General features: G+C 60.4%; 49 protein-coding genes and 1 pseudogene (1 of these 50 running past the window's edge). 14 read left to right on the forward strand and 36 right to left on the reverse strand.

The features are described from left to right. From RS75_RS09960 to RS75_RS09980, 5 genes and pseudogenes are all read right to left on the reverse strand, one after another. Nucleotides 1-275 (reverse strand): annotated as a pseudogene (locus tag RS75_RS09960) (sugar ABC transporter permease); the annotation flags it as partial. A gap of 172 nt (nt 276-447) precedes the next feature. After that, nucleotides 448-1,761 carry an ABC transporter substrate-binding protein gene (locus RS75_RS09965; RefSeq protein ID WP_045019897.1) on the reverse strand — a complete coding sequence of 438 codons (1,314 nt, stop codon included), beginning with the start codon at nt 1,759-1,761 and terminating at the stop codon, nt 448-450. Between the two features lie 144 nt (nt 1,762-1,905). After that, a complete protein-coding gene (locus RS75_RS09970; protein ID WP_045019899.1) occupies nt 1,906-2,859 on the reverse strand; it encodes a sugar-binding transcriptional regulator in 954 nt (317 codons plus the stop codon). Nucleotides 2,860-3,166: 307 nt separating this feature from the next. Further along, nucleotides 3,167-5,017, reverse strand: coding sequence for an ABC transporter ATP-binding protein (locus RS75_RS09975; protein WP_045019900.1), 1,851 nt, complete (start codon nt 5,015-5,017; stop codon nt 3,167-3,169). A gap of 48 nt (nt 5,018-5,065) precedes the next feature. Continuing rightward, nucleotides 5,066-6,229, reverse strand: coding sequence for a M20 aminoacylase family protein (locus RS75_RS09980; RefSeq protein WP_045019902.1), 1,164 nt, complete (start codon nt 6,227-6,229; stop codon nt 5,066-5,068). A 304-nt stretch (nt 6,230-6,533) separates the two neighbouring features. Here RS75_RS09980 and RS75_RS09985 point away from each other — a divergent pair, with 304 nt between their 5' ends. The 3 genes from RS75_RS09985 to RS75_RS09995 all read left to right on the forward strand — a co-directional run bounded on the left by RS75_RS09985 (nt 6,534) and on the right by RS75_RS09995 (nt 10,242). Continuing rightward, on the forward strand, nt 6,534-8,243 hold the full coding sequence (locus tag RS75_RS09985) for a peptide ABC transporter substrate-binding protein (RefSeq protein WP_045019905.1): 1,710 nt from the start codon (nt 6,534-6,536) through the stop codon (nt 8,241-8,243). A gap of 75 nt (nt 8,244-8,318) precedes the next feature. Next, complete coding sequence (locus RS75_RS09990) at nt 8,319-9,329, forward strand: ABC transporter permease (RefSeq protein ID WP_045019907.1); 1,011 nt, start codon at nt 8,319-8,321, stop codon at nt 9,327-9,329. Further along, nucleotides 9,322-10,242 carry an ABC transporter permease gene (locus RS75_RS09995; protein WP_045019909.1) on the forward strand — a complete coding sequence of 307 codons (921 nt, stop codon included), beginning with the start codon at nt 9,322-9,324 and terminating at the stop codon, nt 10,240-10,242. The genes RS75_RS09990 and RS75_RS09995 overlap by 8 nt, the downstream gene beginning before the upstream one ends. 165 nt (nt 10,243-10,407) lie before the next feature. Here the strand turns inward: RS75_RS09995 and RS75_RS10000 are convergent, their stop codons facing one another. The 14 genes from RS75_RS10000 to RS75_RS10065 form a co-directional block, all read right to left on the reverse strand. Next, nucleotides 10,408-10,758, reverse strand: a complete 351-nt coding sequence (locus RS75_RS10000; protein WP_045019911.1) for a ribbon-helix-helix domain-containing protein — start codon at nt 10,756-10,758, stop codon at nt 10,408-10,410. 70 nt (nt 10,759-10,828) lie between these two features. Next, nucleotides 10,829-11,395: a DJ-1/PfpI family protein gene (locus tag RS75_RS10005; RefSeq protein ID WP_003499036.1), complete on the reverse strand. Its 567-nt coding sequence runs from the start codon at nt 11,393-11,395 to the stop codon at nt 10,829-10,831. A 96-nt stretch (nt 11,396-11,491) separates the two neighbouring features. Beyond that, a complete protein-coding gene (locus RS75_RS10010; RefSeq protein ID WP_045019914.1) occupies nt 11,492-12,889 on the reverse strand; it encodes an amidase in 1,398 nt (465 codons plus the stop codon). A gap of 53 nt (nt 12,890-12,942) precedes the next feature. Then, nucleotides 12,943-13,764, reverse strand: coding sequence for an ABC transporter permease (locus tag RS75_RS10015; RefSeq protein ID WP_045019916.1), 822 nt, complete (start codon nt 13,762-13,764; stop codon nt 12,943-12,945). Then, complete coding sequence (locus RS75_RS10020) at nt 13,761-14,711, reverse strand: ABC transporter permease (protein ID WP_045019918.1); 951 nt, start codon at nt 14,709-14,711, stop codon at nt 13,761-13,763. The genes RS75_RS10015 and RS75_RS10020 overlap by 4 nt, the downstream gene beginning before the upstream one ends. A gap of 223 nt (nt 14,712-14,934) precedes the next feature. Beyond that, complete coding sequence (locus RS75_RS10025) at nt 14,935-16,470, reverse strand: ABC transporter substrate-binding protein (RefSeq protein WP_084686761.1); 1,536 nt, start codon at nt 16,468-16,470, stop codon at nt 14,935-14,937. Between the two features lie 188 nt (nt 16,471-16,658). Beyond that, on the reverse strand, nt 16,659-17,561 hold the full coding sequence (locus RS75_RS10030; protein ID WP_045020199.1) for a LysR family transcriptional regulator: 903 nt from the start codon (nt 17,559-17,561) through the stop codon (nt 16,659-16,661). 263 nt (nt 17,562-17,824) lie between these two features. Beyond that, nucleotides 17,825-18,574: an ABC transporter ATP-binding protein gene (locus RS75_RS10035; RefSeq protein WP_045019922.1), complete on the reverse strand. Its 750-nt coding sequence runs from the start codon at nt 18,572-18,574 to the stop codon at nt 17,825-17,827. After that, on the reverse strand, nt 18,571-19,407 hold the full coding sequence (locus RS75_RS10040) for an ABC transporter ATP-binding protein (RefSeq protein WP_045019924.1): 837 nt from the start codon (nt 19,405-19,407) through the stop codon (nt 18,571-18,573). Before RS75_RS10040 ends, RS75_RS10035 begins: the two co-directional genes overlap by 4 nt. Next, on the reverse strand, nt 19,404-20,336 hold the full coding sequence (locus RS75_RS10045) for an ABC transporter permease (RefSeq protein ID WP_045019926.1): 933 nt from the start codon (nt 20,334-20,336) through the stop codon (nt 19,404-19,406). Before RS75_RS10045 ends, RS75_RS10040 begins: the two co-directional genes overlap by 4 nt. Next, a complete protein-coding gene (locus tag RS75_RS10050) occupies nt 20,333-21,400 on the reverse strand; it encodes an ABC transporter permease (RefSeq protein ID WP_045019928.1) in 1,068 nt (355 codons plus the stop codon). The genes RS75_RS10045 and RS75_RS10050 overlap by 4 nt, the downstream gene beginning before the upstream one ends. 18 nt (nt 21,401-21,418) lie before the next feature. Continuing rightward, nucleotides 21,419-23,059 (reverse strand): ABC transporter substrate-binding protein, encoded by a 1,641-nt coding sequence (locus tag RS75_RS10055; RefSeq protein ID WP_045019930.1) that lies wholly within the window; start codon nt 23,057-23,059, stop codon nt 21,419-21,421. 50 nt (nt 23,060-23,109) lie between these two features. Beyond that, nucleotides 23,110-24,165: a dipeptidase gene (locus tag RS75_RS10060; RefSeq protein ID WP_045019931.1), complete on the reverse strand. Its 1,056-nt coding sequence runs from the start codon at nt 24,163-24,165 to the stop codon at nt 23,110-23,112. Nucleotides 24,166-24,370: 205 nt separating this feature from the next. Next, a complete protein-coding gene (locus RS75_RS10065) occupies nt 24,371-25,078 on the reverse strand; it encodes a phosphoribosyltransferase (protein ID WP_045020201.1) in 708 nt (235 codons plus the stop codon). 207 nt (nt 25,079-25,285) lie between these two features. Between RS75_RS10065 and RS75_RS10070 the strand changes: the two genes are divergently transcribed. After that, a complete protein-coding gene (locus RS75_RS10070) occupies nt 25,286-26,458 on the forward strand; it encodes a M20 aminoacylase family protein (RefSeq protein WP_045020204.1) in 1,173 nt (390 codons plus the stop codon). A gap of 68 nt (nt 26,459-26,526) precedes the next feature. Here RS75_RS10070 and cml read toward each other — a convergent pair whose 3' ends face one another. The 9 genes from cml to RS75_RS10115 form a co-directional block, all read right to left on the reverse strand. Continuing rightward, nucleotides 26,527-27,717: a CmlA/FloR family chloramphenicol efflux MFS transporter gene (gene cml, locus RS75_RS10075; protein ID WP_045019933.1), complete on the reverse strand. Its 1,191-nt coding sequence runs from the start codon at nt 27,715-27,717 to the stop codon at nt 26,527-26,529. Between the two features lie 215 nt (nt 27,718-27,932). Further along, entirely contained in the window at nt 27,933-29,726 is a 1,794-nt protein-coding gene (locus RS75_RS10080; RefSeq protein WP_045019935.1) for an adenine deaminase, read from the reverse strand. Further along, on the reverse strand, nt 29,723-30,646 hold the full coding sequence (locus RS75_RS10085) for a nucleoside hydrolase (RefSeq protein ID WP_045019937.1): 924 nt from the start codon (nt 30,644-30,646) through the stop codon (nt 29,723-29,725). The genes RS75_RS10080 and RS75_RS10085 overlap by 4 nt, the downstream gene beginning before the upstream one ends. 2 nt (nt 30,647-30,648) lie before the next feature. Continuing rightward, nucleotides 30,649-31,674: an ABC transporter ATP-binding protein gene (locus tag RS75_RS10090; RefSeq protein ID WP_045019938.1), complete on the reverse strand. Its 1,026-nt coding sequence runs from the start codon at nt 31,672-31,674 to the stop codon at nt 30,649-30,651. Beyond that, nucleotides 31,667-32,446 (reverse strand): ABC transporter permease, encoded by a 780-nt coding sequence (locus tag RS75_RS10095; protein WP_045019321.1) that lies wholly within the window; start codon nt 32,444-32,446, stop codon nt 31,667-31,669. Before RS75_RS10095 ends, RS75_RS10090 begins: the two co-directional genes overlap by 8 nt. Continuing rightward, entirely contained in the window at nt 32,443-33,270 is an 828-nt protein-coding gene (locus RS75_RS10100) for an ABC transporter permease (protein WP_045019940.1), read from the reverse strand. The genes RS75_RS10095 and RS75_RS10100 overlap by 4 nt, the downstream gene beginning before the upstream one ends. A gap of 271 nt (nt 33,271-33,541) precedes the next feature. Beyond that, entirely contained in the window at nt 33,542-34,564 is a 1,023-nt protein-coding gene (locus RS75_RS10105) for an ABC transporter substrate-binding protein (protein ID WP_045019942.1), read from the reverse strand. Then, the gene (locus tag RS75_RS10110) at nt 34,561-35,628 is read right to left on the reverse strand and encodes a LacI family DNA-binding transcriptional regulator (RefSeq protein WP_045019943.1); all 1,068 of its coding nucleotides are present in this window, start codon (nt 35,626-35,628) and stop codon (nt 34,561-34,563) included. Before RS75_RS10110 ends, RS75_RS10105 begins: the two co-directional genes overlap by 4 nt. Before the next feature lie 136 nt (nt 35,629-35,764). Further along, complete coding sequence (locus tag RS75_RS10115) at nt 35,765-36,685, reverse strand: LysR family transcriptional regulator (protein WP_045019945.1); 921 nt, start codon at nt 36,683-36,685, stop codon at nt 35,765-35,767. A gap of 96 nt (nt 36,686-36,781) precedes the next feature. Here RS75_RS10115 and RS75_RS10120 point away from each other — a divergent pair, with 96 nt between their 5' ends. Both RS75_RS10120 and RS75_RS10125 read left to right on the forward strand, forming a co-directional pair. Beyond that, complete coding sequence (locus RS75_RS10120) at nt 36,782-37,969, forward strand: acyl-CoA dehydrogenase (protein ID WP_045019947.1); 1,188 nt, start codon at nt 36,782-36,784, stop codon at nt 37,967-37,969. Nucleotides 37,970-38,257: 288 nt separating this feature from the next. Next, the gene (locus tag RS75_RS10125; protein ID WP_045019950.1) at nt 38,258-40,171 is read left to right on the forward strand and encodes a PhoX family protein; all 1,914 of its coding nucleotides are present in this window, start codon (nt 38,258-38,260) and stop codon (nt 40,169-40,171) included. 234 nt (nt 40,172-40,405) lie between these two features. Here RS75_RS10125 and purU read toward each other — a convergent pair whose 3' ends face one another. From purU to RS75_RS10155, 6 genes are all read right to left on the reverse strand, one after another. Then, a complete protein-coding gene (purU, locus tag RS75_RS10130) occupies nt 40,406-41,275 on the reverse strand; it encodes a formyltetrahydrofolate deformylase (RefSeq protein WP_407691532.1) in 870 nt (289 codons plus the stop codon). Between the two features lie 104 nt (nt 41,276-41,379). Beyond that, nucleotides 41,380-42,648, reverse strand: a complete 1,269-nt coding sequence (glyA, locus tag RS75_RS10135; protein ID WP_045019954.1) for a serine hydroxymethyltransferase — start codon at nt 42,646-42,648, stop codon at nt 41,380-41,382. A 17-nt stretch (nt 42,649-42,665) separates the two neighbouring features. Continuing rightward, nucleotides 42,666-43,220 carry a sarcosine oxidase subunit gamma family protein gene (gene soxG / locus RS75_RS10140; RefSeq protein ID WP_045020206.1) on the reverse strand — a complete coding sequence of 185 codons (555 nt, stop codon included), beginning with the start codon at nt 43,218-43,220 and terminating at the stop codon, nt 42,666-42,668. 13 nt (nt 43,221-43,233) lie between these two features. Beyond that, complete coding sequence (locus RS75_RS10145) at nt 43,234-46,224, reverse strand: sarcosine oxidase subunit alpha (protein ID WP_045019955.1); 2,991 nt, start codon at nt 46,222-46,224, stop codon at nt 43,234-43,236. Next, entirely contained in the window at nt 46,221-46,538 is a 318-nt protein-coding gene (locus RS75_RS10150) for a sarcosine oxidase subunit delta (protein ID WP_045019957.1), read from the reverse strand. The genes RS75_RS10145 and RS75_RS10150 overlap by 4 nt, the downstream gene beginning before the upstream one ends. 11 nt (nt 46,539-46,549) lie before the next feature. Next, on the reverse strand, nt 46,550-47,803 hold the full coding sequence (locus tag RS75_RS10155) for a sarcosine oxidase subunit beta family protein (protein ID WP_045019958.1): 1,254 nt from the start codon (nt 47,801-47,803) through the stop codon (nt 46,550-46,552). Nucleotides 47,804-47,889: 86 nt separating this feature from the next. On the opposite strand from RS75_RS10155, the gene RS75_RS10160 reads away from it, so the two are divergent. Together RS75_RS10160 and RS75_RS10165 are read left to right on the forward strand one after the other, a co-directional pair. Further along, nucleotides 47,890-48,936, forward strand: a complete 1,047-nt coding sequence (locus RS75_RS10160) for a GlxA family transcriptional regulator (RefSeq protein WP_045019961.1) — start codon at nt 47,890-47,892, stop codon at nt 48,934-48,936. 121 nt (nt 48,937-49,057) lie between these two features. Further along, on the forward strand, nt 49,058-49,936 hold the full coding sequence (locus RS75_RS10165; protein ID WP_045019963.1) for a hypothetical protein: 879 nt from the start codon (nt 49,058-49,060) through the stop codon (nt 49,934-49,936). On the opposite strand, the gene RS75_RS10170 is transcribed toward RS75_RS10165, so the two are convergent. Further along, the gene (locus tag RS75_RS10170) at nt 49,924-50,991 is read right to left on the reverse strand and encodes a LacI family DNA-binding transcriptional regulator (protein ID WP_045019965.1); all 1,068 of its coding nucleotides are present in this window, start codon (nt 50,989-50,991) and stop codon (nt 49,924-49,926) included. The two genes, RS75_RS10165 and RS75_RS10170, sit on opposite strands and share 13 nt — an antisense overlap. A 140-nt stretch (nt 50,992-51,131) precedes the next feature. Here RS75_RS10170 and RS75_RS10175 point away from each other — a divergent pair, with 140 nt between their 5' ends. The 6 genes from RS75_RS10175 (at nt 51,132) to RS75_RS10200 (ending at nt 57,308) form a co-directional block, all read left to right on the forward strand. Beyond that, nucleotides 51,132-52,166 (forward strand): Gfo/Idh/MocA family protein, encoded by a 1,035-nt coding sequence (locus RS75_RS10175; protein ID WP_045019967.1) that lies wholly within the window; start codon nt 51,132-51,134, stop codon nt 52,164-52,166. A 12-nt stretch (nt 52,167-52,178) separates the two neighbouring features. Further along, entirely contained in the window at nt 52,179-53,081 is a 903-nt protein-coding gene (locus tag RS75_RS10180) for a sugar phosphate isomerase/epimerase family protein (protein WP_045019969.1), read from the forward strand. Nucleotides 53,082-53,150: 69 nt separating this feature from the next. Further along, nucleotides 53,151-54,383: an ABC transporter substrate-binding protein gene (locus RS75_RS10185; protein ID WP_045020208.1), complete on the forward strand. Its 1,233-nt coding sequence runs from the start codon at nt 53,151-53,153 to the stop codon at nt 54,381-54,383. Between the two features lie 116 nt (nt 54,384-54,499). Further along, the gene (locus RS75_RS10190; RefSeq protein WP_045019971.1) at nt 54,500-55,402 is read left to right on the forward strand and encodes a carbohydrate ABC transporter permease; all 903 of its coding nucleotides are present in this window, start codon (nt 54,500-54,502) and stop codon (nt 55,400-55,402) included. Beyond that, the gene (locus RS75_RS10195) at nt 55,399-56,226 is read left to right on the forward strand and encodes a carbohydrate ABC transporter permease (protein ID WP_045019973.1); all 828 of its coding nucleotides are present in this window, start codon (nt 55,399-55,401) and stop codon (nt 56,224-56,226) included. The genes RS75_RS10190 and RS75_RS10195 overlap by 4 nt, the downstream gene beginning before the upstream one ends. Beyond that, complete coding sequence (locus RS75_RS10200) at nt 56,223-57,308, forward strand: ABC transporter ATP-binding protein (protein WP_045019975.1); 1,086 nt, start codon at nt 56,223-56,225, stop codon at nt 57,306-57,308. Before RS75_RS10195 ends, RS75_RS10200 begins: the two co-directional genes overlap by 4 nt. 127 nt (nt 57,309-57,435) lie before the next feature. On the opposite strand, the gene RS75_RS10205 is transcribed toward RS75_RS10200, so the two are convergent. Next, nucleotides 57,436-57,671: the end of a transglutaminase-like cysteine peptidase gene (locus RS75_RS10205; protein ID WP_045019977.1), read on the reverse strand. Its footprint extends 430 nt past the window's final position; the window shows 236 of its 666 coding nt (coding positions 431-666); the start codon falls outside the window, past its right edge; its stop codon occupies nt 57,436-57,438.

The raw sequence follows: 57,671 nt of genomic DNA on the forward strand, positions 1-57,671 counted from the left end.
AGCGCAATGGCAATACCGCCGATGACCGTGATCAACAGCACGCCGCCGACGATGGCCAGCGTGTTGAAGATCGACTGGAAGAAGGCGGGATCGGTATAGAAATACTGGTAATTGAACAGACCCGCAAAGCTGACATTGGCGGGGTTGAGGAGATTGTAGTTCTGGAACGAAAACCACAAAGTCATCGCCAGGGGCACGATCATCCATACCAGAAGCAGCAGCACCGAAGGCGCAAGCATCACCCGCGCCAAACCGCTCGTGTTTCGTGTTGCCATTGCACTAACCTCCCCTTGGGCTCGGGCATTACGACATGCGCCCGGCATATCCGGAAGAACCGGCTCATTCTTGTTTTGATTCGAAAGGCTTAAAGGCCGCCGCATAGCTGGCGGCTAGCGACCGTAAGGTTCGCTGCCCGGCATTGACGCCGGGCAGCGATCTTCGGGAGGATTACTTGATGTAACCGGCGCGGGTCATTTCACGCGTCGCTGTCGACTGGGCGCCGGCAAGGGCATCGTCGACGCTGGACTGACCGGCAACGACCGCCGAGAACAACTGACCGACCGTGGTGCCGAGCGCCTGGAATTCAGGGATCGCCACGAATTGTCCACCCGTGTAAGGCACAGGCTTTACGGTCGGCTTGGTAATGTCGGCGGCATCCATGGCGGCAAGCGTCGGCTTGGCGAAGGCGGCTGCCTTTTCATAATCGGCGTTCTTGTAAAGCGAGGTGCGGGTGCCCGGAGGCACGTTTGCCCAGCCTTCCTTGGCAGCAACGAGCGTGGAGTAGTCCTTGCTGGTTGCCCAGGAGATGAACTTTTCAGCCGCATCCGCCTTCTTCGAGCTTTTCGGGATGGCGAGGTTCCACGACCACAACCAGTTGCCGTGGTTCTTCAGCTCGCCATGCGTCGGGAAGAGCGCATAGCCGACCTTGTCTGCAACCGTCGAGTCCTTCGGGTTGGACACGAAGGAAGCAGCCACCGTGGCGTCGATCCACATGCCGCATTTACCCTGCTGGAACAGCGTCAGGTTTTCGTTGAAGCCGTTGGAGGAAGCGCCCGACGGACCGGCATCCTTCATCAGATCCACATAAAACTGCAGGGAGCTTTTCCATTCCGGCTGATCGAACTGCGGTTTCCAGTTTTCATCGAACCAGCGGCCACCGAAGGAGTTGGTGAGCGCGCTGATGAAGGCCATATTCTCGCCCCAACCGGCCTTGCCGCGCAGGCAGATGCCGTTGATGTCGGTCTTGCGGTCGGTGATCTTACGGGCGGCGTCACCGATGAATTCCCAGGTCGGGTTATCCGGCATCTTCAGGCCGGCTTTTTCGAACAGGTCCTTGCGATACATGATCATGGCGGATTCACCGTAGAAGGGCGCCGCGTAAAGCTTGCCTTCGCTGGAAAGACCGCCGCGGATCGCCGGCAGAATGTCGTCCACATCGTATTTGTCGCCGAGCTTTTCGAGCGGCAGCAGCCAGCCCTGCTTGGCCCAGATCGGCACTTCATAGTTACCGATGGTCATGATGTCGTACTGACCGCCATTGGTGGCGATATCGGTCGTCACCCGCTCGCGCAGGACGTTTTCCTCAAGCGTGACCCATTCGACCTTGATGTCGGGGTTCTTGGTGGTGAAGTCGGAGGTCAGCCCCTGCATGCGGATCATGTCGCCGTTGTTGACGGTGGCGATGGTCAGCGTTTCAGCGGAGGCAAGGGTCGAAAAGGCGAGTGCCGAGCATGCGCCCAGCAAAATGGTCTTCAATGTCATATCTTCCTCCCAGAAGAAAATTGATGAGCATTCGCTTTGCTCTGGGGCATTTACTCACCTGTGAGCAAAAAAAGTCAAGCAACATCCTGTGCTGCAACGCACATGGAAAAATCAAGCCATTGATTTTGATGGATTAATTTTTGCTCAATGCGTGAGCAAATATTCACTTGTCGCCTCGTCGGTGATGAGGCCGTTCAAAAGACCGCCCCGTAGTGCCGCGAGAATCGAGGCATTCTTACGCGCCCCCTGCGCCATGCCGATGACCATGCAGGTCTGTCTTGACGGAATGGGAACGGAAGCGACACGCTCGTTGACGGAATGGTCGAGAATGCGGCCGTTGGCATCATACATCCAGCCGCAGATCTCGCCGACCGCACCGCTTGCCATCAGCGCCTTCATCTCGTCGACACCGAGAAAACCATCAACGCAGAGCGGCGCGTTTTCGCCGAGTTCGCCGACGCCGACAAAGGTGACATTGGCGGCAGCGCCGAGCGCCAGCGTGGAGCGCACCATGGATTGATCATGCAGCAACTCCCGCTCTTCCGCAGACGAGCAGAGAACCGGCAGCGGCATGGGAAAATGCCGCGCCTTGATGGCATCGGCCATGCTGAAGATGACGTTGTAATAAGCGGCCGATCCATCCGGCCCGATATTGCCTGTCAGTGAAACGATGCGGTGCTGCGGACATTCCATCGGCGGCAACTGGTCCACAGCCGCCTTCAGCGTGCGGCCGGTGCCGATGGCAAGCACGATGGGATCGGCGTTTTTCAGCCAGCGCTCGATTTCCGCCGCCCCGGCCTCGGCGATGCCGACAGTGGAAGAGACGCCGGCCGGATCGCTCGGTACCACGTCGATATATCCAAGATCGAATTTCTGCTTCAGCCGCTCCGCCTTCTCAAGACAAGCAGCGATGGGATGATCGAGCCGGACCTTGATCAGACGCTCGGCGACGGCCAGCGACACCAGACGCTGCGCCGACTGGCGGGATATGCCCATGGCGGCGGCGATCTCGTCCTGCGTTCGGCCCGCGACATAATAAAGCCAGCCCGCGCGTGCCGCATCGTCCAGCCGTCCATGTGCGTCGTTCCGTCTGGCCATGCCGCCGCCCTCTGAGAATTATGCGTTCAGCATTTGCTGGCATTTTTTTGCGTGGGCTGTCAAACGGGACGGACGCGGAAGGAGCGTGCGACAGACCGAAATCCTCGTGGTACGGAGGTGCAGCGCGTTTCTTCTCCCCGGCGGGGAGAAGGTGGCCCGAAGGGTCGGATGAGGGGGCAACGTTGCCGTATCTCGCTACCCTTGCCCCCTCATCCCGCTGCCGCGACCTTCTCCCCGGCGGGGAGAAGAAACAAGCGGTACCCGCTCGGTTCCTTATTAGCGCTTAGCCCGAAGCCAGCACCATCGTTCAAGCCGCTTCCTGCACCAGATGCCCCGCCGAGACCTCGCGGTAATGGCGCAGCGGCGGCACGTAATCCACCGGCCGGATCGGGCTCTTGATCTCGTCCGTCGCCATGTTGCGCCGGATCTGCCGCCGTGCCGGATCCGGCACCGGAACGGCCGACATCAGTTTTCTTGTATAGGGATGCTGCGGATTATCGAAGACGGCGGCGCGTGGGCCGATCTCCACGATCTCGCCGAGATACATGACCGCGACGCGATGGCTCACACGTTCCACCACGGCCATGTCATGGCTGATGAACAGGAATGCCAGATTGAGGCTCTGTTGCAGATCGAGCAGCAGGTTGCAGACCTGCGCCTTGATCGAAACGTCCAACGCCGACACCGCTTCATCAGCAACGATGACCTTGGGGTCGAGCATCAGCGAGCGGGCAATCGCGATGCGCTGGCGCTGGCCGCCGGAAAACTCGTGCGGGAAGCGCCGCATCATATCCGGGCTCAAGCCCACCTTTTCCATCAGGTCCGCCGCCTTTTCGCGTGCCTGCGGCTTTGGCCCAAGCCGGTGCTCGATGAAAGGCTCCATGATCGCCGTGCCAATGCTCATACGCGGATCGAGGCTGGCAAACGGGTCCTGAAAGATCATCTGCACACTGCGGCGCATGGTGCGCAACGTCGTCTTGTCGAGTTTCATCACCTCGTAACCGTCAAGCGTGACGTTGCCGGAGGTCGGTTCGATCAGCCGGGTGATCGACCGTCCGGTGGTGGACTTGCCGCAACCGGATTCACCGACCAGCGATAGCGTCTCGCCCTCAGCCAGATCGAAGGAAACCTTCTCCACCGCATGCACGGCGCCGGATTTGCGGCCGAAAAGACCGGAGCGGATATCGAAGCGGGTTGTCAAATCCTTGACCGAGAGAATGGGCGTACGACCGCCGGAGACCGTGTTCTTTACCTCCGCCACCGGCAGGCTCTCGCCGGTCTTGATATCGATGATCGGGAAACGGGCAGGCAGCACCCGCTCCTTCATCGAGCCGAGCTTCGGCACCGCCGAAAGCAGCGCTCGCGTATAGGGGTGGTGGCCGCGATGAAAGATGTCGTCCGTCGTGCCGGTTTCCACCACGTCGCCGCGGAACATGACGATGGTGCGGTCAGCCACTTCCGCCACCACGCCCATATCATGGGTGATGAACAGGACCGACATGCCCTCCTCTTCCTGCAATTGCTTGATGAGGTCGAGAATCTGGCCCTGAATGGTCACATCAAGCGCCGTCGTCGGCTCGTCGGCAATCAGCAGTTTCGGTTTGGAGGCAAGCGCCATGGCGATCATCACGCGCTGGCGCATACCGCCGGAAAACTGATGCGGATAATCGTCGAAACGGTTCTTCGCATTGGGAATGCGGACCTTTTCCAGAAGACGAATGACCTCGGCTTTCGCCACGGATGAGGAAATGTCCTGGTGCACGGTAAGCGCTTCGGCGATCTGCTTGCCGATCGGGAAGATCGGGTTGAGGCTGGTCATCGGTTCCTGGAAGATCATCGAGATGTCCTTGCCGCGAACCTTGCGCATCTCCTCCTCCGGCAGCGCCAGCAAATTGCGCCCGCCGAGCACGACCTTGCCCTCGATTTGGCTGGTTTTTTTATCGAGGAGCCGCATGATCGACAGCGATGTCACGCTTTTTCCCGAGCCGCTTTCGCCGACGATCGCCACCGTTTCGCGCGGCGCGATCTCGAAACTCATGTTGCGGACCACGGATTTCCAGCCGCCATCGACGCGGAAGGATGTGGTCAGATTTTCAACCGAAAGAACCGGGCTTACCGAACCGCCGGTCTGTTCCATTGATGTTGCCGCTAAAAGCATGCCGATCTCCTGAAAAGCGGAAGGCGGCCATGAAGGCCGCCGGATGTCTTACGCAGCAAGCGCGGTTTCGGCCATCTTGACCCAGTAGCTGATGCCGTATGGCAGCGCGTCGTCGTTGAAATCATAAGCCGCATTGTGCAGCCCGGCGGTATCGCCATTGCCGATGAAGATGAAGGCGCCGGGGCGCGATTCCAGCATGTAGGAGAAATCCTCCGCCCCCATATGCGGGTTGGGATTGGTGTTGACGGCGTTTGCACCCGCCACGCCCACCGCCACGCCGGTCGCAAATTCGGTCTCGTCGCTGTGGTTGAAGGTGACGGGATAACCGCGATCATATCTCACCTCGGCCGTCGCGCCATGCGCCATCGCGGTGGCGGTCGCCACTTCCTTCAGGCGTTTTTCGGCGAAATCGCGGGTTTCCGGCAGCAAGGTGCGCACCGTGCCAGTCAGCGTCACCGAGCCTGGAATGACGTTGCCCGCCGTGCCGCCATGGGTGGTGGCGACGGTGACGACGAGCGACTTCAACGGGTCCGTCTCCCGCGAGACGATGGATTGCAGCGCGATGATGATATAGGCCGAGGTCAGAACCGGGTCGATGGAGAGATGCGGCGCGGCCGCATGGCTGCCCTTGCCGGTAATCGTGATCTCGAACGCATCCGCCGCCGCCATGGTCGAGCCCTTGCGGATGGCGAAATTGCCGACGGGTATGCCCGGCTCGTTATGCATGCCATAGACCTGCGAAATACCGAATTTCTCCATCATGCCGTCGTTGAGCATGGCTAGCGCGCCTGCCCCGCCCTCTTCGGCCGGCTGGAAGATAACAGCGACGGAACCCTTGAAATTGCGGGTTTCCGCCAGATATTGCGCCGCACCCAAAAGCATCGCGATGTGGCCGTCATGGCCGCAGGAATGGGCCTTGCCGGGAACCTTGGAAGCCCATGGCTTGCCACTGGTTTCGAGGATCGGCAGCGCGTCCATATCGGAGCGGAAACCGATGGTCGGTCCGTCGCCGTGCCTGCCCTTGATGATGCCGACCACGCCGGTCTTGCCGATGCCGGTCTCGACGATATCGCATCCGAAGGATTTGAGTTTCTCGGCCACGAATTTCGAAGTTTCGAAGACGTCGTAGAGCAGCTCCGGCGTCTCGTGCAGGTGGCGCCTCCAGCCGGCAACGTCTTCCTGCATCTCGGCCACACGGTTCAATATCGGCATTCCCATTTTTCCTTTTTTTGTTCCCCGCCGGGTTGTCGGAGCCATATTGCGTTTGGAATTTCTGCTTTTGCAAGTATGAATTTTGCTGCCTGAGCGAAAAATAGGCCTAAAGGCGAATGGCACAAATTTTGTTCATCAATAAAAGTTTGGGGCTTGCTTTTCAAAAAAACTGACAATAGCATCACAGGGAATGGAGGAGTATTCCTTAGCAAAGTCAAATAGTTACAATAATAGACCTTGCGAATGACGACAGGAAAAGCGTCAAACATTCAAATAGATAAAATCAAAAAAGGGGAAAACCATAATGAAGAAGCGCAGCGTTCTCTTTGCCAGCACGGTGGCGGCCTTGGCTTTGGCAGGCTCTGCCGCCCATGCCGAGCGCGGCAGTGACGGCGAACTGAAAATCCTGTTCTGGCAGGCGGTATCGACACTCAATCCTTATCTTTCGGGCGGCACGAAGGAAATCTACAGCTCATCCATGGTGATCGAGCCGCTGGCGCGCTACGACGAAAAAGGCGAGCTGGTGCCGATGCTGGTGAGCGAAATTCCGACGGTCGACAATGGCGGCGTCGCGAAGGATCTGCTCAGCATGACGTGGAAGCTGAAGAGCGACGTCAAATGGTCTGATGGCACGCCCCTTACCGCTGACGACGTGATCTTCACCTGGAAATATTGCACCGCACCAGATGGCGGCTGCGCGCAGGCGGCGCAATATGAAGGCGTGAAAAACGTCGAGGCCATCGACGCCCATACCGTCAAGGTCAGCTTCACCGAACCGAAGCCCTACCCCTATTCCGCATTTGTCGGTGCGCAATCGCCCGTTATCCAGAAAAAACAGTTTGAAAAATGTATCGGTGCTGCCGCCCCTGGCTGCACATCCGCCAATTTCGGCCCCATCGGCACCGGCCCCTTCGTGGTCAAGGATTTCAAGCCGAACGACGTCATCAGCTACGTCGCCAACCCCAATTATCGTGATCCGGCCAAGCCGGCTTTCGCCACGGCGACCCTGAAGGGCGGCGGCGATGCGGCCTCCGCTGCGCGTGCCGTTCTTGAAACGGGTGAATTCGACTACGCCTGGAACATGCAGGTGGAACCGGAAATTCTGGCCACCATGATGGCCGCAGGCAAGGGCAAGCTGGAAACCGCCTTCGGCACGCAGGTCGAGCGTATCAATCTCAACTGGTACAATCCCGATCCTGCGCTGGGCGACAAGCGCTCCACCAAGGAGGGCGGTCCGCACCCGGCCCTTTCCGACCCGGCCGTGCGCCGTGCGCTCTCTCTCGCCATCGACCGCGACATCATCGATGAGACGGGTTATGGCGAGGCAGGCAAGCCGACCTGCAACATCGTGCCGGCCCCGGAGGCTGTCGCTTCGACGAAAAACGACAGCTGGTGCCTGAAGCAGGATCTGGAAGGTGCAAACAAGCTGCTGGACGATGCAGGCTGGGTGAAGGGCGCAGACGGCATCCGCGCCAAGAACGGCGTGAAACTCTCCTTCCTCTACCAGACCTCCACCAACTCCGTTCGTCAGGCAGCGCAGGAACTGGTGAAGGACATGTGGTCGCAGATCGGCGTCGCCTCCGAACTGCGCAATGTCAGCGCCTCGGTGTTCTTCGGCGGCGATCCGGCAAGCCCGGATACCTTCCAGAAATTTTATGCCGACGTTGAAATGTACACCAACAATTTCGACGGCACCGACCCGGAAAAATATCTGGCGGAATGGCTGTGCGACAAGATCCCCGCCCCCGCAAACGGCTGGCAGGGTCAGAATATTCCGCGTTATTGCAACCCGGAATTTGACAAGCTGGTGGGCGTGCTTTCCAAGACGACGGATTTCGCCAAGCGTGGGGAAATTGCCAAACAGCTGAACGACATGCTGACGGAGGAAGGCGCGCATATTCCGCTCATCCACCGCGGTAACGTTTCCTCGCATTCGCTAACGCTGGAAGGCGTGCGCATGAATGCCTGGGATTCTGAACTCTGGAACGTCGCGGACTGGTCCCGCAAGAAGTAACACGCAAATGCGCGGTCGCCCCTGACGGGTGGCCGCGCTCGTTTTGCGAGACTCTGACGGTCTGGAGACTTTCCGATGTTTACCTTTACGCTCCGGCGGCTTGCCTTTGCCGTACCGACGTTGCTCGTTATCAGCTTCGTCATCTTCGCCCTGCTCGATCTTGCGCCGAACGATCCGACCTTCGACCTGCCGTTGACCATTCCGCCCGAAGTGCGTGAGCAGATCCGCGCCTCCCTCGGCCTCGACCAGCCCTTCTTCATACGTTACCTGATGTGGCTGCAACAATTCTTCATCAACGAGCCGCTGAACCTGTTCGAACGGCTGACCGGCTGGCAGATCGGCGATGGTAACCGCATGCGCGTCCTGTCATGGGCGACGCGCAGCCCGGTGGTCGATCTGGTCGTCCAGCGCATGCCGCAGACGCTCTGGGTGGTCGGCCTCGCCTATCTTTTCGGTGCGCTTCTGGCGATCCCGATCGGCGTCATCTCCGCCTACAAGCAATATTCGATCTTCGACCAGATCGGCACCTTCGTCTCGATGGTCGGTTATTCGGTTCCGACCTTCTTCACCGGCGTGCTGCTGGTCGTCGTCTTCAGCTCCTGGCTGCAATGGTTCCCTTCCGTCTACGACACCAATCTGCAGGTGAGGGACTGGGGAAGTTTCGTGGCGCAGATCAAACAGATGTTCCTGCCGGTGCTGGTGCTGACCCTCTACAACGTCTCGCAGATCAGCCGCTTCGTGCGCGCCTCCATGCTCGACAATCTGCATCAGGACTATGTGCGCACCGCGCGTGCAAAAGGCGTGAAGGAAAAATCCGTACTGCTCGTTCACGTCCTGCGCAACAGCCTCATCCCGGTCGTCACCGTGATTGCGCTCGGCGTGCCGACGATCTTTTCAGGCGCCATCATCACCGAGCAGATATTCCGTGTGAACGGACTTGGCCAATTGCTGATAACAGCCGTTCAGGGTGCGGACATTCCGCTGGTACAGACGCTGACCTTCATTTTCGCGGTGCTTATCGTGCTCTTCAACCTGATTGCCGACGTGCTTTACGGCATTCTCGACCCGAGGATCCGCTATGACTGACGCCACCCTCGCAGCGCCAACCGTTGCCGCCACGCCCGTGCAATCGGCACTTGCCGATATCTGGAAGCAGTTCCGCGTCCACAAGGGTGGCGTGGTGGGACTGATCGTTTTTGTCTTCATTCTCTTTGCCGTCTATGTCGGCCCCTATATCCACACAGTTGCGCCAAACGTCATCAACGTGAAGGAACGCAACCAGTGGCCGTCGCTGACGCATCCCTTCGGCACCGACAATCTGGGCAAGGACATGCTGGCGCAGGTGCTGGCGGGGGGCCGTATCTCGCTTGCCGTCGGCATTACCGCCATGCTGCTGGCGCTGTTTCTCGGCACGCTGGTGGGGGTACTATCAGGCTATTTCCGCCAGCTGGACGGGCCGCTGATGCGGCTGACGGATCTGTTCCTGGCCTTGCCGCTGCTGCCGCTGCTGCTCGTCATCCTCCTGCTGTTCCGCGATACGCTGCGCGCGGCCTTCGGGCCGGAAACCGGCATCTTCATCCTCATCGTCTTCGTGATCGGGATAACGAGCTGGATGCATACCGCGCGCATCGTGCGCGGCGATGTGCTGACGATCAAAAGTCAGGAATTCATCATGGCGGCGAAATCGAGCGGCATGCGTGAGTATCGCATCATCATCAGGCACATTCTGCCGAATGTTCTGAGTTCGATCATGGTTTCGGCCACGCTCGGCATCGCCTCGGCGATCATCACGGAATCGGCGCTGTCCTTCCTCGGTCTTGGTTTTCCATCCGATTTCCCGACCTGGGGGCGGCTACTGTTCGACGGCGCCAACTTCCTGCAACTGACGCCCTCACGCGTTCTGTGGCCCGGACTGGCGATCTCGCTAACGGTTCTGAGCGTCAACTACATCGGCGACGCCGTGCGCGACGCGCTTGATCCAAGGGCGCTGAAAACGTGAGCGCCCTCCCTCATCCCTGTGCTCGTCACAGGGATCCAGCCAGCCCAAGTCCTTGGGCTGAAAAGACTCCTCCCGTCGCGCAGACGCGCGTCGGCTGGATTCCTGTGACGAGCACAGGAATGAGGTGGAGGGAATGCATCGGCACGTAAAAAACAGCGCACACTCCTAGTGATAATTCACCTTTTCCGCATCGAGAATGCTGTCTGCATCCAGTGCCGCAATCGAAATATCGCTGCGCGCGGGAATATCGCCGGAAAGCTGCAGTGCCAGATAACGTCCGCAGCAGACCCGCAGAAACGAGGTGAAGTTGCCGAGATCGTGCCCGGCATCAATCGACTCGTTATAAAGGTTGGCGATAAGCTGCACGCTGTTCATGCCGTCGCGGCGCGAAATCTCGTCCAGCGTCGTCCAGAAGAAGTTTTCAAGCCGGACACTGGTGACCATGCCGTCGATCCGCAAAGACCGCGTATGGCTTTCCCAAAGCGTCGGGTCTGCCTTGATGAAAAGCTTACACATGGTTTCCTCCCTCACCACGCTTAAAGGATAGACGGGAAACGGGGCAGGTAAAAGCCCCGTTCCGCCGGCCTTATTTGCCGAGCACCGCCATGAACTGCGAGAGCCATGCCGGATGGGCCGGCCACGCGGGCGCCGTCACCAGCTTGCCGTCGGTAACGGCCGCGTCGATGGCGATATCGGCATAGGTGCCGCCCGCCTGTTCCACCTCGGGGCGGCAGGCCGGATAGGCCGAGCAGGTGCGGCCTTTGAGGACGCCCGCAGCCGCCAGCAATTGCGCACCGTGGCAGACGGCGGCCACAGGCTTGTCAGCCTCGAAGAAATGCTTCACGGCGGCAAGTACATCCGCATTGAGCCGCAGATATTCCGGCGCGCGCCCGCCCGGAATGACCAGCGCATCGTAATCCGCAACCTTGATATCGGCAAAGGTGGCGTTGAGCGCGAAGTTGTGGCCGCGTTTTTCCGAATAGGTCTGGTCGCCCTCGAAATCATGAATGGCGGTGGCGATGGTCTGGCCCGCCTTTTTGCCGGGGCAGACGGCATGGACCGTGTGACCGACCGCAAGCAGGGTCTGGAACGGCACCATCGTCTCATAGTCCTCGGCGAAATCGCCGGTGATCATCAAAATCTTCTTCGGCATGTTTGCTCCTCCCGTTTTTGAATGCCTTGGGCACCGTAGCAGGGCGGGTGGAGATGCGGGTATTATGGCAATACTACAAGGCCGATAAAGACGGAATCAACGCCCTTGCGACGGCTCCGGCCAGCGCCGTACACCGCCGCCCCAATCCTCGAAGGCTTTGGAAAGCTTCAGGACGAGCAGATCCGCGTAGCGCGGGCCGACGATCTGCAAGCCGATGGGCATTCCGGATTTTGAAAAGCCGCAATTGATCGAGGATGCCGGCTGCTCGGACATGTTCCACGGGACGGTAAAGGCGATATGTTCGAAGGGCCGCTCGGGATCGTTGGTCGGCGAGGCCCAGTCGGCGGGATAGGAAACGATGGGATTGACGGGTGAAATCACCACATCAACCGTTTGCATCAACCGCCCGCAGGCCTTGCGCATTTCCATGGTCTGGTTGAAACCGAAAGCGGCACGCGCGCCGGAGACATTCGCGCCCCTTTCCGCCCATTCGTGAATATAGGGAAGGATCGCGGCACGGCGATCCGCACTCAATGCCGCCATATCGCCCCAGAATTTCGCCCGCCAGAAATCATCCAGCCCGTCCAGCATGTCCCGCGTCAGCACCGGCTCGACTGGGATGACGGTGGCCCCTGCCTCCTCAAACAGTTTCGCGGCGGAGAGCACGGCGTCGCGCACTTCCTCCTCCAGAGCCAAGCCGCAGCCGGCATCCAGCATCAGGCCGATCTTCAGGCCCTTCACGTCGATATCGAGGTCCATCCAGTCTATATCGTTCGGCGGCAGAGCGGTGCCGTCACGCCAGTCCGGGCGGGAAAGGGTGGCCATCGCATAGGCGGCATCGACAACGGTACGGGTCATCGGCCCGGCGCAGCGGCCGGTATAATAGGGATCGACGGGTATGCGGCCCTGGCTGGGCTTGAAGCCGAACAGCCCCGTCCATCCGGCCGGCAGCCGCACCGAGCCGCCAATATCCGTGCCGATATGCAGCGTGCCGTAACCCGCAGCACCGGCAGAGGCAGCACCGGCGCTGGAGCCGCCGGGATTCTGTGTTGGGTCCCACGGGTTGCGGCTGAGCTTGTGGAAACTGGAAAGGCCTGATGACAACATGCCGTAATCAGGGCAGGTCGTCTTGGCATAAAGGATCGCACCGTCCTCGCGGCAGCGGGCGGCCACCGGCGCGTCTTCCAGTGCAGGCACCAGTTCCACCGCCTTGGTGCCGAGCGGAACCGGTTGGCCTTTGGTGGCGATCAGTTCCTTCAGCGACACCGGAATCCCATCGAGAGCCCCGAGCGTTTCGCCTTTTTGCCAGCGCTCCGTCGAGGCCAGCGCCTGTTTGCGGGCATCCTCCGGATCATAGGCGTAAAGCGCGTTCACCGTTGGCTCGAAAGCGTCGATGCGGGCCTCCACCGCCTGCCAATATTCCGATGGCGACAATTTTTTATCGCGGTAAAGCGCCAGAATTTCGAGCGTGTTGAGGTATATGAGATCGGTCATGGCATCGTCTCGTCAAAAAAACAGGAAATATCGACGGCAAAGTTCTGAAGCGGTCAGCTCGTATCGCGCGGGTCGAGCAGATCGCGCAGGCCGTCGCCAAGAAGATTGAGGCCGAAGACAGCGAGTGCAATCGCAAGGCCGGGCATGATGGCGAGCCACGGCGCTGTACCGAGATAGGTCTGCGCATCCGCAAGCATCCGCCCCCATGTGGCAGCCGGAGGCGGCATGCCGAGACCGAGAAACGAAAGCCCCGCTTCGGTGAGGATCGCAAGCCCGAGCTGGATCGTCACCTGCACGATGATCTGGTTGGAAATATTCGGCACGATATGGAAAAGCGTGATCTTCGTGCGGTTCTGGCCGATGCTGGTGGCAGCGGTGATATATTCCCGCGACCATATCTGCAGGGCCGCCCCCAGCGTCAGCCGGGCAAAGACAGGCACCATGAAGGTGGCGATCGCGATGATGGCGGTAAACCGCCCCGTACCGATGAAGGCGCCGAGCATCATGGCCGACAGGATCGGCGGCAAGGCAAAAATGATATCGCAGATGCGCATCACCACGGTTTCGGTGAACCCCCGCAAGGCTGCGACGGAAACACCGACGGCAGTACCGATAAGAGCACCGATGGCGACGGCAGCAATGGAGGTGGAGAGCGAATTCCACGCCCCGGCCATCAGCATGGAGAGAACGTCGCGGCCGAAATGGTCAGTACCGAGACCGCCATAAACAAACGGCGATTTCAGCTTCTGGACGATCTGCATCTTTGTGGGTGACACGGGCGTCCAGACCAGCGAGATCAACGCGACAGCGACCAGGAAAGCGGTGACGGCGATGCCAAGGACGAAGGCTGGGCGGCGGCGGATCAGTCGCATCATCGTGCACCTGCCCGCAGTCTCGGATCAATGAAGAGATAGGCGATATCGACCAGAAAATTCATGACGATGACGAGCGCCGAGAAGAACAGTACGACGGACTGCATGACGACGATATCCCGCTGCGTCAGCGCCTGAAAAGCGAGCCGCCCAAGACCCGGCAGGTTGAAGACATTTTCCACCAGAACGGCCCCGGCAATCAGGAAGGTGAATTGCAGACCGATCATGGTGACAACGGGGATCATGGCGTTCGGTACCGCATGCCGCCACAGCGCCACCCGTTCGCTCAAGCCCTTGGCCCGGGCGGTGCGCACAAAATCCTCGTTCATTACCTCAAGTACTGCCGAACGGCAGACGCGGGTGAGAACACCTGCCTGCGACAGCGCAAGGGCAATGGCGGGAAGAATGAGCGCCACAAGCCCCGCCGAGAAACTCGGACGCCAGCCGGGAAAACCGCCTGATGGCAGCCAGCCGAGCGTGGTGGAAAAGACGATGATGAGCAGAAGCCCAACCCAGAAACCGGGCACGGCAATGCCGACATGGGAAAACAGCCCGGCTGCGAAATCCACCGGCCCGTTACGGCTTCTGGCCGCTGCCACACCGAGCGGAATGGCGATGGCGACCGAAAGGCAGACTGCGAGCAGGGCAAGCGGCAGGGTGACGGCAAGCCGTTCGACAATCAACCCCGCCACCGGCACGCCGTAAGTGTAGGATTGCCCAAGATCACCCCGGAACACGCCGACGAGCCAGTGGATGTAACGCAATGGCAGGGGCTGATCGAGACCCATCTGCTTTTGCAGCGCGAGAAGCGTATCGGGGCTTGCCGACGTGCCGAGCATGATGGCCGCCGGATCCCCCGGCAGCAGCCCCATGATGATGTATATGATGAGCGACACCGCAAACAGCGTGACGATGAGGCTTGCAAGGCGCCGGATGAGAACGGCTAACATCTGGCATCTTCTCCTTGCGCGGTTTCGCTGCCGAACATGGCAGATGAAGTTGTCGTCTTCCTGCGCAAATCTCTCCTCATTCCCGTGCCCGTCACGGGAATCCAGTCGACGCGCGTCTGCGCGGCGGAGAGAGACCTATCAGCCCAAGGACTTGGGCTGGCTGGATTCCTGTGACAAGCACAGGAATGAGGGTAGGAGTGCGCCTCGCCATTCACGACAAACGTCACTCTTCCCAATGCACATCCGTCAGGACATTCGAGGGAATAGGCTCGTTTTCCCACAACCCCTTCACCTTCTTGTCCCACACACCGAGTTTCGGCATGACGAAGAGGTAGAGCGCGGGTACATCTTCCGCGAGGATTTTCTGGGCGTCGCCATAAAACGCTTCCTGCTCGGCGGCATCAGCCGTCTTTTCGACGCTGGTGATGACCTCGTTGAAGGCCGGGTTCTTGTAGTTGAAGTAGTAGGGATCGCGCGCATAGATATCGATATCCATCGGTTCGGCATGGGCGACGATGGTCATGTCGTAATCCGCGCCTTTGAGAACATCCGCCACCCATTTCGCCGGAAATTCCGTGGTTTCGATGGTCATCGTCACGCCGATTTCGGCCAGCATAGCCTGCAGGATTTGCGAGGTGCGCTGAGCATAGGCCATCTGCGGCGCCTTGATGGTGAAGCTGAATCCGTCAGGATAACCGGCCTCGGCAAGAAGCGCCTTCGCCTTGTCGATATCGTAAGGATGCACGCCGGTCATATCGACGTAACCACGATCGTTCGGGGTGTAATGGCTGCCAATGGCAGTGCCGAAGCCGGACCATGCACCTTCAATCACCGTGCCGCGATCCACCGCCATCATCAGCGCCTGGCGCACGCGCTTGTCATTGAAGGGTTTGCGGGCATTGTTCATGCCGGCCACGACCTTCAGTTCGGTATTACCGACGAAGGTGCCGAGGCGCGCATCACCGTCGAAGGAGGTCATCAGTTCCGGTGCACCGAATTCTGGAAAGGCATCGATATCACCGGATTTCAGCGCTGCCGCCTGCGCCTGCGGATCGGAAACGAAGCGGAAGGTCGCCTTCTCAAGCTTCACCGCGACCGCCTTGTCCCAATAGGCCGCGTTCTTCTCCAGATCCACCTTGTCGCCCTTGGCCCAGTTCACGAATTTGAACGGGCCGGTACCGATGGGTGTTGTGCGGTTATTGTCGGCGCTTTTTGGCGCGACCATGACGGAAGCCGGCCAGCCGAGCCAGTAGATCAGGCTACCCGCCGGCTGCTTCAGTTTCAGCACCAGCGTCGCCGCATCCGGCGCTTCGATACTGTCTATGGCGGTAAAGAAACGTTTTTGCGGGTTTACGGACGTTTCGCCGCGCGCCCGGTCGAGCGCAAATTTTGCAACGGAGGAATCGAAAACCTCGCCGTCGTGGAAAATAACGCCATTGCGCAGCTTGAAGGTATAGGTCTTGCCATCGGCTGAAATTTCCCAGCTTTCGGCAAGCTGCGGTCTCACCTTGCCGTCATGGCCGATGGTGACGAGACCTTCGAATATGTTCTGCCAGGTCACCTGACCGATGGCGACGGGTGCTGCAATGGTCGGGTCAAGACCGGTCGGCTCCACCGTCATGCCAAGCGTCAGGGCGGTCTTCGGCGCAGCCTCGGCATCCGTCATCGAAAGCGGCATCCAGAGCGCCGTCCCCAGTGCAAGCATGAGCGCGGCACGCCGCGTCACTGTCAGCGGTTGCGAAAAATAAGTGCGTGGCATCATTGTCCCCTGTCTGGCGGCCGAGGCATTTTTGCCTTTTGAAGACCACCCGTTGCAAAAAGAGTGTCATGTTGCAGGCGCACACACAATCTTGATTTTTGTGTGCTCCGTGTAGCTGAAATGGCTACACGGAAATGCGGATGGAAATCAACCTGGACGGACAATTCTCCAGGCGGGCGAGTTCCCCCCTACTCCGCTGTCGCCTCACGCATGAAACGTTCGATGAAATCCGCTAGCTTGGAGGCGGCGAAAGACAATTGCCTGTCGGGCGCGATGCAGAGATCGATCTGGGTATGGATGCCTTTCTTGCCGGAAAGCGGAACGGCGACCATCTGGCCGCTGCGGATTTCGCGCGCGACCGAAAGCGCCGGCAGCAGTGTGGCGGCAGCGTGGCCCAGCACCAGCTCCTTCAGCATTTCCAGCGAACTTGTGATGAAGACGGGATCAAGCTCGATGCCGGCATCGGTAAACAGCGTATCGAAAGCCTGGCGTGCCGCGAAGCTCTTGTCCGGCAGGGCAAGCGGCAGGCTGGCCAATTCCTTCAACGAGACTTCCGCCTGCGCGGCAAGCGCATGGCCGGCGGGGAAAATCGCATCGTAGCTGATGCGGGTGCGCGAGCGTACCTTCACCCCGGAGACCTTCGCGGCGAAAAGGCTGACGACCAGATCCGCTTCGGCTGCACCCAGTGCTTCCATCGCCTGGCGTGCGCTGGTGATATGGACCTCGAAACGCAGCTGCGGATATTTGAGGCTGAACTGCGCCAGCACCGGCGCCAGAAGGTTCGCCACCGTCGCACCATTGGCATAAACGGTGACCCGGCCGCGCTGCAGCCCCTTCAAATCGTCGATCAGTTGATGAACGTGGTCGAGTTCGCGCAGCGTCTTTCCGGCCCGCGCGGCGAGCAATTCTCCCGCCGCCGTCAGCTTCACGCCACGGCTGGATCGCTCCACCAGCGGCGAGCCGAAATAATATTCGAGGTTCTCGATCTGGCGGCTGACAGCCGTCGGCGCGACATTCAGGTTTTCCGCCGCAGCACGCATGGAATTGGTGCGGACCAGTTCGTCGAAATACATCAATGCGCGCAATTGCATGGTCTGGATACCTTGTTCGGATATGCCTGCGTGGCGGCCCACCATATCACCGTCGGGTCGCGAGAGAATACCGGGACCTTGTCCGTCATAGCGTATGTAGAGCGGGAGGGCGCCTCTTGTTTCTTCTCCCCGCCGGGGAGAAGGTCGTGGCAGCGGGATGAGGGGGCGAGGCCAAAGATATGCGGAGAGCTTGCCCCCTCATCTGACCCTTCGGGCCATCTTCTCCCCGCCGGGGAGAAGAAACATGCCACAACGCCGCACCCTCAAGCGCGCTTAAAACCCTCGCTCGCCACCAGCAGCTGCCTGGTATAATCAGCCGTAAACTCACGGCTTTCCAGCGCCTCGGCCTCCAGCATTTCCACCACCTTGCCGCTTTTCATCACCGCCAGACGATCACACATATGGCTGATGACGCCGAGATCGTGGCTGACCATGACGAAGGTGAGGTTGCGGTCCTTGCGGGCCTGTTCCAGCAGGTTGAGGATTTCCGCCTGAATGGAAGCGTCTAGCGCCGAAGTCGGCTCGTCCAGCAGCAGGATTTTCGGCTCCACGATCAGCGCGCGGGCAATGGCGATGCGCTGCCGCTGGCCGCCGGAAAGCTGGTGCGAATAGCGGAAGCGAAAACCGGTACCGAGGCCCACCTCGTCCAGCGCGCGCGCAATACGCTGCTCGCGATTGTCGAGACCATGGATGACCAATGGCTCGAGCAGCAGCGCATCCACCGTCTGGCGGGGGTGAAGGGAACCGTAAGGATCCTGGAACACCATCTGCACATCGCTATAGAAGCTTTTGTCGCGGTGTTTGCTCGAATAGGAACGCCCGGCCACCATCAACGAACCTTCATCGAAATGGTTGAGGCCGGCAACGGCCCTGAGCAAGGTCGACTTGCCGGAACCGGATTCGCCGACGATACCGAAGGATTCACCTTCGGTCACATCGATGCTGACGCTGTCGAGCGCGATATATCCGTCGAAATCGACCACCATGTCTCGGATAGAAAGAACCGTGCTCATGCGCGCCACTCCGCCTTGCGTTCCAGAACCGGCAGCGGATGCCGGTGGCCGCCGATTTCCGGCAGGCAGTTCAGCAAGCCCTGCGTATAGGGATGCTTCGCCTCCTTCAGATTGGCCGACGACAGCTCCTCCACCACCTTGCCGGCATACATGACCAGAACGCGGTCGCAGAAGGACGATACCAGCCGCAGATCGTGGCTGACGAAAATCAGCCCCATGCCGCGATCGCGCACCAGCTTGTCGAGAATGTCGAGCACTTCGAGCTGAACGGTCACATCAAGCGCCGATGTCGGCTCGTCGGCGATCAGCAGTTCCGGGCCGCAGACCAGCATCATGGCGATCATGACGCGCTGGCCCATGCCGCCGGAAACTTCGTGCGGGTAAAGATCGAACACGCGCTCGGGATCGCGGATCTGCACCGCCTCCAGCATGGCGAGCGTGCGCTGGCGCGCCTCGCTGGAGCCGATGTTTTCATGGGTGCGCAGCGTTTCCATGATCTGGCGGCCGATGGGCATGACCGGGTTCAGCGAATATTTCGGATCCTGCAGGATCATGGCCATGCGCTTGCCGCGCATGAGCCGCCTTTCCTTGGCCGAAGCGCTGAGAAGATCGATATCGCCGAAGCGCAACACATCGGCTTCGATGCGGGCGCTCTTCGGCGTCAGCCCCATGATGGCGCGGCCGGTCTGCGATTTTCCGGAGCCGGATTCGCCGACGATACCCAGGCGTTCGCGTCCCAGCGTGAAGGAGACGCCGCGCACGGCCTCAACCAGCCCGGTGCGGGTGGGGAAGGAAACGCGGAGATTCTGGACGGTCAGAAGCGGCGCACTCATTGGTTTGCCTCCTTCGGGTCCAGCGCATCGCGCAGCCCGTCGCCCAGGAGGTTGAACCCTAGGCTGACGATCAGGATCGCCACGCCCGGCATGGCCGCAACCCACCATTGATCGAGAATGAACCGGCGGCCGGAGGCGATCATCGCGCCCCATTCCGGCAGCGGCGGCTGCGCGCCAAGGCCAAGGAAGCCGAGACCGGCGGCGGTGAGGATAATACCCGCCATATCGAGCGTGACACGCACAATGAGCGACGACATGCAAAGCGGCATGACGTGTTTCAGGACGATGCGGAAGGGCGACGCCCCCATGAGCTTGACCGCCGCGATGAAATCGGAGTTGCGGAAGGTCATGGTTTCGGCGCGCGCGATGCGCGCATAGGGCGGCCACGAGGTAACTGCGATGGCAAGCACCGCGTTTTCGATGCCCGGCCCAAGTGCCGCCACCAGCGCCAGCGCCAGAACCAGCTTCGGAAAGGCAAGGAAGATATCGGTAATGCGCATCAGAACGGCATCCACCCAGCCGCCGGCATAACCCGAGACTGTGCCAACGATGAGCCCGACGGGTGCGGCGATGATGGCCACCAGAAGCACCACAAACAGGGTCAGCCGCGAACCGTGGATGAGGCGCGAGAGAATATCGCGGCCCTGATCGTCGGTGCCGAGCAGATAACCCGCAGTGCCGGGCGGCAGAAGCCGGGCATTGCGCAGATCGCCCTGCACCGGATTATGCGGCGCCAGCACATTGGCAAACAGCGCGACGAACAGCAGCGCGACGATGATGCCAAGGCCAAGCAGCGCCAGCCGGTTTTCCGAAAACCGCCGCCAGATGACGTAGGCACGGCCAAGACGCGCCTGTTTGCGCGAGGCCGGCCGGTCGGAGAGCAGCCATTCGCGGCTGTAGGGTTTGAGTGTGTCGGTTGAAATCGTCATCGGCTGCGCGTCCTTGGGTCGAGCGTCCGGTAAAGCAGATCGGAGAAAAGATTGATGCCGACGAAGATGGCGCCAATCACGATCGTGCCGCCGAGAACGGCATTCATATCCGCATTCTGCAGGGAATTGGTGATGTAGAGGCCAAGCCCCGGCCATGCGAAGATGGTTTCGGTCAAAACCGAACCTTCCAGCAGACCGGCGTAAGACAGCGCAATCACGGTCACCAGCGGCACGGCGGCGTTGCGCAGCGCGTGGAACCAGATGATGCGCGTTTCCGAAAGTCCCTTGGCGCGCGCCGCGACGATATATTCCTGGCTAAGCTCGTTCAGCATGAAGGAACGCGTCATGCGGCTGATATAGGCCAGCGAAAAATAACCGAGCAGGGAGGCGGGCAGAATGATGTGGCGGAACAGATCCCACAACACGTCCCATTGCCGCTGCCAGACAGCGTCGATCAGGAAGAAACCCGTGATCGGCGTGAAGGTGAATTCGTAGACGATATCCATCCGGCCGGGATAGGCGACCCATTGCAGCCGGGCGTAAAACACCAGGAGTGCGAGCAGCCCGAGCCAGAAGATCGGCACGGAATAACCGATGAGGCCGATGACGCGTACGACCTGGTCGGCAAAGCTGCCGCGCTTGACGGCGGCGAGAACGCCGAGCGGAATGCCGAAGATGGCCCCGATGATGGTGCCGAGTGTGGCAAGCTCGATCGTGGCCGGGAAAACCCGCTTGATATCCTCCATCACCGGGTTGGTGGTGAGGACGGAGATGCCGAAATCACCCGAAAGCGCCTGCTTCAGGTAATAAAAGAACTGCTGCCAGAGCGGCAGGTTGAGGCCGAGCTGCTCGCGCACGCGCTCCACCACATGGGCAGGCGCACGGTCGCCGACGATCGCCAGCGCGGGATCGATCGGAATGACACGGCCAATGAAAAATGTGACCGCCATCAGACCCAGAAAGGTGGTGATGACGGTAATGGCGAAGCCGAGAACGGCTTTTACGCGGGCGTTGGCACGGCGTTTGCCGTGCCTCGCCTTGCTGTTTGCTTCAACGGTGCTCAAGGGATCAATCCTTCCGGATCATTCCTTGGAGATGGGCGAAACGAAGTTGGTGTCGAAGCTCGGTCCGAGCTTCAGGCCCTTCAGCTTGGCGGAATATCCCGCCACTTCCGTCTGCTGGAAGATGATGACGAACGGGCCTTTTTCGAGAACTTCCTTCTGAAGGTTCTGATAGATGGCGGCGCGCTTGGCGCTGTCCTTCTCCAGAAGCGCCGACTGCGTTTCCTTCGTCAGCTCCGGAACGTCCCAGGCGTTGCGCCAGGCAAGCGTCTTGTTCTTGCCTTCTTCGGAATTGTCGTAGTTGATCGTGAAGGTTTCGGCATTCGAGTTCGGATCGAAATAGTCCGAACCCCACTGACCGATATAGATATCATGGGTGCGGGCGCGGTACTTGGTCAGCGTCTGCTTGCCGTCGCCCGGAATGATTTCCAGCTTGATGCCAGCCTGCGCCAGCGTCTGTTGCACGCTTTCGGCAATGCCCGTCACCGGCTGCGTGTTGCGCACGTCCATGGTTACGGTAAAGCCGTCCTTCAGACCGGCCTTCGCCAGCAGTTCCTTGGCCTTGGCGACGTCGAGCTTGTAGGGGTTTTCGTCGAGCGCGCCGAGCTGGCCCTTCGGCAGGAAGGTCTGGTGAACTTCACCGATGCCCTTGATGATCGTTTCGCCGATCGCGTCATAGTCGACGAGATATTTGAAGGCCTCGATGACCTCAGGCTTCTTCAGGTTCTCGTTCTTCTGGTTGAGGCTGAAGTAATAGACGGTGCCCTTCGGCGCAGAGGTGATGGCAAGGCCGTCCTTCTTGGAGACCGCTTCCATGTCGCCGGGTTCAAGGTTGCGCGCCACGTCGATATCGCCATTTTCAAGCGCCAGACGCTGGCCGGAGCTTTCCTTCATATGGCGGTAGACGACCCGCTTCAGCTTCGGCTTTTCGCCGTAATAATTTGGGTTCTCCTCAAGGATGACGGCTTCGTTGGCCTTCCAGCCGAGAATTTTGTAAGGGCCGGAACCGGCATAACCGGTCTTCAGGAACGCATTGCCAAAATCGGTGTCGTATTTGTAATCGGCGCTCGGGGTAACGGGCTTGGCCTTTTCGGTCACCAGCTTCTTGTCGACAACTGCGGCAACGGTCGCGGTCAGGACGTTCAGCACGAAGCTCGGGGCATAGGGCTTGTCGACCGTCAGTACGAAGGTGTTTGCATCCGTAGCCTTCGCCGTTTCGGCAACGTTATCGCCGTTGAGACCGAACTGCGTCAGAAGGAATGCCGGCGACTTGTCGAGCTTGATGGCACGTTCGAAGGAAAAGGCAACGTCATCAGCCGTGATCGGATTGCCGGAAGCGAATTTCAGACCGGATTTCAGCTTGAAAGTGTAAGTGAGCCCGTCTTCGGAGGTCGTCCAGCTCTCGGCCAGATCGCCGATGACCTTGGAGGTGTCGTTGAGATCGATGGAGACCAGCTTGCTGTAGGTGTTGCCGGTGACTTCGGCCGCCGACAGCTCGAATGCCTCACCCGGATCGAGCGTGATGATGTCGTCGATGGCGAAACCTTCGACCAGCGTATCGGCTGGCGTGGCGGCAAAAGCGTGGGGCGCAGACAGCATCATCAGCGACAGAGCGGCGCTGGTGCTAAGGATACGCATGGATTTGTTGAGCGATTTGATCATAGGATCTCCCCTTTTGTTATGAGTTTGATTCAGTTCGCTTTTATTTATCTTCAGGCCGGCTCGTGCCAGGCCTGGGATAAGACGCGCAGCCAGTTTTCCCGGCATATTTTAGCAAGTTCTGCATCACCGTAGCCCGCAGATTTCAGCGCCGCAACCAGATTGTGATTGCCGCTCGCATCGGCAACGCCGACGGGTACGGTTGCGCCGTCGAAATCGGAACCGAGCGCCACGCAGTCGATGCCCATGCGCTCCACCATGTAGTCGATGTGGCGCACCATGTCGGAAAGCGGCGTGTCGGCAATGTCGCGCGCATCCGCCCGCAGCATGGTCACGGCATAGTTGAGGCCGACCAGCCCTCTGCTCTCCTTGATGGCATCCATCTGCCTGTCGGTGAGATTGCGGGCGACGGGGGTCAGCGCATGCGCGTTGGAATGGCTGGCGATCAGCGGCTGGTCCGTGGTCTTCGCCACATCCCAGAAGCCCTTTTCGGTGATATGGGCGAGATCAATGAGAATGCCGAGCCGGTTACATTCCTTCACGAGCTGAAATCCGGCATCGGTAAGGCCGGGCGCGGTATCGGGCGACATGGGATAGGAGAAGGGAACACCGTGGCCGAAAATATTGTGTCGGCTCCAGACCGGGCCGAGCGAGCGCAGGCCGGCGGCATAAAACACCTCCAGCGCGTCGAGATCGGGACCGATCGCCTCACAGCCCTCCATGTGCAGCACGGCCGCGAAAATATCCTCGGCAAAGGCCCTGCGGATCTCGGCCGTCGAGCGGCAGAGCCGCCAGGCGCCGGCGCGATCGAGCCTGAGCGCGATCGCAGCCTTTTCCATGGCGATATCGAGCGAGGGCTGGCGTTCGAGCGGGGAGGCAAGCGGCGTGTCGTAGTGGCCGTTTTCGTCCGGCTCCTGCAGGATCAGATCGCCGGATGGGATGTAGATGGCGCAGATGCCGCCGCCGAGACCGCCGGCCCTTGCGCGGGGGCCATCAATATGGCCTTCGCGCGTGCCGTTCCTGAATTCAGCCACCGGATCAGCTCCGACCTTGCTGTTGCGCCACAACCGAAGCAGCACATCATTATGACCGTCGAAAACTGCATGCATGGGAGAAAATTCCAGTAAGCGGCAAGATAAAAAGGGGCGGGCAGACGCCGGAATAACACCGCGCGAAAGCAAACCGGCGCATTTTTCGCCGACCGCTGTAATCTGTCGGAAACGATCTTAGGACGATCTCTCGCGGCTTCGCAAGACACAAATTAGGCAATGGTGAAATTATCACCACTTGCGTTTCGCCGGGATTTGCGCAACGTCAAGTCCGCCAGCCGCTTTCAGTTTTTTTGAGCAGCGGCGTGGCGAAAACACCCCTCACCCGCTCCGGCCATTCCGGCCCGAAAGCGGCGATTTTTTTCCGCCAGCGATCCGATTGCAGCATGGCCGCACCGATCACCACCGGCCGGATGCCGGATGAGGCGAGAAGCGAAAGACCTGACACGATGGAACTGCCGCTGGAGATCACATCATCCACCAGCGCCACCCGCCTGCCCTCGATGAGTGGCAACATGCGCGGATCGATATAAAGCCGCTTTTCCTGACTGGTGGTGATGGAGGACATCGGCACCGACAGTTCCTCCAGATACCAGAATTTGCGCGAGGTGCCGAGCGGCACGTAACGCGAATGGCCGAGGTGGCGGGCAACAGCGGCGGCAAGCGTCAGCCCAAGCGTCGGCAGGCCGATCACCACATCCGGCTTTAAAGGGGCAAGCTTCCGGGCAAGGTCGGCGGCCAGTGCTTCCAGCACGTCAAAAGAGGCCTGATTGACGATGAGCGAGGCCAGCGCATGCTCGCCATCCGCCAAAGGCCGGATCGGCAGGCAAATCTGTCGTCCGTCATCCAGTTCCGCCGGAAAGAACCCTGAATGCGGACCTGCCGTTTCGAATGTACCGGGCGGCAGAACATCCTGCCAGAACTCATGCGGAGCGGCGGGGGATGAGGCGGCGGGCGACACGGATTGCGGCATCGGTTTTCCTTTCAGGAGCGGGTGGAGAAAAGCAGTCGCATTTTCAGCCACACCAATCCGGTTCTTCGCATTCGGCATTTCAACAACCGTAAACATGCGGCGGGTTCATTTCATTGGCTTTTTCAGCTAGAAGGGAACAAAGCAACAGGCATTCGGACAAGCCCACCTATGACGCGGGTTTTTCCCATATTCAAGGACAAGCTGCCCATGAGACTGCTGGACCGCATCGGCGAAGACCTGCCATTCCTGACGGAGCTTCGCCACGATCTGCATGCGCACCCGGAGCTGGGCTTTGAAGAGGAGAGAACGAGCGCCATCGTCGCCGATCTTCTCGAAAGGGCGGGGCTGAAGGTGCATCGCGGTCTCGGCGGCACCGGCGTCGTCGGCACCCTGCAGGTGGGCAACGGCACGCGCAGCATCGGCCTTCGCGCCGACATGGACGCACTGGCCATGCCTGAACTCGCCGAAAGACCTTATAAGTCGAAGTTTCCCGGCAAGATGCACGCCTGCGGCCATGATGGCCACACCGCCATGCTACTCGGTGCTGTGCGTTATCTCGCACGCACCCGCGATTTTTCCGGCACCGTGCACTTCATCTTCCAGCCCGCCGAGGAAGGTCGAGGTGGCGCAAAGAAGATGGTGGAAGACGGGCTTTTCACGCTGTTTCCCTGCGACGCGGTCTATGGCCTGCACAATATGCCGGGGCTGGGCATCGACGAGATGGCGGTGGTCGAAGGACCGCAGCTCGCCTCTTCCGATAGCTGGCGCGTCACCTTCAAGGGCGTCGGCACCCACGGCGCAAAGCCGCATCTCGGCCGCGACCCGGTAACGGCCGCCGGCACCTTCCTTTCCTCGCTGCAAACCATCGTCGGCCGCGTCGTCGATCCGCTTCAACCCGCCGTGGTCAGCGCCTGCTCGGTGCAGGCAGGCGACCCGAAGGCACTCAACGTCATTCCCGATCTTGTCGAGATCGGCGGCACCGCGCGCGCCTATGCGGCGGATGTTCGCAACCAGCTTGAAGCGGAAATCGGCAGGCTGGCCAAAGGCACGGCGGCGATGTTCGGCATCGAGGCAAGCTACGAATTCATTCGCCGCATACCGCCCGTCATCAACGAAGCGGATGCCACGAAACGGGCGCTTCGAGCCGCAAAAACGGTGTTCGGTAACAAGGCCCGCACCGTCTTCCCGCCCTCGACCGCCGGCGACGACTTCGCCTTCTTCGCGGGCGAAGCCCCTGGCTGCTACGTCTGGCTCGGCAACGGCCCGGCGGTGGATGGCGCGCTGCACCACAACACCTCCTACGACTTCAACGACGCGGCAATCGTCCCCGGTGTGGCCTTCTGGGCAACACTGGTGGAGCAGGAACTGGCGGCGGAGTGAGGCGGTAAGCCGCTTTCCCAATACTGAAAAAGTCGGGCAGCAGCAGTCGTGCTGCCCGGCTTTCTGTCTCAAACGCTCCTGCGGTGGAGCGAATACAGCGCTGCCAGGACAAGGCAGGCCATGATCGACGAATAGGCGACCAAAGGCCATGCCGTATCACCCGGCAGGATGACGACCGCCAGGGTGCCCGCTATTCCCACACACAGACTTTGAATGCAGAAATAGAACGCGACGGCCGTACCCGCCATATGCCCGAACTCCTCCAGCGCGCCGTTGGCGGTGACCGAGACCGTAAAAACGATACCGACCGCCATGACCCACATCGGCACGATAAACGTCAAAAATGATGGGGTCGCCCCGACTTCGCCTGCGGTGAACAGAAAGGCTCCCACCAGCAACAGGGCCATGCCTCTGACGAGGCTGCCTCGCACGCCCCATCTGCCGACGAAAACCATCGCAAAACGGGTGGTGACAATCATGGCGATGGCCACTGTTGCAAAAAGCAGGCTGAACTCCATCTCGGAGAGACCGGCCCTGCCGATCATGACGCGCGGAGCGGTGGAGAAGAATACGAAAAACGTCCCCATGGCAGCACTGAACCCAAGCGTATAGGTCCAGAAGCGGCCACTGCCCAGCATGCGCAAAGGCGACGGGCGCGAAATGGCCGCCGTCACCGGCCGCGTTTCGCTCCAGTTCGCCACGGCGCCAGCCGTTGCGACGAGAGCTGTCACACCCAAGGTCACGAAGATGGCACGCCATCCGAATTCATGGGCGATGACCGCTCCGGCAAGCGGGCCGAGTGCCGGGACGAAGGCGAGAATGGAGCTGAACGTTCCATATATCGTCGTTGCTTCCGGACGATCCGCATAGACGTCGCGAACGGTGGCGAAAGTGGCGACCAATGCCGCCGCCGCTCCGGCCGACTGAAGGAACCGGAAAACGATGAATGCGCTAGCGGTCGTCACAGCTGCGAGGCAGAACGAGGCCACGACAAACAGCAACGCACCGCCGATCAAAACCGGCCGGCGGCCAATGCGGTCGGAGATGGGGCCGAACACGATTTGCCCAACTCCGAGCATCACCATGTAAACAGTGAGCGTGAGTTGAACCACCACCGGCGTCGTGCCGAGAGCTTCGGGCATGATGGGGATGACTGGCAGGTAAATATCCATGGCCAGCGATGCAAGAATATCAAAAGGAGCCATGAGCAGCATTGCTGCCAAGAGCGACCTCCCCCAAACGGGAGTTGGAATAGACATGAGAATTGATCCGCTCAAATGAGGACATTTGGGCGGCGTCTGCCTGATGGAACAGGGATTGCTCGACAGAACGCCGCAACAACGAAAATATCGTCGTTGCGGCTTATTTATCTGATGACTTCGAGGCACCCATGTTCAACATCCATATATAGCGACAGGCAAACAGGGGTTGGATTTAGCAATATATCGGTTTTTTGGCAACGCTTGGCCCTGGTCTATCCGACCACAGCAAGCACCGGGCTTTCCATCACCCTTCCCGTCAGCACGTCGGCGATGCCCATATCCGTCTGGTGCGGGCCGATGTTGCAGGCGAGCGTGGCGCCAAAGCAGGCTTTGAAGACGAGATAGGGTGGCTGCCATTCGACCACTTCGCCGACGGCGGCGCGCAGTTTTTCAAAGCCCCTGGCCACTTCTTCAAGCGGCGCATCGGAAACGAGGCCGGAGAGCGGGAGCGGGAGCAGCGCGGTGACCTTACCCTGCGAGGCGACCGCCATGCCGCCGCCAGCAGCAATCACCGCATTGGCGGCCAGCGCCATGTCTTCCGGGTTTCCGCCAAAGACTGTGAGGTTGTGGCTGTCATGTGAGACGGTGGTGGCAAAGGCCCCTTTCCAGTTTCCCCAACCGGTGAGGAAGCCGGTTTTGGTGACCGGATCGGCCTTGCCGTGGCGGTGGGTGACGGAAATCATCGTCGCCCCTTCAGGCGGAACCACGAAACCGGCCTTCACTTCGGCCTCCGCCTCGCCCCACTGCGTGAAGCGCGGGCGATCGATGGTGGCGAGGCGTACTTTCACCCCTTCGGATGCCACCCGGAAATCATCGGCGTTACGCGGCGAAAGTTTCATCGAACCTTCGAGCGCGGCCGCATCGCAGGCCGGAACATCAACGAGCATACGCCCGCCTTCCGCAACCGCCCTGCCCCCGGCCAGAACATGACGAGCCGAAAAACCGCTCAAATCCTCGAAGATGGCGATATCGGCACGACGACCGGTGGCGATGAGGCCGAGATCGGAACGACCGAGCCGGTGTGCGGCATTGAGGGTGGCGGCGCGCAGCGCCCATTCGGGTTTCAGGCCGTAACCGACAAGCCGGCGCACCACGTCATCCAGCCCGCCGCCCCGCAAAAGGTCATCCGGGAAGACATCGTCCGTGCAGAGCGTCACCGTTTGCGGCAGATGGCCGAGCGCATTGAGCGCCGCCACGAATTCCGGCAGCAGATGATCGTGCGAGCCTCGCAGCTCGATGGTCAGTCCGGCCCTGAGCTTCGTCATCAGGTCTTCGCTAGAGACCAGTTCATGATCGGAAGAGACACCCGCCGCCATGAAGGCGTTGAGATCGGCACCATCAAGTCCGCGCGCATGGCCGCAGACCAACTTTTCCGAGACAAGTCCGGCCTGCACGATGCCGCTCATGCGCGGATCGCGCTCGATGACGCCGCGCATGTTCATGATTTCCGCAACACCGCCAACCTGCGGCCAGGACAGGATATCGGCGAGGATGGCGGCGTCGAAATCCGCGCCGCTGCGCTCCAGTCCCGGTGCTGACGGCACCGAGGAAGGCGCAAGCAGAATGGCGCGCAGGGGCAGATTTTCGACAGATTTCGCCGCCCAGCGAACACCATCGACGCCGTGCACATTGCCGAATTCATGCGGGTCCCAGACGATGGTGGTGACGCCTCGGGCAACCACCGCCGCCGCATAGGCCGCCGGCGTAACCATCGAGCTTTCGATGTGCATATGCGTGTCGATCAGGCCAGGGGAGACAAAGGCGTTGGCGGCATCGATTGTGCGCACAGCGTCGCTGCGGCTTGCCGGTTCGTGCACGCTGGCGATCAGCGGGCCGACGATGCCGATATCGGCGGCGCGAAGCTCTCCTGTCACCACATCCACCAGCGTTCCACCGGTAATCAGAACATCGAAAGGCGCATCGCCGCGCGCAGCGGCAACGGTGCGGGTACGCAGCGTATCGTCGGTGAGATCGGCTGGCTCGCGCATCGGGAATTGCGCATTCATCGGGAAGCCTCCCGGCGCAGCACATCGAGGATCACCGTCTTTGCGCCTTCGGCATCCACCGTTTCGGCAAAATGCCCGTTAAAGGCTGTAACCTTCTCAGCGCGCGTCTCCACCACGGTTCGCCCGCGCGTCAGCGAGGCGTGAAGTTCGACATCGATCCGCGCTTGCCGCCAGCCGAGGAGCTCGGAGGTAAAGCCGATAGCGGCGACGGGATCATAAAGCGCCATGGCGGGTCTGCCGCGCCTTGTGGCTATGCCGATGAAGCCTTCCAGCAGATCGGCAATCAAGTCGGCATTTTTGCCGCCTGCATCGCGGATCGGCAGCACGTCGGCAGGCGCGGCGGTGACCGCGCGGCAGGCATCCAGATCGACCATGCGCAGCGGCGGGCCGTGGGAAAGCACGATGGCCAGCGCTTCCGGATCGGCAAAGGCGTTGAATTCGGCGGATGCCGTGTGGTTGCCGCTGGTCACGCCGCCACCCATCCAGGTGAGGTCGGAAATTCTGGCGGCAAGATCGGGCCGGGCAAGGCAAAGTGCGGCGATATTGGTAAGCGGGCCGAGCGCGAGGATGCGCTTCTCGCCTGTTCCATCCGCCAGCCAATTACAGAGGGCCACGAAGGCATCGCTCTTTTGCAAGGGTGCCGCATCCGGCAGGTTGCGGCCAACGGTCGGAATACCGCTATCGCCGAGGATAGACTGAGCGGTTTCGAGCGCGCCGAGAACCGGCATGTCACGACCCTGATGGATCGGCATCGACCAGCCGAAGGCAGCGACTGCCCCGGCGGCGTTGCGGCAGACAGCATCCAGCGTCGCATTGCCGAAGACCAGCGAAATGCCGTCAATGACGAGGCCGGACGACTGCACCACCATGATGGCGGCGATATCGTCAAAGCCCATATCGGTATCGATCCATACACCCATGATCAGCCAAACACCTTCAGGCTTGCCGCCTTTGCGACCGGCAGGTCGAAGGCGAGCGTATCACCGATCGTATGGGCGGTCAGCGCAGCATCGGTTTCCGCCTTGATGGCGCCAAGCGGCGTATCGAGCAGATATTCGCGGGTGTTGCCGGCAAAGGATGTGCCGCGCACGGTTCCCTGGAAAGGACCTGAACCAAGGGTCACCATGCGCGGCCGCCAGGCCAGTCCAGATGCTGAAGGGACTGGTCCGGTAAGCGGTGTTGTACCGTTTGCGGTTTTCAACGCGCCGCCTTCCAGCGCGAAGATGTTTTCAAAGCCGACGAAATCCGCCACGAAGGCGGAAACCGGCGCATTGTAGATGTCTTCCGGCGTGCCGATCTGCTCGATCTTGCCGCCCTTCATGACGACAATGCGGTCAGCCAGCGCCAAGGCCTCGATCTGGTCATGGGTGACGAAGATCATCGTCACGCCGGTTTCCTTCTGCACACGCTGCAATTCGGTGCGCATTTCAAGCCTGAGCCGCGCGTCGAGATTGGACAACGGCTCATCCAGTAGCAGCACCTTCGGCTCCATGACCATGGAGCGCGCCAGCGCCACACGCTGCTGCTGCCCGCCGGAAAGCTCTGCCGGCCTGCGCGAAGCGAAGCTCGACAACCCGACCGATTTCAGGCCGGAGGCCACCTTGTCGTCCAGCGCCTTGCCGCTCATGCCCTTGAGTTTCAGGCCGAAGGCGACGTTTTCGTAGACCGTCAGATGCGGGAAAAGCGCATAGGACTGGAACACAAGCCCGACAGCGCGTTTGTTGGCCGCGACACGGGTGATATCGGCGCCATCGAGATCGATGCGACCGCCCGCCACCGGCATCAGCCCGGCAATCGCGCGCATCGTGGTGGTCTTGCCGCAGCCGGAAGGACCCAGCAGGGCGAGAAGTTCGCCCTTACGGATGTCAAGGTCGAGATCCCTGACGGCGATGCTGCTGCCATAGGCGAGCGAGACTTTTTGGAGCGAAAGGTAATTTGCGTCAGACATAACGGGAGAACCCCAGAAAACGTTCGGCCATAAAGACGATGCCGATGGAAAGGAAGGCGAGCAGCGAGGAAAGTGCGGCAACAGACGGATCGAAGACGATTTCCATGTAGCCCAGCATGTCGATTGGCAGCGTACGCACGCCCGGACCCGACAGGAACAGCGACACCGGCACCTGATTGAAACTCGTCACGAAACCGAGAATGAAGGCCGACAGGATGCCGCCGCGAATATTGGGCAGCACCACACGGAAAAATGCGCCAAGGCGTGACGAGCCGAGCAGCACCGCCGCCTCCTCGATATCCGAGCGCAGATTGTTGAGGCTAGCCGAAACCACCCGCACCGCATAGGGCAGGATGAGCGCGGTGTGGGCGAGAAACAGGGCAAGCGTAATGCCGATGCCGAAGGGCACGACGAAATAACGCAACAGTGCCAGACCGACAATGATACCAGGTACGATGATCGGCGCGGAAACGATGGTGCGCACCGTCTCGGCAAACGGCAGCTTGTAGCGCGACATGGCGTAGGCGGCCGGAATGCCAAGGATGAGCGCCGTGAACGTGCCGCCGATGGCAAGGAACATCGACATCGCAAAGCTTTCGCGGAAACTTTCCACGGTGAAGACCTTCGCGATCCATTTCAGCGAAAAGCCCTGTGGCGGAAAGGCAAGCGTATCGCCGGCCGAAAAGGAAGCCGCGACGATGATGAGGAACGGCCCGATGAGGAAACCGACGACAAGAAGGAGCGTGAGCGGAATGAAGAGCTGCCGGGTCATTTCTTGTTCCTTGCGGTGGCGATGCGCTTCAGCAGGATATTGGCGGCAAAGCTCATGACGATCAGGATGAAGGCGATGACGCTGGCGGCGACAAAATTGTTGGAGACCGTCACCTGCTGGTAAAGCAGGGTTTCCAGCATCAGCACCTTGGATCCGCCAAGAATGGCGGGCGTGATATAGGCCGTGAGCGATCCGGTGAAGACCAGCGTACCGCCGACGACCAGCCCTTCTTTTGTGAGCGGCAGGATGACTTTCCAGAACACCTGAAACCAGTTTGCGCCGAGAACACGGGCAGCCGCGATCGTATCCTTCGGCATGTTCTCCAGCGCGCTGATGAGCGAGATGATCATCAGCGGCAGGAACAATTGCAGAAGGCCGATAAAAACAGCCGTTTCGGAAAACAGGATGCGGATCGGTGCGTCGCTCAGGCCGACTGCCTGAAGCGCCTGATTGACGATGCCGGTTCTGCCCAGAATGACGATCCAGGCATAGGTGCGGGCAACCGGTGAGATCATCAGCGGCAGCACGACCAGATTGACGACATGGCCTTTCCACCCCGACGGAAGGTTAACGATAGCGAAGGCCGCCGCATAACCCACCACCGCAGATACGATGGTGACAAGCGCGCCGAGCTTCAGGGTGCGCAGGAAAACCGCCCGGTTCAGCGGATCGGAAAAGAAATCGGCGTAAGCGGACAATGTCCAGCCGTCAGTGGTGTGAAAGCCCTCCGACAGAAGCATGAAGACCGGCACAAGAAAGACCGCCGCCGCAAAAATCGCGGCGGGCAAGGCAAGCGCCAGCGCTTCGGCCCGGTTCTGAAACATATGGCATTCTCCGGTCTTGAAATTCCGCCGACTACATTTGACGGAGGACTTGTTCATTTGGCGTCAGTGGGTGCCTGCCCCCCTCTGCCCTGCCGGGCATCTCCCCCACAGGTGGGGAGATCGGCTGGGTGCGCTGACACCGTTTCATCGCGACGTTCAAAGCAAGATGAGGCGCGGCCCCGGATCGATCTCCCCCCTTGTGGGGGAGATGTCCGACAGGACAGAGGGGGGTGACGTGCGTCAGCACGTACATACCGCCCAGCTCATGCCCCTATTGCCCGACCTTCGCGTTCCACTCCGACAGCCACTTGTCGCGGTTATCAAGCGTCACGTCGGAAGGAATGAGCTGCAGGCTTTTTGCGGTTTCGTCGCCATAGGTGATGTTGTTCGCCACCTCGTCGGAAACCTTGACCTCTTTGTTGGTCGGGCTGTCCACCAGCTTTTCGGCCAGCGCCTTCTGAACGTCGGTCGAAAGCCAGAAATCCATGAATTGCAGCGCAAGCTCCTCGTTCTTCGTGCCCTTCGGCACCACGAGCACGTTCATGCCGCCGGTCTGGCCTTCCTTGGGTGTCGCCCAGGCAAGTGGCAGGTCGAGCTTGGTGAAGGGCGCCCACGAGAAGCGACCAATCGGGGCGGCCCAGATTTCTTCCTGCTGCATCAACTGCACAAGCTGCGAGGACTTGACGTAGAAAGTGACGATATCGTCCTTCTTTTCACCCACAGCCTCGATGGCCCCGGCAAGATCCGGCGTGTCCTTGCCGATGGCCTTGCCGAGCATGTAGAGCGCGGGCGGTCCCTGATTGGTGGTGACATTCGGGAAGGCGACGTGATCGACGACGCCTTCCTTCAGCAGATCGGCCCAGCTATCGATCTTCATCTTGTCGGTGCGATAGACGATGGAGGTGGCGTAGAAGTTGACGCCGACGCTCATGCCGTCGCCGTTCGGATCCTTGGCGATGTCATAGAGCTTGTCGATATTCGCAACCTTGGCGGCGTCGATCTTCTGGATCAGGTCCTTGCGGGTGGCGGAAAGCGCATCCGCCATGGAGACGATGGCGAGATCGACCACCGGATTGACCTTGTTGGCCTCCATTTTGGCCAGACGCTCGACGCTGTTGCCGGTCTCGACAACCAGCTTGCAGCCACATTGCTTCTCGAACGGCGTATAGACCAGTTCCTTGAATTCGTCCTGCGCGAAGGCGTAGACCGAGATCGTCAGCGTCTTGTCCTGCGCCTGTGCGGCACCCATCGTCAGCATCAGGGCGGCGCCCGATGCAAGAATGATTTTTTTCATGGTGTGAGTTCTCCTGCTGTCGTTTTTTTGGCTTCAATCGCATCATGCTTTTTTTTGCCGGTGGAGCCGCGCATGACCAGCGCCATCGGTACTTTCGAGATTTCTGCTGTTACCTCGGCCGCTAAGCCGTTTTCGAAACCGGAATCAGCATCGATCGCGCGCAACAGCGCGTCCACGGCCAGATCGGCGATGCGGCCCATATCCATGCGCATAGTCGTCAGTGGCGGCGTCACAACGGCCGAAAAAATCAGATCGTCAAAGCCGGTGACACTCGCCTCTTCCGGCACCTCTATGCCCTCGCGCTGCAACTCGGTGAGCGCGCGCAGCGCATGCAGGTCGGACACGGCGGCGAAAGCAGTAAAACCCTCAGCGACCCCGTCGGCAAGGCCAAGCCGGCAACCCGCGCCATCAGCCTTTTCGATGGCGTCCACCCACAGCGTCTCCGTGACGCAGGCCTTGCCGAGACCGTCGCGAATGCCGCCGAGGCGGTCGTTCTGCACGTTGGAATCCCGGTTCTTGCCGAGCAGCACCACCTTGTTATGACCAAGAGCTGCGAGATATTCGCCGACCTGCCGCCCGCCGTCCCAATGGTCAGCGGCCACGGTGTTTCCTGGTGTCGAGGGGCTATCGATCACCGCCACCGGGCAATCGACATCGCCAATGCGCGTGCCGCGGCGGGGAACGATGACCATACCATCCACCCCACGCTCTATCAGCCGGTTGATGGCATCTGTCTGCATGGCGATCTCGCCGCGCGAGTCGGCGATCAGAACACCGTAACCGGCATTGACGGCCGCCTTTTCGATGGCCTGCGCGATCTGTGGAAAGAGCGGATTGGCAATGTCAGGCAGAACCAGCCCCAGAACACCGCTTTTGCCGGTGCGCAGCGCCCTGCCCGCCGAACTCGGCACATAACCGAGTTCGCTCGCGGTTTTGCGGATGCGCTCCACCAGTTCCGGCGAAACGCGGCCCTTGCCCGACAACGCATTGGACACGGTTGCTACCGACACGCCGAGTGCCGCTGCTATCGCGCTCAGATTGGTGGCAGGCCGTGAAGACGCCATGTTGGTCCGAAAGGGCTGATTAAACGTTTAATCACGATAGTCGAGCGAAACTCTCCTGTCGAGTCCGGGTAAAGGGAAAACAGGGCGAAAACCGAGGCACAAGGTCTAAATGCCCGAAAAAAGTGCGATTATTTTTTTAGAGCTGCGGATTACCCGACGCACGATAGGCCTCCACCTGCCGCACCAGCCAGTCGCGAAACAGCACGACGGGAACATGATTGGCGCGCGAAAGTGGTGCGACGGCGTAATAGGAGCTTGGGCTTCGGGCCTGATGATCGAAGGGCTTGACCAGTTGCCGCGATTTCAGTTCGTTGTCGATCAGGAAAAGCGGCATCAGCGCCACGCCAAGCCCGGCGATGCAGGCCTGCGCCACGCTGGAAAACTGCTCGAACCGCATGCCCTGCGGCAAAGCGAGCGACAGGCCGAGGCTCTCGAACCAGTGGCCCCATGCACCCGGCCGCGAGGCCATGTGCAGAAGCGGCAGGGCGGCGATATCCTCTCCCTTTTCGACCGGATGCGCTTTCAGGAATTCGGGACTGCAAACCGGCGCAACCATTTCATGCATCAGAAAGGTGCTTTCCGCCCCCGGCCAGTCCGCCTGGCCGATATGGATCGCCATATCGAGTTGCTCGCGCTCAAAATCGAATTGCCCGATGCGGGTGGCGAAGTTGATGGTGATTTCCGGGTGGCTGGAGACGAAATCGGGAATGCGCGGCAAAAGCCAGCGGGTGCCGAATGTGGGCAGCATGGCAAGGTTGAGCGTGTTGCCATGCGTTTTGGTCATGATCTGCAATGAGGCGGAACGTATTTCCCCAAGGGCTGAGGCAATCGATTTTGCGTAAGCACGCCCCTCGGTCGTCAACGCCACGCCGCGGGCGCCACGTTCGAACAGGCGCACGCCAAGCTGTTCTTCCAATGACATAACCTGCCGGCTGATCGCCCCTTGCGTCAATGCCAGTTCTTCGGCAGCGGCAGAGAAGCTGCCAAGCCGTGCAACGGAATCGAAAGCGGCGAGCGCACTGGTGGAAGGCAGGAGTTTGCGGCTGAGAGACGTCATGAGCCATTACTATATGTAATGCAAAAATGAGTAAACATGGCTTGTGCTATCAGGGTTGAGTACGAATAATCCGGCCAGCAAATCCGGAGGCATAACGTGAGCGAACGCGCAGCATTCAATTGGCAGGACCCTTTTCTGCTGGAAGACCAACTGACCGAAGACGAGCGGATGATCCGCGACGCCGCCGCCGCCTTCGGCAAATCGGAACTTTTGCCGCGCGTCTCCGAAGCCTATCTCTCCGAAACCACCGAACCGGAGCTGTTTCGCCTGATGGGCCGAACCGGCCTTCTCGGCATTACGCTGCCGGAAGAATATGGCGCGGCCAATGCCAGCTACGTGGCCTATGGTCTCGTCGCCCGCGAGGTGGAGCGGATCGACAGCGGTTACCGCTCGATGATGAGCGTACAGTCCTCGCTCGTCATCCATCCGATCTTCGCCTATGGCTCGGACGAGCAGAAGAAAAAATATCTGCCCGGCCTCGTCTCCGGCGAATTGATCGGCTGTTTCGGCCTGACGGAGCCGGATGCCGGCTCCGATCCGGGTGGCATGAAGACCCGCGCTGAAAAGATCGCGGGCGGTTATCGCCTGCGCGGTTCGAAGATGTGGATTTCCAACGCGCCGATCGCCGACGTCTTCGTCGTCTGGGCAAAATCGGAAGCCCATGACAACCAGATCCGGGGTTTCGTGCTGGAAAAGGGCATGAAGGGTCTCTCCGCCCCCAAGATCGGCGGCAAGCTTTCGCTGCGCGCCTCCATAACAGGCGAAATCGTCATGGACGGTGTGGAAGTCGGCGAAGACGCGCTGCTGCCCAATGTTTCCGGCCTGAAAGGCCCGTTCGGCTGCCTCAACCGCGCCCGCTACGGCATTTCCTGGGGCGTGATGGGCGCTGCCGAAGATTGCTGGTTCCGCGCCCTGCAATATGGCCTCGACCGCAAGCAGTTCGGCAAGCCGCTGGCCGGCATGCAGCTTTACCAGAAAAAGCTCGCCGACATGCAGACCGAAATCGCCCTTGGCCTTCAAGCCTCCCTGCGGGTCGGCCGGCTGATGGACGAGCACAGGATGGCGCCGGAAATGATCTCCATCATCAAGCGCAACAATTGCGGCAAGGCGCTGGATATCGCCCGCCAGGCCCGCGACATGCACGGCGGCAACGGCATCCAGATCGAATATCACGTCATGCGCCACGCCCAGAACCTCGAAACGGTCAATACCTATGAGGGCACGCATGACGTCCACGCGCTGATCCTCGGCCGAGCGCAGACGGGCATCCAGGCGTTTTTCTGAAGCCGGCTGGATCTTCGGGACAGACCCGAAGATGGCAATGAGTGTGAGGCAAGTTTGCCAGAAGTCCGAGACCTCCGAATATCGTTTCGGAGGTCTCTTTGCTTTTCAACTCAGGCTACCGTTGGGAATGTACCCCTGACACCGACGCCCGGACCGCCGGTCAGCCTCACCGCATGCGGTCCGCCGAAAAATGAAAATTAGAGCCTTCTTCCCGTCATCCGAGTGCAACACAGAAACGGTACGCAGCTTGTTGGAATGATTCCAGACACGCAACGGTGGAGATACAATATGACCGACATCGATACGAGCAAGCTTTCTTGGGACGAGTGGGACGAGTTGCAAAACCCGCCGCCGGCCGAAACCGATTTCGACCGTGTGGTCGAAGCCGCCATTTCCCGACGCGGCTTTCTCGGCGGCGTGCTTGCCTTCGGCTCGGCCGCAGCAGCCCTGGGCACGCTCGGCAACCTGATGACCAGCACTTCGGCTGAGGCGCAGGAAGCCGCCGCCGGCCGCTTCCCCTTCAAGCCTGTTGCTGCTGCGACCGACCACACCATCCATGTGCCGGAAGGCTACAGCTGGAAGCCGGTGGCCAAATGGGGTCAGCCGCTTTTCTCCAAGGTTCCCGATCTCGACCCCGCCAAGGGTGTCAGCGTTGAAAACTCCGACAAGGTCTTCGGCGAAAACACCGATGGCATGGAACTGTTCATGGTCGGCAGCCACCAGCTGATCGCCGTCAACCACGAATATGTGAACCCGGAAATCAACCTGCCGCATGCCGAAAAGGGCAATCCGAAGACGGCCGAAGACGTGAAGATCCTGCAGAACATGCAGGGCGTCACCGTCATGGAAGTCGCGGAAGGGACCCAAGGCTGGGAAATCGTTCTCGACAGCCCGTTCAACCGCCGCATCCATCACAACACGCCGATGAAGCTTTCCGGCCCGGCCGCAGGCTCCGATCTCGTCAAGACCGCCGCCGATCCGAAGGGTATCGACTGTCTCGGGACGTTCAACAATTGCGGAGCCGGCCGCACGCCGTGGGGCACCTACCTCACCTGCGAAGAAAACTTCAACGGCTATTTCGGCACCACCGACGCCGCCTTCAAGCTGCCGGATGACTACAAGCGCTACGGCATCGTCGCCGAGACCCGTTACGCCTATGAGAAGTTCGACGAACGCTTCGACGTCGCCAAGAACCCGAACGAGCCGCGCCGTGCAGGTTACGTCGTCGAGATCGACCCTTCGGACGCCTCCTCCACCCCGATCAAGCGCACCGCACTTGGCCGCATCAAGCACGAAAACGCCGCTGTGGTGGTGGCCCGTGACGGCCGCGTGGTCGTTTACATGGGCGACGACGAGCGTGGCGAATTCCTCTACAAATTCGTCTCCAACGGCATCTATGTTCCAGGTGGCGACACCTCGAAGCTGCTCGACGAAGGCACGCTCCACGTTGCGAAATTCTCGGACGACGGCGCTGGCGAATGGCTGGCTCTGACGCCTGAAACCACGGGCATGAAGATCGACGAGATCTACGTCTTCACCCGTCAGGCCGCTTCCAAGGTGGGTGCAACGACTATGGACCGCCCGGAATGGGTCGCCATCAACCCGGTCGCGATCGAAGCCTATTGTGCGCTCACCAACAATAGCCGTCGCGGCGAAGTCAAGGACGGCAAGCTGCGCGCCAATGCCGGCGGTGACGCCATGGCCGTCAATGCCGCCAACCCGCGCGAGAAGAACGAATACGGCCAGATCGTGCGCTGGTATCCGGAAAACGACGACCATGCGGACGGCAAATTCAAGTGGGATCTGTTCTGCATGGCCGGCAACCCTTCCGTTCACAAGGATGCCTATGCCGGCTCTTCGAACATCAACGAAGGCAACATGTTCAACTCGCCCGATGGCATGATGTTCGACAGTACCGGTCTCCTCTGGATCCAGACCGACGGCGAGGACAGCAATGAAGGCAACTTCGCCGGCCAGGGCAACAACCAGATGCTGGCAGGTGATCCGGCCACCGGCCGTATCGAGCGCTTCCTGACCGCGCCGAAGGGTTCCGAAGTTACCGGCCAGACATGGTCCGGCGACAAGCGCACCCACTTCGTCGGCATCCAGCACCCCGACGCCCCCTTCCCGGACGGCGAAGGCAAGCTGCCGCGCTCGGCGCTCATCGCCATCAAGCGTGACGACAACGCGCGGATCGGCTGACGCATCGGCACAAACGGAACCGGGTTGCGGCATACGGCGATCCGGTTTCACGATTGAGAGCGCCGTGCGCCTGAAAAGGCGCACGGCGTTTTGCGTAGCAGGCCATGTCGAGACTTCGTTTTCCGGCATAGCGGGAGTGCCGCATCGCGCCGCCGGAGATTGCCAATCACAGGGCCGGATTCTACACCATCTATTCACCGGATCGGTTGTGATACCCGCAACCGCGACCTAACCTTAACCCATCCGCTCGGACACATATTCTCCCGGCGAAGCGGGAAACACCACGGTCCGGTTTCCATTCAGGAAGACCCGGTGGTGAATATGGGCATGGATGGCGCGCGCGAGAACCTGGCTTTCAACGTCGCGCCCAAGGCTCACATAATCCATACCGCTCTGGGCATGGGTGACGCGGATCGTGTCCTGCTCGATGATCGGGCCTTCATCGAGGTCGGCGGTGACGTAGTGGGCGGTCGCGCCGATCAGCCGCACGCCGCGCTCATAGGCCTGCTTGTAAGGGTTGGCACCCTTGAAGGACGGCAGGAAGGAGTGATGGATGTTGATGATACGGCCAGACATTTCCTGGCAGAGCCGGTCCGACAGAACCTGCATGTAGCGCGCCAGCACCACGAGTTCCGCACCTGCATCGCGCACCACCTGCAGGATCGCCGCCTCGGCCTCCGGTTTCGTCTCCGGCGTGACGCGGATGTGGTGAAAGGGAATATCCTCGTTCACCACCTGCTTCTGATATTCGAGGTGATTGGAGATCACGGCGACGATCTCGACGGGCAGCGCGCCGATGTGGGAACGATACAGCAGATCGTTCAGGCAATGGCCGAAGCGTGACACCATGATCACGACTTTCGTTTTCCGCGAGAGATCGTGGATATCGTATTCCATGTCGAAATCGGCAGCGGCGGAAGCAAACCCGGCAACCAGAGCAGCGGGTTCCAGCCCCTCTTCCGAAACGAAGCTCAGCCGCATGAAAAAGCGGCCCGTCTCCAGATCGGTGAATTGCGAACTGTCGTTGATGTTGCAACCCGATCGCGCGAGATATCCGGATACGGCGGCGACGATGCCGCTGCGTGCCGGGCACGAGACTTTCATGACATAGCTGCTCAAATCCTGCTCCCTTGATGGATCAGCGATCGGGCAGATTGGCGGCGATGCCACCCTGCCCGATCATGGCTGATGAGACCGATAACGGCGTGTTACGCGCCGTAAATCGGAAAAGCGTCGCAAAGTGCTGCAACCTCGGCCCGCACTTCGGCTTCGACTGCGGCGTCGCCTTCGGCGTTGACGGCCAGCGCGTCGATGACGCGCAGGATCAGCGTACCGATCTTCTCGAACTCGGCTTCACCGAAACCGCGCGTGGTGCCGGCCGAGCTGCCGAGCCGGACGCCCGAGGTGACGAAGGGCTTTTCAGGATCGTTCGGGATAGCGTTCTTGTTGCAGGTAAGGCCTGCCCGCTCCAGTGCGATTTCGGCAACCTTGCCGGTGACGCCCTTCGGACGCAGATCGACCAGAACCATGTGGCTGTCGGTTCCACCAGAAACGATCCCCAGTCCGCCATCCGTCAACACTTTGGCCAGAGCCTGAGCATTGGCAATGACCTGACCGGCGTAATCGGCGAAATCCGGGCGCAGCGCTTCACCGAAGGCCACGGCCTTGGCGGCGATGACATGCATCAGGGGGCCGCCCTGATTGCCGGGGAAGACGGCCGAGTTCAGCTTTTTCGCCAGATCCGCGTCATTGGTCAGGATAAAGCCGCCACGCGGGCCGCGCAGGGTCTTGTGGGTGGTGGAGGTGACGACGTGGGCATGCGGCACTGGGTTCGGATATTTGCCGCCGGCGATCAGACCGGCATAGTGGGCCATGTCGACCATCAGATAGGCGCCTACCTCGTCGGCGATCTTGCGGAAACCGGCGAAATCGATCTGGCGCGGATAGGCCGAGGCGCCTGCGATAATCAGCTTCGGCTTCGTTTCCAGTGCCTTTGCACGCACCTTTTCCATGTCGATCAGATGCGTCTCGGCATCGACCTCATAGGAGACGACATCGAACCACTTGCCCGACATGGTCACCGGCGAACCGTGGGTCAGGTGACCGCCATGGGCCAGCGAAAGTCCCATGATACGGTCGCCGGGCTGAAGAAGCGCCAGAAACACCGCCTGATTGGCCTGCGCGCCCGAATGCGGCTGCACATTGGCGAATTCCGCGCCGAACAGCTGCTTCAGCCGGTCGATGGCGACCTGTTCGACCTTGTCGACGAATTCGCAGCCGCCGTAATAACGCTTGCCCGGATAACCCTCGGCATATTTGTTGGTCAGCACCGACCCTTGAGCGATAAGAACATCGTTGGAAACGATGTTCTCCGAAGCGATCAGTTCGATCTGGGTCTTCTGACGATCGAGTTCCTCGGCGATGGCATCGGCAATCACCGTATCGGAAACGGCGTTGTGTGACAGACGGTTGAGCATTGTTTTCTCCTCCAGGATCAGGCGGTTTCGGCGGCAAGTTCCTTGCAGCCGGTTTCAAGCAAATGGCCAAGATGCGGCGCGAAACTGTTCCAGATATCCATGCGGAACCGGTCAGGCGCATCGCGCCACAGCACCACGGTCACGCCGTCGAAAATCGTTCGGCGCGCTTGCCCGACCGGAATGGTGTCGATGTCGCGGGCGCAGCCGAGCGTCAAGAGTTCAGCGGCCTGCGGCCCTTCGATCGAGAGCGTCAACTCCCGTCCGGAAATATCGGCAAGGCTGTGCGGGTGGCCGGCATAGACGCCCGCGCAGGCCGCGATCAGTCTATCGATTTCACCGACAGGGGTAAGGATCGTCCATTCGTCCGGACCGAGGCACACGGCCTCAGTTTCGCCAGCAGAGGCACGGGCACCGATCCGGTCCGGCAAGGTGAGACCGAGGGCGGCGTTCAGCGGTGCCAGATCGCCGCGCGCGCGCAGCGACAGTCGCCCTTGCGCGGCCACGATGCTGACCCGGGCGGCTTTGCTTTCGGCCAGAATGCCAGAAGCGGGGGAGGAAACGCGCATATTCATTTTCATCTCCGGGTCAGATTTTCAGGCGGGTGTTTTCGGGATCGACAAACACCATGCCGGTGATTTTCGCGGCAATGGTACGCTCTGGCATAGGAATGTAGACGGTCTCGCCCATCCGCTCGTGGCCGCCTTCGACCAGCGCCAGCGCAATCGGCTGGCCGGCCGCGTCCGAATGGTAGGACGAGGTGACATGACCTACCATCTTCATCGGGATCGGCTGTTTCGGATCAAAGACGATCTGCGCGCCCTCTTCCAGCTTCGAACGATCCTCGGTCAGAAGGCCGACGAGATGCCTGCGGCCCTTGGCGACGAGATCTGGACGCGCCAGACCGCGCTTGCCGACGAAATCCGGCTTGGTCTTGCCCACGGCCCAGCCCATCGCGGCATCATACGGCGTGACGGTGCCGTCGGTGTCCTGACCGACGATGATGTAACCCTTTTCGGCACGCAGCACATGCATGGTCTCGGTCCCGTAGGGCGTGATGCCGTATTGCTGGCCGGCTTCCCACAGGGTTTCCCAGAGTTTGTGGCCAAGCGGGGCCGGCACGTTGACCTCGAAACCGATCTCGCCGGTGAACGAGACCCGGAACAGCCGCGCCGGTATTCCGGCCACCGTGCATTCCGCGCAGGACATGTGCGGGAAAGCCTCTTCCGTCAGCTCGATGCCTTCGACCAGCGGCGCGAGCAGCTTTGCCGCATTCGGGCCGTTCAGCGCAATGGTCGACCATTGCTCGGTGGTGGAGGTCAGCCAGACGTTGAGATCGGGCCATTCGGTCTGGAGGTAATCCTCCATCATGTTCATCACCCGCGCGGCACCGCCGGTGGTGGTGGTGACATGGAAGCGATCCTCGGTCATGCGGCCGATGACGCCGTCGTCACGGATGAAACCGTCATCGCCCAGCAACAGGCCGTAGCGGCAGCGGCCCGGCGCAAGTTTCGACCATGGGTTGGTGTACATGCGGTTCATGAACTCGACCGCATCGGGACCGACGACCTCGATCTTGCCGAGCGTCGAAGCGTCGAACATGCCGAGGCTTTCCCGCACCGCGCGGCATTCGCGACCGACGGCGGCGTCCATATCCTCGCCCGGTTTGGGGAAATACCAGGCGCGACGCCATTGGCCGACCGGCTCGTAAACCGCGCCATGCACTTCCGCCCACGGGTCGATCTGCGTCTTGCGGGTCACCTCGAAATGCTGGCCGCGATGATACCCGGCGAAGGCTCCGAATGTCGTCGGCGTATAGGGTGGCCGGAAGGTGGTCAGGCCCACTTCCGGCTGGCGCTTGCCGAGCGCTTCGGCAGCGATGTTCAGGCCGTTGATGTTGGACATCTTGCCCTGATCGGTCGCCATGCCGTTGGTGGTGTAGCGCTTGACGTGCTCGATCGAGCGCATGCCCTCGCGCACGGCCAGCCGCAGATCCTTGGCGGTCACGTCGTTCTGGTAATCGACGAAAGACTTGGCCTTGCCGGCATCGCGATCGCTCGGCAGTTCGGTCAGCGATACGCCGCTACCGGTGCGGTCGTGCTCCACCGAATAATTGCTGGCATCGCCCGTCTTGCCGAGCGCCGCAGCGATCTTTCGGCCCTGTTCGGCGCCATCATTCAGCGCCGCCGCAATGCCCCAAAGCCCGCGCCCGGCACCGGCAATCGCGCAATCCTCATTGGTCGTGGCCGGCAGGAAGGTCGTCCGTTCGTCATCCCAGGCAATCTTGCCCTGCGTGTGGGAAAACAGATGCAGTGACGGCGTCCAGCCGCCCGACATCAGCACCGCGTCACAGGCGATTTCCTGCCCCACACCGACCATGGATCCATTGACCGGGTTAACGCGGATCGATTTGACACGCAGCCGCCCCGAAGTCGCCGTGACCGTGTGCGACAGCCGCACCGGAATGCCGAGCGCGCGGGCCTCGTTCACCAGCTCTTCCCGCACCTGAGCGCGGGTATCGACAATCGCCTGAACCCGCGCGCCTGCTCCTTGCAGATCGAACGCCGCATACCAGGCGCTGTCATGGCTCGTCACCACCACCGGACTGTTGCCGACCCTGACGCCATAGCGGTTCAGATAGGTCTGGGCGGAGCCCGCCAGCATCACGCCCGGCCGGTCGTTGCCATGGAAGACCAGCGGCTTTTCGAGCGCACCCTGCGCCAGCACCACATGGCGGGCACGGACCCGCCACAGGCGTTCGCGCGGCACATCCTGCGGCAGCGTTTCGAGATGGTCTGTCAGCTTTTCGCAGAGGCCGATCATGTTCTGGTGGTAATAGGCAATCGCCGTCGTGCGGGTCATGATCCTGACGCCGAGATCCTTCAGCGCCCTCAACTCGTCCGCAAGCCAGTTCCATGCCGGCTGGCCGTTGATCAGCGCCTGCGGCTCGGACAACAAGGTGCCCCCGGCTTCTGCATTTTCATCGACCAGAACGACCTTGAGGCCATCGACCGCCGCCGCGCGCGCGGCGCTCAGACCTGCGGGACCGGCGCCGACGATCAGCACGTCGCAATGCAGGTTGCGCGAGGCATAGGTATCGGGGTCTTCTTCGGTGGGCGAGACGCCGAGACCGGCCGCCGCGCGAATGAAGGGCTCATAGACCTTGTTCCAGAAGCTCTTCGGCCACATGAAGGTCTTGTAATAGAAGCCCGCCGAAAACAGCATATAGGCCATGTCGTTGACCGCGCCCACGTCGAATTTCAGGCTCGGATATTTATTCTGCGAGTTGGTTTCCAGCCCGTTCCAGATTTCCTGCACCGTGGCGCGGGTGTTCGGCTCGAACCGGCCGGAACCGCGACGGGTGCCGATCAGCGCATTCGGCTCCTCGGAACCCGCCGCTACAGGGCCGCGCGGGCGGTGGTATTTGAACGAGCGGCCCATCAGATGTACGCCGTTGGCCAGAAGTGCGGAGGCGACGGTATCGCCCTTTACGCCGCGATAGATCTTGCCATCGAAGGTGAAGATCACCGGCTGGGCGGCATCCACCCGGCCACGGCCGGAAACGCGATAGGAGTTCATTTCGACACCTCGGAGCTGGCAATATTGGAAAGGGAGGCAAGCTCAGGGCGAGGTTCGCCCGCCCGGTAGGTCGTCAGGAAACGGTCGCTCACCGTGTCGCGCACGGCGTTGAAGAAGCGGCCGCAGCCATGCAGGTGCCGCCAGCGTTCGAAATGCGGTCCCTTGGCGTTTTCCCGGATGAACAGGAACTCCTCCCACTGCGCGTCGGTCTGCGACGACGGATCGGTCACACGGGTGATATGGGCCTGCCCGGCATAGGTGAATTCGGCCTCGGGCAGCGTTTCGTGGCAATAGGGGCAACGGATCAGCAGCATGGGTTAGCTCCTCAGTGCGCCACGGCAGCGGCGGCTGCCTCGTCGATCAGGCGGCCGGAGCGGAAACGCTCCAGCGTGAACGGCGCGTTGATCGGGTGCGGTTCGTTCTTGGCGATGGTCCAGGCGAAGGTGTGAGCAGCGCCCGGCGTGGCCTTGAAGCCGCCCGTGCCCCAGCCGCAATTGACGTAAAGCCCGTCGACCGGCGTCTTGCCGAGAATGGCCGAGCGATCCGGCGTGACATCGACGATGCCGCCCCATTTGCGCAGCATCCGCATGCGGTTGAAGATCGGAAAAATCTCGACGATCGCGGCGATCGTATGTTCGATCAGCGGCAGGCCGCCGCGCTGAGAATAGGAGGTGTATTGGTCCGTGCCCGAACCGATCACCAGCTCGCCCTTGTCGGACTGGCTGATATAGGCATGGACCGCATTCGACATCACCACACAGGGGAAGATCGGCTTGATCGGTTCCGACACCAGAGCCTGCAGCGGATAGCTTTCGAGCGGCAGGCGAACGCCTGCGGTATCCATCACCACCGATGTATGACCGGCGGCCGAAACTGCGACCTTCTTCGCCTTGATGAAGCCCCTCGCCGTCTCGACGCCCGCGACGGAACCGTCGGCGTTGCGGCGAATGGCGGTGACCGGGCAGTTCTGGATGATATCGACGCCACGGGCGGCAGCACCGCGCGCATAACCCCAGGCAACGGCATCGTGGCGCGCCGTGCCGGCACGTTCCTGAAGCGCACCGCCCATCACCGGATAGCGGGCATTCGGCGCAATGCTCAAGGGCGGGCAATATTCCTTGCATTCTTCAGCGCTCAGCCAGCGATTATCGACGCCGTTCAAACGGTTGGAATGAATGTGGCGCTTGAAGCTTTGTACGTCGTGGACGTTATGCGCCAGCATCAGCACGCCGCGCCGCGAATACATGACGTTGTAGTTCAGTTCCTGGCTCAGGTTTTCCCACAGATCGACGGCGTGATCGTAGAGACGGGCACTTTCGTCGTAGAGATAGTTGGAGCGGATGATCGTGGTGTTGCGGCCGGTATTGCCGCCGCCGAGCCAGCCCTTGTCGATGACCGCGACATTCGTGATGCCGTGCTGGCTGGCCAGATAATAGGCAGCACCAAGACCGTGGCCACCGGCCCCGACGATCACCACGTCATATTCGGCCTTGGGCTGGCTGTCGGGCCATTGCTCGTCCCAGTTTTTGTGGCCGGTCAGGGCATTCCGCAATAGATTGAAGGCATTAAAACGCGTCATGAGCGGGCCTACTGGTTGGAAAATCTCGGTATTCGAAAGCCTACGGACATTTATCCCGCCAGGGCTGGACAATCGCGTCTCTTTGGATGAATATTTGCGCCATGATCTCTCAACGCGTCAAGAAACGCCTCAGCGTCGCCTTCCTGCTTGCCGACCGGTTCACGCTGTCGGCTTTCGCAAATTTTGTCGATGTGCTGCGCCTTGCCGCCGACGAGGCCGATCGCTCCCGGCCTATCCTGTGCGAATGGTCGGTGCTGTCAGCGACGCTCGGCAATGTGCAATCGAGCTGCGGCGTCAAGGTCCAGCCGGATACGCGGCTCCACGACGCAACGCATTACGACTATATCGTCGTTGTCGGCGGATTGATCAGCGACCACAGCGCCTTGTCGCCGGAGGCGCTGCGGTTCCTGAAAGACCGCGCGGCGGCCGGCATTCCCATCGTCGGGCTCTGCACCGGCGTTTTCATTCTGCACGAGGCGGGCCTGCTGGACGGTTATCGCTGCTGCGTGAGCTGGTTCCACCATCAGGATTTTCTCGACCGCTTCCACGCCGAGCAAATGGTCTCCGACCAGCTTTTCGTCATAGACCGCAATCGCCTGACCTGTTCGGGGGGCCATGGTGCTGCGCATCTGGCGGCGTTCCTTGTGGAGCGCCATGTCGGCCAGTCGGCCGCTATCAAGAGCCTCAACATCATGATGATCGACAGTGCGCTCAGCGGCGAAAAGCCCCAGCCCGGCCAGCAGAGTGCCAGAACGGCAACCGATCCCGTGGTTAGAAAAGCGATCCTGCGGATGCAGCAGAACATTGAGGTTCCGAGAACGGTGCTGGAACTCGCGCGCGATCTCGGCCTTGGCCGCCGCAGCCTCGAACGGCGTTTTCTCGGAGACCTCAAGGCGACGCCCTCCAAGGTCTATCTCGAGCTTCGGCTGGATCGCGCCCTTTCCCTTCTGCGCACCACGCGCGACCCGATCACCCAGATTGCGCTCGCCACCGGTTTTTGCGACGCGCCGCACCTTTCCCGCACGCTCCGCGCCGAGCGCGGCTTCAGCCCCAGCGAATATCGCAAGACGCAGATCGGCCACTCGGCGTCCGACGAGGAGTTTGCTGTCGGCGTGCTGTTGCCGCAACTCTGAGTGTTTTCTGTTGGCCCGCCAAAGGCCGAATGCCGCAAAATAAGTGAACGCGATATAGCCAGAACTCTGCATCCCGGTGTAAATACCCTCATCCTGTCGATGGAAACCGTGGGGGCATGGGATGAATTCGGAGCGTCGTGGCGTTCTCGCGCTTTTAGGTGGTCTTGTGCTGGGAAGGCCGTCCGTCGGCAAGGCCGCGAATAACGTTCCGGCAGTTGCCGAATCCCGTTCCGAATACAAACCACGCCATGTCCTTTGTTTTCTCGGCCCGGAAAATGGTCTGGCGACGCTGCAACAGAGCGCTCGCGCCGCCATCGATAAATTTGCCAGCGATTTCAGCCTCGATGAGGAGTATTCGCAGGATGAGCCTGATGACCGGATGGAACGGTCTTTCAATGTCTGCTGGGATCGTGTCGACCCGGACGCCTATCAGGAGAGTGACGAGGAGGCAGTCGCCGGACACGGCTCGGTTCTTTATGTGCTTGGTCCGTCAATGGCGACGGAAACGGCCGTGGCGACATGCGGGAAAGCCCTGATGTTCGTGCAGTACATGCTCGATAACGGCGCAATTGCCGTAAAGGGTGAAAGCGCAGGCGTTGCCCATGGCGTGCAGCGGTGGAAGGAACTCTTCGAGCAATCGCGCCGTGACGCAGCCGCAAACGATGCCCTGGCATTCGCCAGAACCTGCCGTCTCGCTTTCGCACGACGCCCCATCGGCGGCGATGCCGACGGGATGGGGAGCGTCGGCTTTCATCTGGTCGGGTTGCCCGACGTGGAGGTGCATTTCACCCGAAAAGATGAGGAGCAGCCCTCCACCAATACCGAGCAGCTGAAAATCGCCGCGCTGATCGACGACATCGCCGATCAAATGACCCGCGAAGGCGTTGAAACGGCCTTGAAGGCTCGTCATGCCGACCTGTCCGACGACGAGCGGTATGAGGAAGACCAGTATAAATTCAATCCGTTCGGTGTCGCGACCATTCAAGACTATAAGCTTTGACGCCCTGCGGGGAGGCTTGCGGCTACCGCGGGTGCCGGGTCGCTCTCTCCCGGCACAAGCTGCATGGGCCAGATGCAATCGCGCGCCTGATCGGGGTAAAACGGCGCATAAGCCGGCATGGTCGACAGGAGAGTCTGGGCGACCGTCACGCCGAGATCATGCAGGGACATGCGGAAACTGGTCAATCGCGGCTCCAGAAACTGGCCACGCGGACCATCGCGAAAACCGATGACCGCGAGATCCCGCCCCGGTTTCAGACCGACTTCCGCCAGACGGCGATAAAGGCCAAGCGCCATCATTTCATAGATCAGCACAAGCGCGGTTGGCCGGGGTCGCATTTGCAGCCACTCGCTGGCGGCGTGATATCCGCCCTGCTCGCTCGATTTCGCCCGGATGACCAGAGACGGATCGTAAACGATGCCGTTTTCCTCCAGTCCGCGCCTGTACCCTTCCATGAAAACATAACCGAGATTGACATCGCTATCGGGTGCGGCAACCGCAATGGTGCGATGGCCGGCAGCCGCGAGCCGGTTGACGGCGCTGTACGCAACCTCTTCGAAGTCGAGATCGATCCAGGCATGGTCGGCGCTGGAGGAAGTGCGGCCGAGCGTGACGAAAGGCAAGCGGGTCTGCTTTAAAAAATCGATACGCTTGTCGATACGGCGGGTCGAAGAAATGATCATCGCATCCACTATGCGGCGCGCCACCATGCGCTTGAGATACTCGTCCGGGTCTTCATCGCCTGGGCATGGCAGAACGATGAGATCGAGATTGTGAGCGGAAAACACGCTTTGCAAACCATCCGTCACCCCCATGAAGAAGTTGTCGGAGTTCTCCACCGTCTGCGCGTCGCTGCCGGTCATCAGGCCGATAACGTTGGTGGTCCCCTGCCGGAGGCTGCGGCCGGACTGGTTGGCGACATATCCAAGCTTTTCCGCCGCTTCCAGAACGCGCCGCCGTGTTTCCTCGTTAACGTCTGGCTTACCGTTCAAGGCACGGGAAACGGTGCCTATCGATATCTCCAGATAATCGGCAAGCTGACGAATTCCTTTCATGCACTCCCCCTCCTGAGCCGGGTACGCAATCTGCGTCCCCGATAACGGTATTGACATATCTAACATGATCAGCCTAGTGTCGTAAACGTTTACGACGCTCTGCGCAAAGAGGAGTTTTGCCCAGAGACCGGGGAGAGAAGATGATATACAATGCCGTTTTATGCGGATGCGGAGCAATGGCCAAAGGCTGGCTGCGCGCCATTCATTCGACGCCGGAGATTTTTGGCGCGATCAAGATCGTCGGCCTGGTCGATCTGAACGAAGACACGGCACGCGCGCTTGCCGAAGAATTCGCCCTCACCGATGTCATCACCGGCACCGATCTTCGCGACGTTCTCGCACGGACGAAAGCCGACATCCTGTTCGATATCGTCATTCCGCAGGCACGGTTCGCTGTTGTCGCAGCCGGTCTTGAAGCCGGGTGCCATGTGCTTAGCGAAAAGCCGCTTGCCGCATCGATGGAAGAGGCTGCAACGCTGGTGGAACTGGCGAAAAAAGCCGGTAAAATTCATGCCGTGGTGCAAAACCGGCGCTTTATCTCCGGCATCAGGCGGTTGCGCCGTGCCGTGGAAGATGGCGTCATTGGTGATTTGACAGCCATTCATTGCGATTTTTTCTTAGGCCCCCATTTTGGCGGCTTCCGCGAGGAGATGAAGAACGTTCTCCTTCTCGACATGGCGATCCACACCTTCGATGCGGCGCGTTTCGTCGCCGATGAAAAGCCTCTCTCCGTATATTGCGTGGAGAAAAATCCGGCCGGCTCCTGGTACGCACACGGGGCAAGCGCCAATGCCATATTCGAATTTTCCAACGATGTGATCTTCACCTATCGCGGCTCCTGGTGCGCGGAAGGCGAAAGAACCAGCTGGGAAGCCCGCTGGCGGCTGATCGGCTCCAAGGGCATGATCCTCTGGGATGGGGAAGACAATTTCTCCGCCTCCGTGGCCGGCGAAGAGCCGGGTCTTCTGCGTGGATTCAAGACCGTAAACGTTTCCGATAGTATTTCCGAGAAGGATACGCATGGCCACGCCAGCGTCATACTCTCGTTTCTTCAATCCATCCGCACCGGCGAGATGCCGGAAACGGCCTCATTCGACAACATCAACAGCCTGGCCATGGTGATCGGCGCGATCGAAAGCGCCCGCATCGGCCAGCGTGTTTCCATCGCAGCATAAGGACCGACAGACGTGAGCAATCCGGCAAAATCCATCCGCATCGGCACCATGGTCAGCGCCACCAAAGGGCAGGCGGCTGAACGCATCGGGCAGATAGCCGATCTCGGTTTCGAAAGCTTCGAACCGTTCTTCTGGCAGACGACCAACGGTCAGGACCTTGCCGATCTGGGCAAGCGCTGCCTTGACGCGATCGGCGACCGCGACATCACCATCGGCACGCTCGGCATGTTCGGCAACCCGCTGGAGGAGACCGAGATCGACCTCCAGACGTTGCAGGGCTGGAAAGACTGCATCGACAACGCCCATCATTTCGGCGCAACCTGCGTTGCGGGTTTCACCGGCCGGCTGCGCGGAAAGCCGCTGCCCGAGAGCCTGCCCCGTTATAAGGAAATCTGGAGCGAGCTTGCCAAGAGGGCAGCGGACAAGGGCGTGAAGATCGCTTTTGAAAATTGCGCCATGGACGGCAACTGGCAGACCGGCGACTGGAACATCGCCCATAATCCCGACGCGTGGGAACTGATGTTCAACGAAACGCCGGACGACAATATCGGCATCGAGTGGGAACCCTGCCACCAGATGGTCTATCTCATCGACCCGCTGCCGCAGATCCGCAAATGGGCCGACAAGATTTTCCATGTGCACGGCAAGGATGCGACCATCCGCTGGGATGTCATTCGCGAGCACGGTATTTTCGGCAAGGAAAAATTCGTTTTCATGCGCACGCCGGGTTTCGGCGACAGCAACTGGACGGACGTTATTTCGGAACTGCGCCTGGCCGGCTGGTCCGGCTCGATCGACATCGAAGGCTGGCATGACCCGGTCTACCGCGACGAGCTGGAAATGACGGGACAGGTGCACGGCCTGAACTATCTGAAACATTGCCGGGGCGGCGAATTTGTCGTCGATCCCACTTGAAAGAACGGAAGCCTTTGGGAGAAGGCTTCCAGCAGTTGCAGAGACGATAACCAAGAGGAGGAGATTATGATGGGTATCGCGAAATGCATGATGGCCGGTGCGCTTGTTCTGGCAAGCGTATCCGCCGGTGCGATGACGGCGCATGCGGAAGATGTGACCTTGACCTTGTGGTCGCTGGACAGGGATATCCAGCCGGCGCCGAACCTCGTTAACGAGTTCAACAAGCTCAATAACGGCATCAAGATCGAATATAGGCAATTGCAGTTCGATGATGTGGTGAGCGAGTCCATGCGTGCCTACTCGACCGGCAACGCACCCGACATCATCGCCATCGACAATCCCAACCACGCCATGTTCGCCGCACGCGGCGCCTTTCTCGACGTGACGGATATGATCGCCAAGTCGGATGTCATCAAGACCGAAAACTATTTTCCGGGTCCGCTGAAATCCGTGACCTGGGACGGCAAATATTTCGGCGTTCCGAAAGCGACGAATACGATTGCCCTCTACTACAACAAGGACCTGTTCAAGGCAGCCGGTCTCGATGCGGCAAAACCGCCGCAGACCTGGGAGGAGCTGGTGGACGCTGCCCGCAAGCTCACCAACCCTGCCAAGAATGTTTACGGCATCAGCTTCAGCGCCAAGGCCAACGAGGAAGGCACCTTCCAGTTCCTGCCCTGGGCGCAGATGGCCGGCGCCACCTACAAGAACATCAATACCGATGGCGCGGTAAAGGCGCTTGATACGTGGAAGCTTCTGCTGACCGAGAAACTGGCCTCGCCGGACACGCTGACGCGCAGCCAGTGGGATTCCACCGCCACCTTCAATGCCGGCAACGCAGCCATGGCGATCTCCGGACCATGGGAAATCGACCGCATGCTGAAGGACGCCAAGTTCGACTGGGGCGTGACGCTGCTGCCGGTTCCGACGCCTGACGCGCCACGGTCTTCGGCCATGGGCGACTATAACTGGGCTATCTTCTCCAAGACCAAACATCCGGCCGAGGCCTTCAAGGCGATCGAGTTCTTCGCCTCGCAGGACAAGGACATGTTCAAGAACTTCGGCCAGTTGCCGGCACGTTCCGATATTCCGGTTCCGCCCACCGGCAATGCACTGAAGGACGAGGCGCTCAAGACCTTTATCGAGCAGCTCAAATATGCGCAACCGCGCGGTCCCTCGCCTGAATGGCCGAAGATTTCCAAGGCCATCCAGGACGCCATCCAGGGCGCCCTGTCGGGTCAGATGACACCGAAGGCAGCGCTTGATCAGGCCGCTGAAAAGATAAAGCTGATCGAAGGCTGATCTATCTGGGCGGGCGGCCGGGTTCATCCGGCCTCCCATCCACGGGGTTCCTCCCGGTGGGGCCGCTCGCTGTGATATGCAGCGGCGGCCCCGATCGGAGCTTGAGAGGATGTTTCATGAAAAAACTGTTTTCCAGCGTCAGCGACGGTCGTGGTTTCGACCTCATCCTCGTCGCTTTTCCTTTGGGTTTCCTGTTCGTCATGGCGGGGCTGCCGCTCATCTACAACATCGTCATGAGCTTTCAGGAAGTCGACATGTTCAGTCTGGGCACCTTCGTGCGCCCGTTTGTCGGTTTCCGCAATTATGTCGATCTGTTCCGGCAGCCTGAAACCCTACCGATCCTGTTCAACACCGTCACCTTCGTCGTCGCCTCAATTGCCGGGCAATTCGCCATCGGTTTCGGCCTGGCGCTGTTCTTCTGGGTGAATTTCCCCGGCGCCAGCTGGCTGCGCGGGCTGTTCCTCGTCTCCTGGGTCATGCCCGGGCTCGTCGTCGGTGCGATCTGGAACTGGATATTGTCAGGCGATTTCGGCGTACTGAACTTCTTCCTGCGCGAAAGCGGCATGATTTCCGCAAACATTTTCTGGCGATCGGATGCGAATTTTTCGCTCTGGGCCGTCGTCATCGCCAATATCTGGCTCGGCACCTCGTTCAACATGATCCTTCTCTCGGTTGGCCTCGCCTCCATTCCCGGCGATCTTTACGAGGCGGCTGAACTGGACGGCGCCAGTGCCTGGCAGCGCTTCTACACCATCACCTTGCCGATGATGCGCTCCACCATCGGTGCGATCGTTTCGCTCGGCCTGATTTTCACGCTCCAGCAATTCGATCTTTTCGCCGCCATCACCGATGGCGGGCCCAACAACAGTTCCAACGTGGCGCAATACTGGGCCTGGGATCTGTCGTTCCGACAATATGATTTCGGCAGGGGCGCAACGATCTCCGTCATCATGATCGTTTTCGTCATGCTGGCGTCCGTCGTCTATGTGCGCTCGACACGGCATGAGGTGCGCGGATGAGTATCACGACCCGCAACCGGTTGATGCTGGCGATCGCCATCGTGCTTGCCATCATCTATCTCTTTCCGCTCTACTGGATGTATCTGACTTCGCTCAAGAGCGGCTCAGAAATGTTCGCCAACCCGCCGGGCTTCTGGCCGGCCGATCCGCAGTGGCAGACCTTTGCCTATGTGTGGCAAAGTCGCAATATGGGGCGTTATCTGTGGAACTCGGTGCTCATCGCCACAAGTGCGGTGGCGCTGATTACCGTGCTCGGCGTCGGCTGCGCCTATGTGCTGGCGCGGTATCGCAACGTCTGGGTGGATATCGGCCTGTTCCTCATCCTCATGCTGCAGGTTCTGCCGGCGTCCCTGATGATTACGCCGATCTTCGTCGGCTTCTCGCAAGTGGGTCTGCTCGACTATCCCCGCCTGTCGGTCATCCTCGCCATTGCGGCGAAAAGCATGCCCTTCTTCGTGGTGCTGGTGCGCGCAACCTTCATGGCGGTTCCCCAGGAACTGGAAGAAGCAGCCCTGGTGGATGGTAATTCCCGCGTCGGCGCCTTTTTCAACATCGTGCTGCCACTTGCCAGAAACGGCATCCTCGTCAGCGCCATCCTCATTTTTATGCAAGCTTTCGGGGAATTCGTCTATTCGAAATCGATGATCCAGGCGGCTGAACTACAGCCTGCCAGCGTCGGCCTCAATTCCTTCATGGGCCCCAACACCAGCGAATGGAACAACATCATGGCCTATGCGACCATGTATGTGACACCCATTCTTGCCCTGTTCATTCTCTTGCAGCGCCGCATCGTTTCCGGCCTGACCTCGGGAGCGCTAAAATGACCCTTCAGATCGAACTTTCCGGCGTAAACAAATATTACGGTGCCTTCCACGCGCTGAAGGACATCCATCTTTCCATAAAGAAAGGCACCTTCGTCGCCCTGGTCGGCCCGTCCGGCTGCGGAAAATCCACCCTGCTGCGTTCGCTGGCGGGGCTGGAGACCATATCGAGCGGCGACATGCGCATTGCAGGCACGCTGATGAACGGCGTGCCGCCGCGCAAGCGCGATGTGGCAATGGTGTTCCAGTCCTACGCGCTCTACCCCCATATGACGGTGGAAGAAAACCTGACCTATTCGCTGCGCATGCGCGGCGTGGCAAAGGCGGAAGCCCGCAAGGCGGCGGAGGACGTTGCCGTCACGACCGGCCTCTCAAAGCTGATGAAACGATACCCGCGCGAACTTTCCGGCGGCCAGCGTCAGCGCGTTGCCATGAGCCGGGCGATCATTCGCAATCCGCAGGCATTCCTGTTCGACGAACCGCTCTCCAATCTCGATGCGGCGCTGCGCGTGCATATGCGCAAGGAAATCCGCGCGCTTCACGACCGCCTGCACGCAACCTCGGTCTATGTCACCCATGACCAGATAGAGGCGATGACGATGGCGGATCACGTCGTCGTCATGCGGGACGGCGTGATCGAGCAGCAGGGTACGCCGCTGGAACTATACGACCGCCCCGTCAATCGCTTTGTCGCAGGCTTCATCGGTTCGCCGGCCATGAATTTCATTCCGGCGACGGCCAGCGCGGACGGCGTTTCGCTTCAGCTGCGTTTCGGCGAAAACGAGCCGGAGCAGCCCATCAAAAGCCCGACTTCATTGCCACCCGGCAAACGCGTCATCGTCGGCATCAGGCCGGAACATATCCGGCCCGTAACAGCAACCGGAGCGGCGCTGACATTGCCCGTTTCGGCGGTGGAAACGACCGGTTCGGCCACCTTCCTCACGCTCGGTACCTCGACCGAAGTGGTCATCGCGATACAGGGACGCAGCGAGGTCAGGGCCGGTGAAGTCATCGGCCTCGATATCAACCCGTCCGACATGCATTTGTTCGATGAGGAAACGGGGGCCGGTCTCGGAGGCCGGTGAACCGAAGAACACCAGGCACGCGGATCGGAGCCGATTTTACGGCCGGAGCGCCGATCCCTTGCACCGCCGGACGCAGGCAATCAAATTGTTCATCGCGGACCAGTGAGCGTCCGCGATGAGGCAAAATTCAGCGCCCCATGACTATGTCGAGAATGCTTCGACGCGCGGTCGCGGCGGTGGCGGTGGCCCGACCAACTTCACGGGCAGCGATGGCGGGCGAACCGGAGCCATCAATATCCACCCACCGACCGGCATGTTCCGTGGATTGACGCTTGAGGTAGGTATAGGGCGTTTCGTCCCAGCGAAAGATCTTCGTTTTCATATTGTCGAGGATGAAATCTCCCCGATCCGTCCTGACCGTTA

The sequence above is a fragment of the Rhizobium nepotum 39/7 genome (assembly GCF_000949865.1).
Lineage (GTDB): Bacteria > Pseudomonadota > Alphaproteobacteria > Rhizobiales > Rhizobiaceae > Agrobacterium > Agrobacterium nepotum.

What these genes read in the sequence shown, in the direction of transcription:
- RS75_RS09965 (WP_045019897.1), bottom strand. Translation starts at nt 1,761, where the DNA reads ATGACATTGAAGACCATTTTGCTGGGCGCATGCTCGGCACTCGCCTTT.
- RS75_RS09970 (WP_045019899.1), bottom strand. Translation starts at nt 2,859, where the DNA reads ATGGCCAGACGGAACGACGCACATGGACGGCTGGACGATGCGGCACGC.
- RS75_RS09975 (WP_045019900.1), bottom strand. Translation starts at nt 5,017, where the DNA reads ATGCTTTTAGCGGCAACATCAATGGAACAGACCGGCGGTTCGGTAAGC.
- RS75_RS09980 (WP_045019902.1), bottom strand. Translation starts at nt 6,229, where the DNA reads ATGCCGATATTGAACCGTGTGGCCGAGATGCAGGAAGACGTTGCCGGC.
- RS75_RS09985 (WP_045019905.1), top strand. Translation starts at nt 6,534, where the DNA reads ATGAAGAAGCGCAGCGTTCTCTTTGCCAGCACGGTGGCGGCCTTGGCT.
- RS75_RS09990 (WP_045019907.1), top strand. Translation starts at nt 8,319, where the DNA reads ATGTTTACCTTTACGCTCCGGCGGCTTGCCTTTGCCGTACCGACGTTG.
- RS75_RS09995 (WP_045019909.1), top strand. Translation starts at nt 9,322, where the DNA reads ATGACTGACGCCACCCTCGCAGCGCCAACCGTTGCCGCCACGCCCGTG.
- RS75_RS10000 (WP_045019911.1), bottom strand. Translation starts at nt 10,758, where the DNA reads ATGTGTAAGCTTTTCATCAAGGCAGACCCGACGCTTTGGGAAAGCCAT.
- RS75_RS10005 (WP_003499036.1), bottom strand. Translation starts at nt 11,395, where the DNA reads ATGCCGAAGAAGATTTTGATGATCACCGGCGATTTCGCCGAGGACTAT.
- RS75_RS10010 (WP_045019914.1), bottom strand. Translation starts at nt 12,889, where the DNA reads ATGACCGATCTCATATACCTCAACACGCTCGAAATTCTGGCGCTTTAC.
- RS75_RS10015 (WP_045019916.1), bottom strand. Translation starts at nt 13,764, where the DNA reads ATGATGCGACTGATCCGCCGCCGCCCAGCCTTCGTCCTTGGCATCGCC.
- RS75_RS10020 (WP_045019918.1), bottom strand. Translation starts at nt 14,711, where the DNA reads ATGTTAGCCGTTCTCATCCGGCGCCTTGCAAGCCTCATCGTCACGCTG.
- RS75_RS10025 (WP_084686761.1), bottom strand. Translation starts at nt 16,470, where the DNA reads ATGCCACGCACTTATTTTTCGCAACCGCTGACAGTGACGCGGCGTGCC.
- RS75_RS10030 (WP_045020199.1), bottom strand. Translation starts at nt 17,561, where the DNA reads ATGCAATTGCGCGCATTGATGTATTTCGACGAACTGGTCCGCACCAAT.
- RS75_RS10035 (WP_045019922.1), bottom strand. Translation starts at nt 18,574, where the DNA reads ATGAGCACGGTTCTTTCTATCCGAGACATGGTGGTCGATTTCGACGGA.
- RS75_RS10040 (WP_045019924.1), bottom strand. Translation starts at nt 19,407, where the DNA reads ATGAGTGCGCCGCTTCTGACCGTCCAGAATCTCCGCGTTTCCTTCCCC.
- RS75_RS10045 (WP_045019926.1), bottom strand. Translation starts at nt 20,336, where the DNA reads ATGACGATTTCAACCGACACACTCAAACCCTACAGCCGCGAATGGCTG.
- RS75_RS10055 (WP_045019930.1), bottom strand. Translation starts at nt 23,059, where the DNA reads ATGATCAAATCGCTCAACAAATCCATGCGTATCCTTAGCACCAGCGCC.
- RS75_RS10060 (WP_045019931.1), bottom strand. Translation starts at nt 24,165, where the DNA reads ATGCATGCAGTTTTCGACGGTCATAATGATGTGCTGCTTCGGTTGTGG.
- RS75_RS10065 (WP_045020201.1), bottom strand. Translation starts at nt 25,078, where the DNA reads ATGCCGCAATCCGTGTCGCCCGCCGCCTCATCCCCCGCCGCTCCGCAT.
- RS75_RS10070 (WP_045020204.1), top strand. Translation starts at nt 25,286, where the DNA reads ATGAGACTGCTGGACCGCATCGGCGAAGACCTGCCATTCCTGACGGAG.
- cml (WP_045019933.1), bottom strand. Translation starts at nt 27,717, where the DNA reads ATGTCTATTCCAACTCCCGTTTGGGGGAGGTCGCTCTTGGCAGCAATG.
- RS75_RS10080 (WP_045019935.1), bottom strand. Translation starts at nt 29,726, where the DNA reads ATGAATGCGCAATTCCCGATGCGCGAGCCAGCCGATCTCACCGACGAT.
- RS75_RS10085 (WP_045019937.1), bottom strand. Translation starts at nt 30,646, where the DNA reads ATGGGTGTATGGATCGATACCGATATGGGCTTTGACGATATCGCCGCC.
- RS75_RS10090 (WP_045019938.1), bottom strand. Translation starts at nt 31,674, where the DNA reads ATGTCTGACGCAAATTACCTTTCGCTCCAAAAAGTCTCGCTCGCCTAT.
- RS75_RS10095 (WP_045019321.1), bottom strand. Translation starts at nt 32,446, where the DNA reads ATGACCCGGCAGCTCTTCATTCCGCTCACGCTCCTTCTTGTCGTCGGT.
- RS75_RS10100 (WP_045019940.1), bottom strand. Translation starts at nt 33,270, where the DNA reads ATGTTTCAGAACCGGGCCGAAGCGCTGGCGCTTGCCTTGCCCGCCGCG.
- RS75_RS10105 (WP_045019942.1), bottom strand. Translation starts at nt 34,564, where the DNA reads ATGAAAAAAATCATTCTTGCATCGGGCGCCGCCCTGATGCTGACGATG.
- RS75_RS10110 (WP_045019943.1), bottom strand. Translation starts at nt 35,628, where the DNA reads ATGGCGTCTTCACGGCCTGCCACCAATCTGAGCGCGATAGCAGCGGCA.
- RS75_RS10115 (WP_045019945.1), bottom strand. Translation starts at nt 36,685, where the DNA reads ATGACGTCTCTCAGCCGCAAACTCCTGCCTTCCACCAGTGCGCTCGCC.
- RS75_RS10125 (WP_045019950.1), top strand. Translation starts at nt 38,258, where the DNA reads ATGACCGACATCGATACGAGCAAGCTTTCTTGGGACGAGTGGGACGAG.
- purU (WP_407691532.1), bottom strand. Translation starts at nt 41,275, where the DNA reads ATGAAAGTCTCGTGCCCGGCACGCAGCGGCATCGTCGCCGCCGTATCC.
- glyA (WP_045019954.1), bottom strand. Translation starts at nt 42,648, where the DNA reads ATGCTCAACCGTCTGTCACACAACGCCGTTTCCGATACGGTGATTGCC.
- soxG (WP_045020206.1), bottom strand. Translation starts at nt 43,220, where the DNA reads ATGAATATGCGCGTTTCCTCCCCCGCTTCTGGCATTCTGGCCGAAAGC.
- RS75_RS10145 (WP_045019955.1), bottom strand. Translation starts at nt 46,224, where the DNA reads ATGAACTCCTATCGCGTTTCCGGCCGTGGCCGGGTGGATGCCGCCCAG.
- RS75_RS10150 (WP_045019957.1), bottom strand. Translation starts at nt 46,538, where the DNA reads ATGCTGCTGATCCGTTGCCCCTATTGCCACGAAACGCTGCCCGAGGCC.
- RS75_RS10155 (WP_045019958.1), bottom strand. Translation starts at nt 47,803, where the DNA reads ATGACGCGTTTTAATGCCTTCAATCTATTGCGGAATGCCCTGACCGGC.
- RS75_RS10160 (WP_045019961.1), top strand. Translation starts at nt 47,890, where the DNA reads ATGAATATTTGCGCCATGATCTCTCAACGCGTCAAGAAACGCCTCAGC.
- RS75_RS10165 (WP_045019963.1), top strand. Translation starts at nt 49,058, where the DNA reads ATGAATTCGGAGCGTCGTGGCGTTCTCGCGCTTTTAGGTGGTCTTGTG.
- RS75_RS10170 (WP_045019965.1), bottom strand. Translation starts at nt 50,991, where the DNA reads ATGAAAGGAATTCGTCAGCTTGCCGATTATCTGGAGATATCGATAGGC.
- RS75_RS10175 (WP_045019967.1), top strand. Translation starts at nt 51,132, where the DNA reads ATGATATACAATGCCGTTTTATGCGGATGCGGAGCAATGGCCAAAGGC.
- RS75_RS10185 (WP_045020208.1), top strand. Translation starts at nt 53,151, where the DNA reads ATGGGTATCGCGAAATGCATGATGGCCGGTGCGCTTGTTCTGGCAAGC.
- RS75_RS10190 (WP_045019971.1), top strand. Translation starts at nt 54,500, where the DNA reads ATGAAAAAACTGTTTTCCAGCGTCAGCGACGGTCGTGGTTTCGACCTC.
- RS75_RS10195 (WP_045019973.1), top strand. Translation starts at nt 55,399, where the DNA reads ATGAGTATCACGACCCGCAACCGGTTGATGCTGGCGATCGCCATCGTG.
- RS75_RS10200 (WP_045019975.1), top strand. Translation starts at nt 56,223, where the DNA reads ATGACCCTTCAGATCGAACTTTCCGGCGTAAACAAATATTACGGTGCC.